Below are 56,983 nucleotides of genomic sequence, written 5' to 3'. Positions count from 1 at the left end.
GCGGCGGCGCAGATCCCGAACAGCTGATCCTGAAGGCAGAGGATCACCACGATCCGTGCCTTGCCCCCGTCCAGCGCAGGGCTGTCACCGATCATGGCCGCAAGATCGACAACCGGGATCACCTGCCCACGCAGCACCACGCAGCCTGCAACCCCCGTCACGGATGAGGGCAAGGGCTCCAACCGCGCGGGCATGGCCATGACCTCTCGCAGATGCGACACGGCGATGCCCACGGTGCGCGCGCCCAGATCCACAAGGGCCATGGACGTGGGACGCTCGGCGGTCTCCGGCACCTCGGTCACGGACGGAGCAGGAGAAAAGCCATCCATCCTCAATGGCTCCGCGTGACCTTGGCCAGATCAGAAATCAGTTTCACCACCTCTTGCGTGACGCCCTCTTGCTGCCCGGCCGAGGCCGAGATCGACCCGATGGCCCCGGCGGTATGGTCCACGCTGTCCACGATCCGCACGAAGGCCTGCCGCGCGGCCTGCGACCGTTCCGTCCCCATGTTGACGCGCGACGCGCTTTCCCCGATCAGCCGTGTGATTTGCATCGCGGCGGCAGAGCTGCGTTCGGCAAGCTTGCGCACCTCATCGGCCACCACGGAAAAGCCCACGCCATATTCCCCCGCCCTTGCCGCCTCGATGGCCGCGTTGAAGGCAAGCAGGTTCGTCTGGTTGGCAATGTCGCTGATCACGCGCACCATGTCCGAGATTTCGGACGAGGACCGTGAAATCAGCTCGATCGCGCCGATGGCCTTGTCGAGCGTCTCGAACCCGTCAGAGGCGTTCTTCTTGGTTTCCCCCGAAAGCCCGAGGGCCTGTTCCGTCGCACCGTTGATGCTGTGGATCGACTGGCTCAGCTGCGTGACGATGGCCGACATGGCCTCCGATTTCTCGCGGATCAGCTGTTCCAGCTTCATCTGGTCCGTGATGTCATGGGCATATTTGATGACACCGATCGGTGTGCCCTTGGCATCCAGAAGTGGCGAATAGGTCGCCTGGATCCAGATGTCGCGTTCGAACTTGCCCACCCGATGGAACCGCCCGGCCTGGTTTTCCCCCTTGCCGAGGGCAATCCAGAAATCCCGGTATTCCTGCGATTTTACATGATCGGCGGTGCAGAACAGCGAATGGTGCTGGCCCCGGATTTCGCGCAGCGAATAGCCGGTCAGCCGCAGGAAGTTTTCGTTGGCCGAAACGATTTCCCCGTCAAGCGTGAATTCGATCACGCCCTGCGCCCGATCGATCGCGCGGAACTTGCTTTCGAATTCGGCATTGCGACGGCGCTGGAGCGTGACATCGGTTGCAAATTTCACCACCTTCACCGGCCGACCGTCGAGATCGAAGATGGGGTTGTAGGTGGCCTGGATCGTCACCTCGCGCCCGGATCTGGTGACACGGTTGTAGATGCCCTGATCGAATTCCCCGCGACCCAGCTTTTGCCAGAACATCCTGTAGGGTTCGGATTCGGCATCCCTCGGGTCACAGAAGATGCGGTGATGCTGGCCGATGATCTGGTCGGCGGTATATTCCATCAGCCCCAGGAAATTCTGGTTGGCCCCCAGAACGCGGCCCTCCATGTCGAATTCGATCACGGCCTGCGCCCGGTCCAGCGCGGTCAGCTTGGCCTCGAATTCAACCGTGCGGCGCTTTGCATCGGTAATGTCCTGCGCCAGCATGACCACGCGGGTCAGTCGACCGTCCAGATCCGTGACGGGGGTATAGGTGGCCTGCAGAAAGTGTTCATACCCATTCTTGCCAAAGCGGCGGAATTCCCCCGTCATCGGCAGACCCGAGCGCAACTTTTCCCAGAACTGCCGATAAACCGGGGTTTCCTGGCCGTCCCGGCTCCAGAAGATCGCCGAAGGCTGGCCAACCAATTCGTCCAGGCGATACCCGCAGGAATCGAGGAACATCTCGTTGGCCCAAAGCAACCGGCCCTCCGGGGTGAAATCCGCGACCAGCTGGCTGTTGTTCAGGGCCGCGACGCGCCCCTGCAGCAGATTGCTTTCGACCCGCTCGCGCGTCACGTCCAAGGCGACCTTGATAATCCGGCGCACCCGGCCATCGGGGCCGGGGATAGGATTGTAGGTCGCGCGGATCCAAACCGGCTGACCTGACCGGCTCAGGCGCTTGTATTCGCCGCTATCGCCTTGGCCACTGCCCAACCTTTGCCAGAAGGCCGCGTAATCGGGGCTGGCGGCGGCGGCAGGGTCCATGAAGATGCGGTGATGCTGCCCCCGGACCTGATCAAGGTCATATTCCATTAGCGACAGGAAATTTTCATTCGCGTCCAGAATGGTGCCATTCACGTCGAATTCGATGGTCGCCATGGATCGGCTGAGCGCGGCCAGACGCCCCGCATCCTCGGACGCGCGGCGTTTCTGATCGCTCACATCCATGGCGAATTTCACCACCCGCTGCACGCGACCCTCCGGCCCGTAAAGGGGGTTGTAATTCGCCCGTATCCAGACGGACTGACGCGCTTTGGTCAGCCGCTCGAATTCGCCATCGCGGGTTTGGCCGGCAGCAAGGGCTTCCCAGAAGGCCACGTATTCGGCGCTGGCTGCAAAATCGGGCTGGCAGAAGATCCGGTGATGCTGGCCGATGATCTCGGCCGCGTCATAGCCCATCAGGCCCAGGAAATTGGAATTGGCCCGCAGGATGGTCCCGTCGGGTTCGAATTCGATCACCGCCTGCACGCGTTCCACAGCAGCAAGCATCCCGACAAGATCGCTGTCGGATTGCACCACGCGCCCGACCAGCAGAACCGATCCGCCCTCGGCGCCCGAGGCGGCAAGGCATTGGAAGGTTGCAAATCCTGTCGTATCGCGCAGATGGACGTTCAGCTCGACCGGGCTTTGCGCCCCCGTCGCCGCATCCTGCAACCGGGCCAGAACATAGTCCCCCTCGCGGAAAAGGCCCGGCAGACCCTGACCGACGATCTCTGTCTCGGCCCCCAAAAGCTGGGCTGCCCCGGCATTTGCCGCCAGGATTGTCCCATCTTCGGCACGGACCGACAGGACAATTCCAGCTTTGAGCATCACCTCGGTCGCAAGTTTGATGTCAGATGGCTTCAAGTCGGACGAGCGGGTTTCGGGCATGGGCGATCCTGAAAACAAAAACTGCGAACTTAAGTCGCAGGAACGGCTGTTTTCCGGGCAGCTTTAGAACCGCTCCCTACAATTCCCGACAGTGCCCCACCCACCCCCGGGCACCCGAGGGGGTTTCCGCTAGGTCATGAAAACTAGCGCTTTGAATTTACAGAATAATATCAGAGTCCGTCAGTACCTGAACGTCGCGGATACGCAGAACGAAATCTGCGGCGCCATCCCCGTTCACATCGCCCTCAAGCACCGAAAGCAGGCTGTCCCACCGCAGCAATCCGGGGGCAGGTTCGCCCGCCGTCCCCGGAAAGGCCTCGCCAGCCAGAAAGATGAAGGACTGACGGTCCGACAGGGTGCTGTCGGCATCGAAGCCGGACAGGTCGATCCGGTCGCCCGGCGCGAAATCGACGATCTGGTCCAGTGTGGCGCCGGGGGGCGCATCAGTTGCGGCCAGAAACACAAAAGTATCGGCGCCCTCGCCTCCGGTCAGACTGTCGATCCCGCCGCCGCCTTGCAGCGTGTCAGCACCGGCCCCGCCCGACAGTTGATCCGCCCCGGCGCCACCCAGCATCAGATCGCCGCCGCCGCCGCCCGTGATCGCACCGCCCCCGGCATGGGATTGCAGCGTCATGCCTTCGGATTGGCGGGTCAGCGCGACAGTCAGGCCCGCCGCCCCCAGAACCACTGTCTCGATCCCCTGGATCTGTGCATCCGACGCATCGGTGAAATCAGCCTCAAGCCGCAACGTGTCGGACCCGCTGTCGCCCTGCAAAAGCGCGTCTCCCTGACCGCCCCAAAGCGTGTCATCGCCGCCATTGCCGCGCAAGCTGTCGGCCCCGGCGGCGCCCGTGAGACTGTCATTCCCCGCGCTGCCGATCAGGGTATCGACCCCGGCCCCCCCCGTCAGCCGATAGCCCGTGGGCCCCTGCGCCAGCGTCATGTCGATCAGGCCGCCCGCGGCCCGTGTCGCAAGATAGGCGTTGCCCGCATTGCTGCTGGCCGCAGTCGCCACGAAGGTCGCGATATCGACAGCGGCCAGTGTGCCCGCGGTGATCTGGATCACGTCGCCCGTGCCAAGGTCAGACACACCGCCGACAGCACCCGCCAGCGTCACAAGGAAGCTATCCCCCCCCTGCCCGCCCACCAGCGTATCGGTGCCGCCGTCGGCCGTCAGCGTATCGTCCCCGGCTGCACCGGAAAGCTGGTCATTGCCACTGCCCCCGGCCAAAAGGTCGGCGCCATCCTCGCCCAGCAGGGTGTCCGCACCACTGCCGCCATAGAGACTGTCGGAATCCACCCCGCCATTGAGGATATCGGCCCCCAGACCGCCAAGCAGGCTGTCACCGCCGAGCGCGCCCCGCAGCGTGTCATCGCCGTCGAGGCCCGACAGCGTATCCTGCCCGTCGCCGCCGGTCATGCGATTGCCGATCGCATTGCCTGTCGCGTTCAGACCGGCGCTGCCGGTATAGGTCAGGGTCTCGACCTGCGCGGCCATCGTCACCACGGCCAGTGCGGTGCGGATTTCATCGGTGCCACCTTCGAAAAGTTCAAGGATCGTATCATCCGCATCGGACAGCAGGTAGACATCGTTGCCGACGCCGCCTTCCATCCGGTCGGCCCCGGCGCCACCGTCCAGCGTATCGTTGCCCTCGCCCCCTTGCAGCGTATCGGCCCCGGCATCGCCCAACAGACGGTCGGCCCCGTTCATCCCGCGGAGGGTATCGGTGCCAAGCCCCCCCATGATGACATTGGCGCGGCGATTGCCGATCAGCAGATTGTCGAGCGCATTGCCGGTCCCGTCGATTTCAGCGGTGCCGGCAAGTTCTAGGTCTTCAACCGCATCGACCAGCACGTAGCTGACACTGGCGACCACGCGGTCGCGTCCCCCGTCTGCGGCTTCGACCACAAGGTCGGCGGCATCTGCGACATGAAGCACGTCATCACCCGCCCCACCGACCAGCGTATCGGCGCCCCCGGCCCCGATCAGCGTATCGGCACCGATGCCGCCTTCAATCCGGTTGGCGCCTTCGTCGCCCGACAGGCTGTCATTGCCCTGACCGCCAATCAGCGTTTCGAACCCCGACAGGCGGTCGCGGCCTGCGGTGCCGGTCAGTTGTGCCGAACTGCGGGCGAGCGTCACCGTGACGTTGCCCACCGCATCCGCATAGGTCAGCGTATCGGTGCCATTGCCGCCGATCAGGATATCCTCGCCATCGCCACCGTTGAGGGTGTCGTTCCCCTCGCCCCCGTTCAGGCTGTCGTCGCCTTCACTTCCGGCCAGCCAATCGGCTCCGCCGGCCCCCAGCAACGTATCGTCGCCCGTGTTGCCATCGACGCGATCGGCCGCCGCCGTCCCGCTGAACAGGTCATTGCCCGGCCCAAGGCGCGTGGCATCGTCATTCAGAAGGGTGACCGCAAGCTCTTGGTTGACGAAGAGCAGACCCGATGCCAGGCCATTGAGCGTGAGGCGCAGGCTTTCATCATTCTCGGACAGAAGGTCGCCTACAATGCGCAACGTCAGGCTTGCCGTTTGCTGCCCTGCGGCGATGGTCAGGGTGCCTTGCGGCAGATCGGTCATGGCCTGCAACCCTGCCGTGGCGAAATCGGCGCCGGTCAGGCCGCTCCCCCCGTCGCTGACAGTATAGCCGACGGTCAGCGTGCTGTCCGCAGGGCGATCCAGCGTCAGGGTAAAGGTGATCTCGGTCACGCCAGAGTTCCCCTCCGTGACCGCCGTGGCGGCGGTGGTCAGGCTGGCCAGAACGGGTTTGCCATTCACGGCCGGGGCATCGGCAAAACTGAAGGTTTCCACGTCCGAGATGGTCAGCACGCGGTCGGCGGCCGTCAACGTATAGACGCCCCCGGCATAGGTGATTGCCGCCGCCGCCCGGTTCAGGTCGAGCTGGAGCGTATCACTGCCCGCGCCGCCAAGGATGGTGTCATCGCCGCCATCGGCCACCAGCAGATCATTGCCGCTGCCCCCCGACAGGACATCGGCCCCCGCGCCGCCGGTCAGCGTGTCCTCGCCCGTGTCGCCCAGAAGGCTGTCGTTGCCCGCGTCCCCGGCAAGACGGTCGTTGTCGAGCCCGCCATCCAGCGTGTCATGTCCGCCCGCCCCCGACAGCGTATCGCGCCCGGCAAATCCCATGACCCGTTCGGATGCGCTGGTTCCTGCAAACAGATCCCCGCCCGAGGTCAGCCGCACCGCGCGGAATTCGTCGGCGGCATAGGTCACGCCCGCAAAGCTGAGGGTTTCGATCCCGGTCAGAACGTCGGTGCCACTGGCGGTGGTGACGGTCAGCCGATCCGTGGCGACGTTCCACTGCACGCAGCCTTCGACATAGGCAGCCCCAAAAAGCGCGAGGTCCTGCCCCAGACCGCCCTCAAGCGTATTGGCCCCGTCCCCCCCGATCAGGGTATCGGCGCCGGCATCCCCGGTCAGAAGGTCATTCCCCGCCCCACCGTCCAGCCGGTCAGCATCGGCACCACCCATGAGCGTATCCGCGCCCGCAGACCCCAGCAGGGTATCGGCGCCGGCCCCGCCTTCAAGCTGATTGTCCCCGGTCGATCCGGTCAGACTGTCCGCCGCATTGCCGCCCACAAGGTTCTCGATCCCCGCCAGACGATCGCTGCCCAGCACCCCGAGCGCCTGCCCCGTCGTCACAGCCAGATTGAGGTTAACAGCCGTGGTCGCCCCGGCATAGGAGGCTGTATCGCGGCCCTCTCCGCCGTCCATCAGGTCATTGCCATAGCCGCCGACCAGCGTGTCATTGCCCGCCTCGCCCTGCAACGAGTCATTGCCGCCGCTGCCCGTCAGAAGGTCGTCCCCGGCACGCCCGGCCAGCAGATTGGCCGACATGTTGCCGGTCAGGATATTGGCGGCACCATTGCCCGTGCCATTCGCCCGCGCGCCGCCCTGCAGGGTCAGGTTTTCAAAATTGTCGGCCAGAACATGCGTGTACAGCGTTTCGACCAGATCGGTCCCTTCGTCCGCACGTTCAAAGAGCGTAGCCCCCCCGGCGGTGATGACATAGGTGTCATTGCCCTCGCCGCCCAAAAGGGCATCGGCCCCCCCGCCCCCGTTCAGGGTGTCATTGCCGCTGCGCCCCTCGAGCCGTTCATCTTCGGCGCTGCCTGACAGGCCGTCATTCCCGCTGCCCGCAATCAGCACCTCGATCCCGGTCAGGCGGTCCCAGCCCGCGCCGACCGTATTCTGCGTGGTGGTCAGGCCAAGCCGCAGGGTCAGGTTTTCCGTCACCTCGGCATAGGTCGCGGTGTCGCGCCCGTCACCGCCATCCAGCGAATCCGACCCCATTCCGCCATTCAGCGTATCGTCGCCCGATCCGCCGATCAGCCAGTCGTCGCCACTCCCCCCGATCAGCACGTTGGCGGCGGCATCCCCCTTGAGGCTGTCGTTGAAATCGCTGCCGATCAGCCCCTCGATACCATTGAGCAGGTCGCGCCCTGCCCCGACCGTCAGTTGCAGCGACCGGATGGTCAGCGACACGATCACCCCGGCTGTGGACCTTTCGTAACTGACGATGTCGAACCCCGCCCCACCGATCAGGCTGTCGGTGCCATCGCCCCCGGCCAGCAGATCATCGCCGTCTCCGCCATCAAGATAGTTCTGCCCCGCCCCGCCGATCAGCGCATCATTGCCGCCACTGCCGCGGAGCGTGTCATCGCCCGCGCCACCGTCGATCAAATCCACGCCAAGACCCCCCGAAAAGCTGTCGGCACCGGCGGTCAGCACGGTCAGGGCAAGGGCAGAGAAGGGCTTTTCAGACGGCATGTCTCAATCCGCAAATTGACGGTGGAAAGGGTTCAGCGGGGCGTCGGCGCAATGCCGATCACCCCCGCATTGACGGCACCGATCACGGTGGTCACGCTGTCGCCGATGGCGACGCTCTGGCTTTGGACGATGGTGGTGACAGCGCCTGTCACGGTCTGTGCATTGCCCGCAAGGTTCACCATCACCGCGCGCAGATCGGGTGCGCCGCCAAGGGCGCGGTTCTCAAAGTGCTGCGCCATGGCATTGGCGGTTGCCGCCCGATCAAGCGCCTGATTGGCACCCACCGCGATTTCCGACATGGCAAGGTCGATCCCGCCGCCCACCTGCCCCAGGGATGCCGTTACATCCAGATGGGTCACGATCTCGCCGGTATTGACGGATCCGATGACGGTGGATTGCACCTCGCCCAGCACCAGCCCGATGTCCGGGCCCTGCTGCACGGCATAGACCGCGGCCAGTTCCGGCGGCACGATGCCCGTGATGATATTGGTCACAGAGCCGTCGATCCGGGTCATGACAAGTTCGGTCGCAAGGGCCAGATCGCGCTGATCCTGTGCCTCCTGGAACAGGGAAAGCTGCCCGCCGGGCGGCACCGAATAGAGGGCACTTCCCGGCGGATAGAGCCCGGCCGCAAGACCCGAGGCAAGGCCGGAGGCGGTACTTTCGCTGACCATCACCCCCTCTGCCGTGGCGGTGGCGCGCACCGGATCACCCAGGGCATCATAGCCGATGATCACCGCATCCCCCGCCACCAGGCGGCGCCCCACCTGTTCCACCACCGGGGCGGTGCTGGCCGCGATATTGGCAAACAGCCCTGCCACCGGCGAGGCCCCCATCGCATCCAGCGCGGCAAGCACGCGTTGCAGCGTCGTCATCGCCGCGGCCCCCCCGGGCCAAAGACCTGTGGCCATGCCGAGCGTCAGGGAGATGATCGGCGCGGGCCGGAGGGGATGGCAGACACGTCTCATTGCCGCACCCCCTGCAGAATGTCATTGATCCGGATCGTGATCCCACCGGTGTTCACGCTCCCGATGGAAGAGGTCGCCATCTTGCCTTGCAGCGCCTCGGCTCCGCCCTGCCCGACCTGCAGGATCGCGCCCAGCACATCCGTGCCGGTGCTGGCAATGTTGCCCAGCGTGGCAGAATAGCCGCCGATCCGGGCCGCACCTTCGCGCGCAACATCGATGATGCCGGTATTGTTCGACGCCGCCACGACGGTCGCCACCTGTGCATGGCCGGACACAGCCCCCATGTTCGGCACCACGACCTGGACTGCGGGCGCAGGACCCGGCGCAAATGCAGCGGCCCCGGCCGCCAGATCGGGCGCCTCGCCGAAAAGTCGTACCGAGCCGTCCACCCGGTTCAGGATCGACCCGCCCTCATCCTGCACGGCGCTGTGTTCGGCCATGTTCAGGAACAGCTCGGGCCCGGCTGTGTCGGGGGCACGGCGGTCAAGATCGTGCAGGACACGGTCCAGAATGGATTGTGCGCATGCCACGCCCGGTTGCAGCACCCCCCCGATCAGGAAGGCACCGGCACAGAACGCTTGGATCAGGCGTTCCGGAAGGCGATGGATCGGGCGTCGGGCCATGCGGTGTCCCTTTGATTGCCGGGGGCCCGGGCGGGCCCCCGACGTGTGTCAGATTGCGGCAGATCAGTTGGTGCCGACGATGCCCGACTGAACGCCGGTCACAGCAGCGTTGATGCCCGAGGTGATGGTGCCGGTGTTGACGGCGCCCAGAACCGTGGTGCTCACGTTGCCGATCGAGCCGTTGAGCGACTCGAACGAGTTGTTGACCGAGCCGATGACGTCGGTGGCGTTCGAGGCCACGTTCAGCACAAGGGCGGTCTGGTCGGTCACGCCGCCCAGCTGACGGATCGACGAGGACACGGCCGAAGAAGTGCCCGAGATGGCCTCGGACACGTCCTGGTTCACGCCCAGGGTGATGTCGCCGGTGTTGACCGCGCCCAGAACGGTGGTCGACAGATCGCCGATATCGACGGTGACTTCGTCGAAGGCATAGACCGAACCCACGTCAGCCGTTGCTTCCTGGATCCCGGTCATCGTGTTGGTGATCGAACCGTCGATGGCGTTCAGGATCTGGCTGTTGCCGACCGTGACGACTTCGGGGTCATAAGCGGTCGACGAAGCAGTCGCCATGTAGGTGTTGTATGCCGCCGTCGAAACCGCAGCCAGAGCGGCCGCTTCGCTGGCAAAGGTGGTCGCCCCGCTGTCGGTCGACCAAGTCGCGCCGGCCGGGCCATCACCGTCCCAATCCTGGAACAGGGCCGTCGCGGCATTGGCGGCGGTGGTACCAGCAGCCGTCGCAGCCGCCTGGTTGGCAGCGACCAGGGCTTCGTATTCGGCCTGGGTCAGGATGCCGCCTTCACCGTTGTTGTACTGGGTGACCTCGGTCGGGCCCAGAACAGCGATGTTTTCGGCGATGTTGGCGAAGGTGCCCGTCACCGGCTTCATGTTGCTGTTGGTGTCGTTGATGCTGGTCAGCACACGTTCCAGAACGGATTGTGCCGAAGCCGCACCCGACATGGCGACCAGCGCCAGTGCCGTAGAAGCAAGCAAAGTTTTCATGACATGTTCCTTGTCGAAGAAAAATCCGACGCCCCCGGCCCAAGGCCGGAGGTGGCGAAGGGAAGTTTTCCCTTCGCCCGCGTCAGATCATCAGTTGGTGCCGACGATGCCCGACTGAACGCCGGTCACAGCAGCATTGATGCCCGAGGTGATGGTGCCGGTGTTGACGGCGCCCAGAACCGTGGTGCCCACGTTGCCGATCGAGCCATTGAGCGAGGTGAAGCTGTTCTCGACCGAACCCACGACGCTGGTCGCGTTCGAGGCCACGTTCAGGACCAGAGCGGTCTGGTCGGTGACGCCACCCAGCTGGTTGATCGAGGCGGAGACGGCCGACGAGGTGCCCGAGATGGCTTCCGACACGTCCTGGTTCACGCCCAGGGTGATGTCGCCGGTGTTGACCGCGCCCAGAACGGTGGTCGACAGATCGCCGATATCCACGGTGACTTCTTCAAAGGCCAGAACGTCCGAACCCACGGCGGCGGTCGCTTCGCTGATGCCGTTCATGGTGTTGGTGATCGAACCGTCGATGGTGTTCAGGATCGCGGTCCCGTCCGGGTTCGTCACGGCAACGTTCTCGGCGATGTTGGCGAAGGTGCCGGTCACGGGCAGCATGTTGGTGGTGTTGATGCTGTCCAGAACGCGTTCCAGAACCGACTGGGCCGAAGCCGCGCCCGACATCGCAACGATGGCAAGAGCGGTGGTCGCAAGGAGCTTTTTCATGTTACTTCCCTTTTTTTTCATGCCTGCATCCCTCGGGCAGGCACACATTTTCCGGCTTGAAAGAGGGGCCGGTCTTTCCGTCGTCAGAAACCTGCAAACGACTGGAATCCTGAATGATCTGTCGAATTCGGTGCATCAGGGGGCAGCCCCCCCAAGCACCTTGCTGTCGCCCGTTGCGGGGTTGACAGGGGCGGCCGGAGATGCGGCCGGGGTTTGGGGGGCGGCGTCATCAGGAACGGGGGGTGCCTCCGCTCCGGGTGCCTTGCCCGCCTTTTCGGCAGCCATCTTCTGCGCGGCCTCGGTCGCAGTGATGGCCTGTTCCACGACCGTGGCTGCGGCGTCGCCCTCGGGTCCGCTCAGACCTGCGGCCGCACCGGCCCGCAGCGCCTGGATGGCCAGGGTCATGTAGCGCACCGCCTCGGATGCCGCGGCCTCGGCCTCGGGTCCGGTCTTGGCCGCCACCACGGCATCGGCCGAGGCGATGGCCCGCGCGGCATAAGACGTGGCCGAATTGGCCAGCTTGCGCGCCTCGTCAGACATGGGCTTGGCCGGTGCGCCCGGCGCGGGGGCGACGGCGGCCTGCGGGCGTGGCGCCCCGCCGGGGGCCGCACCCTGCGGCATTTGCGCCGGTTGTTTCGCGGCCTCTTTGGCTGCGGTCTCCACCTCGGCGATTACCGCCGAACGCTTTCCTGCCGTCCCGCTTTTGACCGCATCAAAGGTGCTGATCTTGGCCCCGCAGGCGTTCGCCTTGCCTTCGGGCGCAATCTGAGCCAGCAGGTCATAGGTTGCGTAGCTCAGCATCTGGCGCAGGGCGAAATGCAGGGCCTCGCGCTCCATCCCGCCGGCATCCAGCGACACCAGCGTCTCACCGAAGAAACGGCCCGAGGAAAAGCCCATCTCCTCGGCGTAGATCTGCTTTTGCAGCGGCACGTTTGCCACCACCTCGCCGCTATGCGCGGCCGTCAGCGCCAGATCGAGCCCGATCAGAATCCGCGTCTGCCGATAGCGTGGGCCGACACCCGCAATTTCAAGCTGCGCCCCCCCGCCCGGTATGTAATCGAGGCTGGTGATCGACCCCGAGATATAGAGATCCGCCGGGCGCTGCAGCTTGACGTTGCGAATGCCCCAATTGTTTTCCGCCAGAATGATATTGGGATCGCGGCGGTTCACCACCGTCAGCCCGGCCCGGAACAGCGCCGATTGCACGATGTCACCAGCCCCCTGCGTCACCAGCTTGCCGGTGCCGCCATCGGCATATTGTTCCTTGCCGGTGTTGTCGGCGATCTGGCCCACCGCAAAGGTCACGCTGTCGGGCAGCGCACCGTTCATGCAAGATAGCGCCTCATCGAATTCGGTAACGATATCACGGATCGGCGGCCCCTTCGCCAGGGGCGCATCCTCCGTCGTGGGCGTGGTCGTGCCCGACGGCATGCCGACGCAGGCGCCAAGCGCCAAGCAGAGAGACAGGCCGGACAGGCGCGCGAATCCCACGTTTTCTCCGATCACTGACAGGCCGAGGCCACAGTCGTCTCATCGCGGAGGATCGACGGTTGGCCGGCGTTGGAGGTGGTGCCATCGGCATTCGCGGTGGCCGAACCATAAACCGTGGTATCGGCCTCGCGGATCGAGCCATCGACACAGCCGTTGGTTTCCGCCGAATTGACGGAATCCACGGTGTTGTTGTTGCCATGCACCTCAATCGTATTGCTGCCCGTGTTCAGCGAACCCACCGAATAGGTTTGCTGACCGATCTGGTCACCGATCTGCTGCGCGCCGGTCACCGATCCTTGGGCATTGGTTTCGATATAGCCGGTGCGGTTGTCGTAATAGGTTTCGGTGTTGTAGACGGTCGAGGGGTCGGCATTGCCCTCAACCGTGCGCAGCACCTGCGCCTGTTGAAGGCGCAGGCTGCGATCGGCAGCCGAGGTGAAGCCATAGCTGCTGGACCAGGATTGACCCGACGAGCCGTAGTTCTGTGCTGCGGCCCCCCCGGCCGACAGGGCCAAAAGCCCCGCCGCCATCAACCACCCCCCGAGGCGTTGCATCAGTTGCCCCCCGAAACCGAAGCAGAGCTGGACCCGTTCGACGCCGAAGCCGAAGCCGCGCCACCGCCACCTGCGGCGGAAGAGCTGCTCGATCCTTCCGAAGCGCCGCCCGCAGCCGCACCACCCTCATCGCCAGCGGCGGAAGAGGTCGCTGCCCCATCAGAGGCGCCGCCTGCCGCAGCCCCGCCGTCATCGCTGGCCGCGCTCGAGCTTGCTGCCCCGTCCGAAGCCGAGGCCGAAGCCGCACCGCCCGACCCGCTGGTGGCCGAAGACGAGGCCGAGCCATCCCCGGCCGAAGCCGAAGCGCTGCCCCCGCCGGTGTGGGGGTCATCGTGATGGTCATCATGGTGATGGCCGTCGTCCTGCCCGTCGGGATCGTCATCCGGGTTCTGGTCGTCGCCGCTCGGATCCGGATCAAGATTGCCCGGATCATCGCCGCTGCTCCCGTCTCCCGCCACGGCCGAAGCCGGCGATACGACCGGATGTTTCGCAGGCGGGCAAGGAATGAGATTGGGGTCCCATTTATCCTGCGAGATCACATATCCCGGGGCCGCCTTGACGCAATAGACCGGCGTCACCCCGGCCTCATAGGGGGCCTGGGGCGCTGGCACGCATCCCGCAAGCAAGGCCGTCGAAGAGACGAGGATCGGGATCAATGCAGAGGTTTTTGCCATGACATCTTACCTGTTCAAAAATAAAGCGATTACCGCCACTTAATCGCGTTATTTCGAATTCGGATCATTTAGTAAAAATATCTATTGACAAGCATCACCGCAGACACCGCCTGCGGATCATTGGATCATTCCATAAGGATCAGGATATTTTCCACCAAAGTCGAAACAGACGTTTTCAGATCTTTGGAAAATGAACACATACTTTGGGATGAGCTCGACTGGACGGGCCAGAAAAGCCAACAACCGATTGCATGTAAAAACCCTACGTAACCCAACAGGGACCAATCATTCCCTATAAAAGCGACACAGATTGGTGAAAACGACCAGAAATGTGACAGTTTTAAAGTTGAAAGCCCAAGAAAGTTAACGCTGCCTTTGCGAAGATGCATAGATCTTGGGTGAAGCTTGCCAAGCTCTCCGACCGGAACGTCAGCGCCTCAGCCCCAAACGATACCGACCATTTGCCCAAAAGAATTGGTTAGATACCTGACTTCTGTCAAATTGATAGTTGATCAGAATGCGAGTTATTCGATGATACCACAAGATCAAAACATCGAGTGAATGGCGGCCATGCATCCCCAGAATACCAGTCTCCCCTCCGATCCATCAGCCTCCTGGCTTGCGGCGCGACAGCCGACCAACGCGCTTATCGTTGATGAAAATCAAATCCTTGTAGATCTGCTGGAGGCCCAGTTCAGCGGGTCGGGTGATCTGCACATCAGCACCGCTGAAACCATTTCTCACATCCCCATCCGCGTCGAAGAGATCAATCCAAATATCATTTTGATAGGTTTTGATCGGTTCACGTCCAAGTCGGCCGCGCTCGTCTCCCACCTTCCTGCGGCTTACCCCGAAATCAAGATCGCCGTGATCGCATCCGAGGTGGAACGCAACGCGATTTTGTCTTGTATTGATGCAGGTTTTGCCGGGGTAATCCTGAAATCCATGCCGCTGCGGTCCTTCGTCAGTGCGCTGAAATTCATGGTCGCAGGCGAGGTTTTCATTCCCACGCGCATCTTCCCGATCCTCGGCCAAGCCTCTGCACCTGTCAAAAATGGCGGAAAACTTTCAGATAAAGAGATCCGCATCCTGACCATGATCCGGTCCGGCATGCTGAACAAGGAAATCGCGGCCGAAATCGAAGAGGCCGAAGCGACGGTAAAAATGCATATCCGATCCATCTTTCGAAAGATCGGGGCCAAGAACCGCACGCAGGCCGTGGTCCTGGGGGAAGAGATCGGCCTGATCTGACCGCCTGACGACAACCGCAGGCGCGACGGTGGGGTCTTTACGAATCTGCCGCGCATGCTAGATAGATGTTCTATGAATGTTCTTGTCTGGCTCAAACGCGATCTGCGGCTGAACGATCACCCTGCCCTTGCGCTGGCGGGCTCGCTCGGGGCTGTGCTGCCGGTCTATGTTGTGGAACCGGACTACTGGCGCCTGCCTGACAGTTCGGCCCGGCAATGGGCCTTTGTGGCGGAATGTCTGCAGGATCTGCGCGCCGACCTCGCGTCGGTGGGTCTGCCGCTGGTCGTGCGGGTGGGGGATGCGGTCACGGTGCTGGACCGGCTGGTCCGCGCGCATGGTATCAGCGAGATGGTCAGCCATGAGGAGACTGGCAATCTCTGGACCTATGCCCGCGACCTGCGGGTCGCCGCCTGGGCGCGGCAGACGGGGCTGCGCTGGCGCGAGATCCCGCAATGTGGCGTGACGCGGCGCCTGCCCAGCCGCGATGGCTGGGCTGCGGCACGGGACCGGTTCATGGCGGCCCCGCAAGTCCAGCCCGAAACCCTGCGCCCGGTGCCCGATGTCGAACCCGGCCAGATCCCCGGCGCCCGTGCGTTGGGTCTGGCCGAAGACCCCTGCCCCCACCGGCAGAACGGCGGCCGGACGCTGGGGTTGGCGACGCTCGACAGTTTCCTGACCACCCGCGGCGCGCCCTATCGCGCGGCCATGGCCTCGCCCCTTGCGGGGGAACGCGCCTGTTCGCGCCTGTCGCCTCATATCACCTTTGGCAGCCTCAGCCTGCGCGAGGTCGTGCAAGCCACCGCCGCCCGGCAGGCCGAACGGCCCGGCCCGCAATGGGGGGGCAGCCTGCGCAGTTTTCAGTCGCGCCTCGCCTGGCGTGACCATTTCATGCAAAAGCTGGAGGATGATCCGCAGATCGAGCGCAGCGCCCTGCACCGCGCCGCCGATCGCCTGCGCGAAACCGACGCCAGCCGTCTTGCCGCCTGGGAGGCCGGGCAGACCGGGTTCCCCTTCCTTGACGCCTGCCTGCGCTATCTGCGCGCCACCGGCTGGCTGAATTTCCGCATGCGGGCCATGGTGATGGCGACGGGGTCCTATCACCTCTGGCTCGACTGGCGCGATACGGGCGCCATCCTCGCGCGGCGCTTTACCGATTATGAACCCGGCATCCACTGGCCTCAGGTGCAGATGCAATCGGGGGTGACCGGCATCAACACGCCGCGCATCTACAACCCGGTGAAACAGGGCCATGATCAGGATCCGACCGGCGCTTTCACCCGACGCTGGGTGCCCGAGCTTGCCTCCGTGCCCGATGCCTTTCTGCAGGAACCGTGGAGATGGCCAGGGGCGCAGGGTCTTTTGGGGCGGCGCTACCCCGAACCCGTGGTCGATCTGACCATCACCGCGCGCGAGGCGCGGGACCGCATCTTCGCGCTGCGCCGGACACAGGATTTCGCGCAGGTGCAGGCGGGGATCGTCAAGAAACATGCGAGCCGCGCCCCGGCCCGCACGGCCCCCCCGCGTCGCCGCAGCGCCAGCGCGCCGGGGCAGCTGAGCCTGGATCTCTGACCCCGATCTATCCTGAAATCCTTCAGGTGTTTTCATTGGATGCCGAAGAATGAAGCCGCCTCGCCGGTTGCGCGGCGGGGCATTTTTCCGCATCCTCGCGCCAACCCGGACCCAGAGGAGATCGCCATGCCCGACCGCATCACGAAACACGGATTGCAGGTGGATCAGCGCCTCGTCGACTTTGTCGAAACCCGCGCCCTGCCGGGCACCGGGGTTGCGGCGGATCACTTCTGGCAGGGCCTGTCCGAGGCCGTGACGCGCCTCGGGCCGAAGAACCGCAGCCTGCTTGATCGCCGCGCCGCGCTGCAAAAGCAGATCGACGATTGGCACAAGGCCCGTCGCGGCCATCCCTTCGATGCCGAAGCCTATGAAGGGTTCCTGCGCGAGATTGGCTATATCGTGCCGGATGGCCCGGATTTTCAGGTGGAAACCCAAGGGGTTGACCCCGAAATTGCCCAGATCCCCGGCCCGCAGCTGGTGGTTCCGGTGATGAACGCCCGCTATGCGCTGAACGCGGCGAATGCGCGCTGGGGCAGCCTTTACGACGCGCTCTATGGCACCGATGCGATGGGCGATCTGCCGACCGGCGGTGGCTATGATGCCGCCCGCGGCGCAAGGGTGATCGATTGGGCGCGTGGCTTCCTCGACCAGGCCGTGCCGCTTGCAGGTGCCAGTTGGCGGGGCGTGACCGCACTGGCCATCCGCGACGGCGCGCTGGTCGCCACCACGGCCCAAGGCGCCATCGGGCTGGCCGAAGGGGCCACGCTTGTCGGCCATCAGGGCACGGCCGAGGCGCCAACCGCCATCATGCTGCGCCACCACGGGCTGCATATCGAGATCCGCATTGATGCTAGTTCGCAGATTGGCAGCAGCGATCCGGCCCATATCGCCGATGTCCGTCTTGAAAGCGCCATGTCCGCGATCATGGATTGCGAAGACAGCATTGCCGCCGTCGATGCCGAGGACAAGGTCGTGGCCTATGGCAATTGGCTGGGCCTGATGCGCGGCGATCTGACGGAAGAGGTGCAGAAGGCCGGGCGCAGCTTCACCCGCCGCCTGTCGCCCGACCTGACCGTCACCGGGCCGGATGGCCGCCCCGTCACGCTCAAGGGCCGCTCGCTCATGCTGGTGCGGAATGTGGGGCATCTGATGACCAACCCCGCCATTCTGGACGCCGAAGGGCGCGAGATCGGCGAAGGGCTGATGGATGCTTTCGTCACCACGCTCTGCGCGATGCATGATCTGTCGAAAACCGAAGGCGCGCGCAATTCGGTCGCTGGATCGGTCTATGTGGTGAAGCCCAAGATGCACGGCCCCGAAGAGGTGGCCTTCGCGGTTGAAATCTTCGATGCAGTCGAAGACACGCTGGGCCTGCCACGCAATACCGTGAAGCTCGGCATCATGGATGAGGAACGCCGCACCTCGGTCAACCTGAAGGAATGCATCCGCGCGGCCAAGGCGCGCGTGGCCTTCATCAATACGGGCTTCCTCGATCGCACGGGGGACGAAATCCATACCTCGATGGAGGCAGGCCCGATGATCCGCAAGGGCGACATGAAGGCCGCCGCCTGGATCAAGAGCTATGAGGACCGCAATGTCGATATCGGTCTGGCCTGCGGCCTGCAGGGGCGCGCGCAGATCGGCAAGGGCATGTGGGCCGCGCCCGATCTGATGGGCGCGATGCTGGAGCAGAAGATCGCCCATCCCCGTGCTGGGGCGAATTGCGCCTGGGTGCCCTCGCCCACCGCGGCCACGCTGCATGCCACGCATTACCATCAGGTCGATGTGCTGGCCCGTCAGGCCGAAATCGCCGCCGGTGGCCCGCGCGGCACGCTGCGCGACCTGCTGACCCTTCCGGTCGCGCAGGGGGTGAACTGGTCTGCCGAAGAGATCCAGTCCGAGATCGAGAACAACGCCCAGGGCATTCTTGGCTATGTGGTGCGTTGGGTGGATCAGGGCGTGGGCTGTTCCAAGGTGCCCGACATCCACGACATCGGCCTGATGGAAGACCGCGCCACCTGCCGGATTTCCAGCCAGGCGCTGGCGAACTGGCTGCATCACGGCGTCATCCAGTCCGATCAGGTCATGGCCGCGATGCGGAAGATGGCGGCGGTGGTGGACCGGCAGAACGCGGGAGATGCTGCCTATTGCCCCATGGCGCCCGGCTTTGACGGCCCCGCCTTCAAGGCCGCCTGTGACCTGGTCTTTGAAGGGCGCGTGCAACCCTCGGGCTATACCGAACCGGTGCTGCACCGCCGCCGGCAAGAGGCGAAGGCCCAGTAGTTTCCGAACGGGGGCCCCGGACACCGTACACCGGCGCCCCCTTTCATCTTGGTTCAAATATCCCCGCCGGAGGCACCCGCCCTCTGCGCGTGACGGGGATCAGCCGATATCCAGCGCCAGCGCGTGAATGCGCACCGTCAGATCCCCCAACGCCTGATGCACCGCCCGATGCCGCGCCACCCGCGTCATCGCGGCCAGCTGCGGGGCGCGGATCAGCACATTGAAATGCGTCTCGCCGCCTTCGCGCCAGCCGCCATGGCCGCGATGCTTTTCACTGTCATCCTGAATTTCCAGAACCTCGGGCGAAAACGCCGCCACAAGGCGGGCGTGAATTTCATCTTTCACAGTCATTTTGACGCCTTCCCCCTTCACGTTGCCGCGCAATGACCTAAACTCTCGCCTCCGAGTCGGAAAGGCCCTACCCCATGCAGAAACCCCCGTTCGAATTTGACATCCGCGTGTCCTCTGACAAGAAACGCCGCAAGACCGGGCGCAGGGGCATGTCCGGTGCCTTTGAAACCTCGCAAAAGAGCTGCGAGTTTCCGGGCTGTTCGGAATCGGGGCTGTATCGTGCGCCGAAATCGCCCGACCTGCTGGATGAGTTCTTCTGGTTCTGCAAGGATCACGTCCGCGAATACAATCTGAAATGGAATTTCTTCAACGGCACCTCGGATGAGGAATTCCAGAAGTTCCTCGACAAGGCCCGGGTCTGGGAACGGGAAACCAAGCCCTTCAGCCAGAAGGATGACGGCCGTGCCTGGCAGCGTCTGGGCGTGAATGATCCGATCGCGATCCTGGGGGAAAAGGCCACGCAGAACCCCGGCAAGGTGCAAAGCAATGTCACGCGCAAGCTGCCCTCGACCGAACGCAAGGCGCTGGAAATCCTCGATGCGCGCGATACCTGGACGCGCACCGAAATCCGCAAGCAATACAAAAGCTTGGTGAAGGATCTTCACCCGGATATGAACGGCGGGAACCGCGATGACGAATCCCGCCTGCAAGAGGTGGTCTGGGCTTGGGAACAGATCCGCGAAAGCCGCTATTTCCGCGACTGACCTCGGTCAGATCTGGCGCAGGAACCCGTATTTCAGCAGCCAGATCACCGCGCGGTCCAGCGTGATGCCGGAAATTCCCGTCTGCGCGTCAATCTCGGCCAGATCGAGCCCTAGCGCCCCTGCTGCCGCCACACGGGCCTGTACCAGCGCCAAGGTCTCGGCCCGCTCGGGGGCCCGGCCAAGGCCCGCATAATTGCGCAGCGCAAAGGTCTCGGCTATCCCCGGCCGCCCGGTCAGATCGGCCGCGACAAAGCGGCCCTCATCAAGCCCGCCCTGCCGGGTCGGATAGGCGCCGAACATCGCAAAGGGAGAAGGCGCCACTGGCAGCGCGGCGCGCGGGATGGCCGCTTCCGCCCGGGCCTGTGCGGTGTGGCGGCGAAGGGCGAGTTCCGCCCACAGATCCTGCATCTGCGGGATCACGTTTGCCCAGTCATAAACGTTGCGCGCCCGCGCCTGCGCGGCCTGCCCCATCCGCGCCCGAAGACCCGGATCGACGGCCAGCGCCACGATGGCCTCGGTCAGGGCGGGCAGGTCGATCTCGGTCATGGCCGAGGCGAGCGCGCAATACTGCGCGTAGCTGTCCACCCCGGTGAGATGGCGAAAGCTTTCCTGTTCGGCATGGCGGGGGGCGAGGGTGCGGGTGGGCACGCGAATGCCCACATCGGCGGTCACGGTATCACGCAGCCCGTCCCAGTCGGAGACAAGGCAGGGCAGACCGGCGGCCATGGCCTCGATCGGGGCAAGGCCAAAGGTTTCCTGAATGTTGTCGATGGCAAAGACAAAGACATCCGCGCCCGACAGCACCGCCTTGCGCTCTGCCGGATCTGCCCCGTCCAGAAGATGGAAGCCAACGGCGGGCATCAGGCCCGTCGCGCCCTTTTCGAAAACGCCGCGCGAATACTGTTCCCGAAAGATCCCGCAGAGCACCAGATGCACCCGGCACCCGGGCGGCATCTGCGCCTGCGCCGCCGCCAGCGCGATATACAGCGGCAGCGGATCGAATTTTTCATGCGGGCTGAGCCGCGCAATGGTGGCAAAGACCACATCGTCCGGCCCGATGCCCAGCCGTTGCCGCAATCCCTGCCCCGCTGCGGCATTCGGCGCGAAGGCCGCGCAATTCACGCCAAGCGGAATGACCGGCGTCTGCGGTCGGGCCGGGGGCGGGGCGCCAAACCGCATCGTTGCATGGGCATCGATCAACTCGAACTGATGCAGCACGGCGGCAAGCACCGCCCGCGAGGTGCAGATCACCGCATCCCACTCTGCCTGCGGCGCCATGCGCAGATCATGAAAGCCCTGCATCACGCCCTTGGTCGAAATGGTATGCGTGATCCCGCAGATCGACCAGGCGGCCTGCCCAAAGGGCGCGCGCCGCCAGGTTTCGGCAGCAAAGTTCGGGCTTGGGTAGAACAGCGTGCCCAGCGGCGCCATCTGCTGCACATGGCGCATCGGCACCGGGCGCACCGCCACGCGCGGCCGTTCCTCGGCGGCGATGCGGGCAAACAGCGCCTGATCTTCAGACCGCGGCGTCAGCGGGACGAATTCAGCAACATCAGCATGGCGAAGGAACCCGCGCAGGAAGCTTTCACCGGCAACCCGGCGCCCGTTGATACCGCGTCCGGCCGGATCATACCCGTCCGAGGCGAAATAAATGGCAGCATTGCGCTGTCGCTGGGTCATCGGCGGGTCATCCATAGCCACGGGGTGGGCGAAGATCGCCATTCCCAGATCATCAAAAGCCGGTCGAGATCGGACAAACCTTCATACCATCCCCCCAGGACCGAATCGTCCAAACGGCGATCGATCCGCAGAATGTTATGGCTTCGCGCAAAGCGCTCCTGCAGCAGCGCAAGCGCACCGGGACGCATCCCTTCATGCACCTCGACCAACAGATCGGCCGCAAGCAAGGCAGGGGCGCCGACCGGGTCCAGAAGCTCGACCTCGGCCCCTTCGATGTCGCAGATCACCACCGTCGGCGCCAGGGCACAGAGCGCGAGGTCCGCATGATCGATGATCCCACCGATCTCGACCCGCGCGGCCACGCCATTGGCCGTGGCCAGCGCCGCGCAAAGCGCCCGCGCCCGCGGATCTCCATCCCGCGCCAACACCCGCGCCCCCGGCATCCGCCGGGCAAGACCCACCGCGTAATACCCCTCGGCCGAGCCGATATCGAGAACCGTGGCATAGTCCCGCGCCACGATCTCTTCGATCACGGGGGCAAGGCTTGCCTCGTAAACCCCCAGCATGCGGGGGATCCGCGCGCCTTCCGAAGCGCGCACCACATAGGACATGCCCGCGAAGGGCCCGGCCACAAGGTCGCGGCCACTGCGACGCTCGACCTCGGCTTCCAGCCGCATGCAGCGCCATTTCGCCAGCAAGCGCAAGGCAGCCAGCAAGTCCTTTTCCCCCGGGACGCCGTCAAGAATGCGGCCGATCTGGTCCGCAACCTGCGCAGTCAGCGGTGCGACGGGCAGAGACATGCACGAAGAACCTGTTTGAATGACACGTCTTTCCTCCTCAGCGATAACGGCACCCCGCCGGGCCCGCAAATATTTTCAACACCAATCAGGCACTGACGTCGCGACCGGGCGCTTTGTGTCGGGCACAGCCCTTCCCCTTGCGGCCCCCCGCAATATGTTCCACAAAACCTGTGCAAGAACCGCGCCCGCAGGACGGGCGCCCGATGTGATGGCGGACGGAATGCTCGATCAAGTTGCGAAACCCACCGAAGAAATCTCTGTCCGGGATGTCTTCGGCATCGATACCGACATGAAGGTCAAGGGCTTTGCCGACCGCACCGACCGTGTCCCGGAAATCGACCCGACCTATAAATTCGATCCCGATACCACGCTCGCCATTCTGGCAGGCTTTGCCTACAATCGCCGGGTGATGATCCAAGGCTATCACGGCACGGGCAAATCGACCCATATCGAACAGGTCGCCGCCCGGCTGAACTGGCCCTGCGTGCGCGTGAACCTCGACAGCCACATCAGCCGGATCGACCTGATCGGGAAGGATGCCATCAAGCTCAAGGACGGCAAGCAGGTCACCGAATTCCACCCCGGTATCCTGCCCTGGGCGCTGAAGAACCCGGTGGCGATCGTGTTCGACGAATACGATGCCGGCCGCGCCGACGTGATGTTCGTGATCCAGCGCGTGCTGGAACATGACGGCAAGCTCACGCTGCTCGACCAGAACGAGATCATCACCCCCCACCCGTCCTTCCGCCTCTTCGCGACTGCGAATACCGTGGGTCTGGGGGATACGACCGGCCTTTATCACGGCACCCAGCAGATCAACCAGGCCCAGATGGACCGCTGGAGCCTCGTGGCCACGCTGAACTACCTCAGCCACGATGCCGAGGCCGCGATCGTGCTGGCCAAGAACGCCCATTACAACACCGAGAAAGGCCGTAAGACCATTTCGCAAATGGTCACCGTGGCCGATCTCACCCGCACCGCCTTCATGAACGGCGATCTCTCGACGGTCATGTCCCCGCGCACGGTGCTGAATTGGGCCCAGAACGCAGAAATCTTCCGCAATGTGGGCTACGCCTTCCGCCTCTCGTTCCTGAATAAATGTGACGAACTGGAACGTCAGACCGTGGCCGAATTCTATCAACGCTGCTTTGGCGAAGAACTGCCCGAAAGCGCCGCCTCGATGGCAATGAAGTGACCCCAAGAAGGGGGGCGCTCGCGCCCCCCTCGGCCTGCGGCCTCACCCCCCCTGAGGATATTTGAAGACAGAAAATGAGGCCGGCTTTCGTGCATTTTCTGTCCCTAAATATCCTCGGGGGGAGCTTCCCGAAGGGAAGCGCGGGGGGCAGACAGCCCCCCGCCCTTGGCGGCAAATCCTGACACGGAGCGCGCGTGACATGACCAAACCGACCGATAACCCCGCCGATCCGTTCAAGAAGGCGTTGGCCGAGGCCACCAAGACCATGGCCGATGATCCGGAAATGACGGTAAGCTTCTCCGTCGATCCGGCGGGCATGACCAAGGACGGCGTGCGCCTGCCGCAGGTAAGCCGCCGCATGACGCGGGATGAGGTGATGCTCGCCCGTGGGACGGCCGATGCATTTGCGTTGCGGCGGCGTCATCATGATGAGGGGATCGCCGCCCGCTACGCGCCGCCGACCGGGCTTGCGCGGGACATCTATGATGCCATGGAAACCGCGCGGGCCGAGGCTCTGGGCGCACGGGCCATGCCGGGCACGGCAGTGAACATCGCCCACAAACTGGGGCTTGAGGCCGAGCGCAAGGGCTATGCCCAGATCACCAACAGTGCGGATGCGCCTTTGCCGGTGGCGGCGGGCTATCTGGTGCGCCATCTGGCGACGGGGCAGCCTTTGCCGCGGGCGGCGGAGAATGTGATGAACCTCTGGCGTGGTTTCATCGAGGAGCAGGCCGGGGGCACGCTGGAAGGCTTGCAAGACAGTCTGGCGGATCAGGCGGCCTTTGCGCGGCTGACACGCAAGGTGATTGCGGATCTCGGCTATGGCGATCAGCTGGGCGAGGATCCGGACGCGCAGGACGAGGATCAGGACGCCGAGGACGAGGCGCAGGACGAGGAAAGCCCCGAGTCGGACGGCGAAGAATCCTCGGAGCAGGAACAGGAGGCCGAGGCCGATCCCGAACGCTCGCAGGATCAGCAGCAGGATCAGGCGCAGGCCCAAGTCTCCATGTCGGATGACACCGATATGGAGGAGATGGACGAGACGGAGATGCCCGAGGGCGAGCCGCCGCTTGAGCCGCCGCCGCCTGCCCCCTATTCCGATGCCGACCCGAACTACACCGTCTATACCTCGGAATTCGACGAGGAAATCCATGCCGAGGATCTGGCCGAGGCGGCGGAGCTGGAGCGGCTGCGCGCCTATCTGGACCAGCAGCTGGAGCCGCTGAAGGGCGCAGTTTCACGACTGGCCAACAAGCTGCAGCGCCGTCTGCAGGCCCAGCAGAACCGGAGCTGGCTGTTTGATCTGGAGGAAGGCACGCTGGATGCCGGGCGCTTGGCGCGGGTGGTGGCGAACCCCACGACCCCCCTGTCTTTCAAGCAGGAAAAGGATACCGAGTTCCGCGATACCTGCGTGACGCTTCTGCTCGATAATTCCGGCTCCATGCGCGGGCGGCCGATTTCCATTGCGGCGATCTGTGCCGATGTTCTGGCACGCACGCTGGAACGCTGCAGCGTGAAGGTTGAGATTCTGGGCTTTACCACCCGTGCCTGGAAGGGCGGTCAGAGCCGCGAAAAATGGCTCGGGTCGGGGCGGCCGCAGCAGCCGGGGCGGCTGAATGACCTGCGTCACATCATCTACAAGGGCGCCGATGCGCCCTGGCGGCGGGCGCGGGCCAATCTGGGTCTGATGATGAAGGAAGGCCTGCTGAAGGAAAACATCGATGGCGAGGCGCTGGAATGGGCGCATCGCCGGCTTGCGATGCGCAAAGAGGCGCGCAAGATCCTGATGGTGATTTCCGATGGCGCGCCGGTCGATGATTCCACCTTGTCGGTGAACCCGGCAAGCTTTCTCGAAAAGCATCTACGCGACGTGATCGCCATGGTCGAAAAGCGCAAGCAGGTGGAATTGCTGGCCATCGGCATCGGCCATGACGTGACGCGCTATTACCAGCGTGCCGTCACCATCACCGATGTCGAACAGTTGGCCGGGGCGATGACCGAACAGCTGGCCGGGCTTTTTGACGCCGATCCGCGCAAGCGCGCCCGCGCGCTGGGGATGCGCAAGACGGGCTGACCTGACAGGAGGACGCCATGTTCCAGAGCTTTGCCGCCGGAGCGGACCCGACGCAGGGGGGGCCGCGGCTTGCACGGCTCCGGGTGGCCATGGCCGAGGCCGGGCTGCAGGGGTTTCTGGTGCCGCGCGCCGACGCCCATCAGGGCGAGTATGTCGCCGTGCGGGATGAACGGCTGTCCTGGCTGACGGGGTTCACCGGATCGGCGGGCTTTGCGGTGGTTCTGCCCGGGATTGCGGGTGTTTTCATCGATGGGCGTTACCGGGTTCAGGTGCGCGCGCAGGTGGACCTTGCCGCCTATACGCCGGTGCCCTGGCCCGAAACCCAGCCCGGCCCGTGGATTGCCCAACATCTGGGCGCGGGGGTCGTGGGGTTTGATCCCTGGCTGCATACCGCCGACGAAATCGCCCGGCTGGAGGCTGCGCTGTCGGGCAGCGGTGTCACCCTGCGCGCCTGTGCCAATCTGGTGGATGCGATCTGGCCCGACCAGCCCCCCCCGCCGCAGGGCCGTGCCTTTGCCCATCCTGACGATATGGCCGGGCAAAGCAGCGCGGAGAAGCGCGCCGCCCTCGCCGCGGGTTTGCGGAAGGCGGGGGTGCGGGCGGCCGTGATCACCCTGCCCGACAGCCTGTGCTGGCTGTTGAACATCCGGGGCGCCGATGTGCCGCGCAACCCGGTGCTGCATGGCTTTGCCCTGCTGTCCGACGACGCGCGCGTCACGCTTTTTGCCGATCCTGCGAAATTCGACGCCGCGACCCGCGCCCATCTGGGGGATGAGGTCGATCTGCAGCCCCCGGCCGCGCTCGAGGCGGCGCTACGCGCCCTGACCGGGCCGGTGCTGGTGGACCGTGCCACGGCCCCGCTGGCGATCTGGCAGCTGCTGGAGGGCGCGGGCATCGCCGTGCAGACGGGGGATGATCCCTGCCGTCTGCCCAAGGCCTGCAAGACCCCCGCCGAGATTGTCGCCACCCGCACCGCCCATCTGCGCGACGGGGCGGCGGTGGTACAGTTCCTGCGCTGGCTGGACGAGACTCATCCGACCCGCCCCCTGACCGAGATCGACGCCGTCACCGCGCTGGAAGGGTTCCGGCGGGCGACCAATGCGCTCCATGATCTCAGCTTTGATACGATCTGCGGGGCGGGGCCACATGGCGCCATCATCCATTACCGCGTGACCGAAGAGACGAACCGCCCGCTGGGGCAGGATACCTTGCTGCTGGTCGATAGCGGGGCGCAATACCGCGACGGCACGACCGATATCACCCGCACCCTGCCCCTTGGCGATCCCGGGGACGAGGCGCGGGCGTGTTATACCCGTGTGCTGCAGGGGCTGATCGCCATTTCGCGGTGCCGCTTTCCCAAGGGGCTGGCGGGGCGTGATCTGGATGCGCTGGCCCGCGCACCGCTGTGGATGGCAGGCCTCGATTATGACCATGGCACGGGGCATGGCGTGGGGGCCTTCCTGTCGGTGCATGAAGGGCCCCAGCGCCTGTCGCGCCTGTCGGATGTGCCGCTGCAGCCGGGCATGATCCTGTCGAACGAGCCGGGCTATTACCGCGAGGGGGCCTTTGGCATCAGACTGGAAAACCTGATCGTCGTGACCGAGGCACCGCCGCTGGGCGATAACCGCGCGCAGCTCTGCTTTGAGACACTGACCTTCGCCCCGTTTGACCGCCGTCTGATCGTGACCGCGATGCTCGCCCCCGGGGAACGCGTCTGGATCGACGCCTATCATGCTGAGGTTCTGGCCAAGATCGGCCCGTTGCTCGATGCGGCGACGCAGGACTGGCTGAAGGCCGCCTGCGCGCCGCTCTAGGCCCGTCAGACTGTCACCACCACCTTGCCAGTGGAGCGACGCTCGCGCAGGCAGGCCAGCGCCTCTGCGGCCTCTGCCAGGGGGAAGGTGTAGCTGACATGCGGGGTCAGGCTGCCCTCGGCGATCCAGCCGGCAAGGGTGGCCAGGCTTTCGATCAGAACGGCGGGGCGGAAGCGCAGATAGCCGCCCCAGTACAGCCCCATGACCGAAAGGTTCTTGACCAGCAGCAGGTTCGCCGGCACCTGGGGCACCTCGCCCCCGGCAAATCCTATGGCCAGCAGGCGGCCTTCGGGGCGGGTGGCGCGCAGGGCATCGTGGAAGGCCGGGCCGCCCACACTGTCATAGACCACATCCACCCCGCCCAGATCCTTCAGCGTCTGGCGCAGATCGGGGGCATCGCTGTCGATCAGGTGATCGGCCCCGGCGGCCTTGGCCACCGCGAGCTTTTCGGCCCCGCGCGCCGAGGCGATGACCCGCGCGCCCATCCGCTTGCCGATTTCCACCGCCGTCAACCCCACGCCCCCCGCAGCCCCGGTGACAAAGAGCGTCTCGCCCGGTTGCAACCGGGCCTTGTGATCCAGCGCCAGATGCGAGGTGCCATAGGCAATCGGGAAGGCCGCACCGACCACCATGTCGATCTGCGCGGGCAGATGCAGGCAACGGTGCGCTGCGACGACGGCCAGTTCGGCAAGCCCGCCCTGCCCGCAAAAGGCCGCGATCCGGTCGCCCGGCTGAAACCCCAAGACCCCCGGCCCAACAGCACGCACCCGGCCCGCGATCTCCATCCCCAAAGTGAAAGGCGGTTGCGGCGTATCCTGATATTTGCCTTCAATCATCAGCAAATCCGCGAAATTCAAACCGCAGGCTGCAACTTCCACCACAAGTTCACCGGGGCCGGGAACGGGGTCGGGGACGTCGCGGAATGCGGGGGCTTGTCCAAGGGCGGCAACCTGAAAAGTCTTCATCTCGGCTCTCATCTGCGGCATGGAAGGTGCATTGTGCGGGACCATGCGTGCGGGCGACTCTGCTGTCCAGCCCCGTAAAAGTCGCGGTTGCAATTTGCACATTTTTTGTGCATCCATACAACTAGAGGCAGCATTATGGGAGAAAATTCGTTCTGAATTCCCACCTTCGGACAAGAAAAAGCAAGAAAAACCACCTATTTGTCCGGGGGAATAGCAATACTGACCAAAAAGACAGGTTCTTTGATCAAACGGTTCGTGGAAAACAGGTGAAACTCGGCCTAGTCTTACATCCTGAGGCTGCGTTTACCGGCCACGTCGATTTCGGCCTTCGGAAAGGGAGTATGAAGATGAAGCACCCCGTGGATGCCCATGTGGGCAAGCGGATCCGGCACCGTCGCTGGATGGTGGGCATGACCCAGCAGCAACTTGCCGACCGCGTGGGGATCAAGTTCCAGCAGATCCAGAAATACGAAACCGGCATGAACCGCGTCAGCGCCTCGCGTCTGTGGGACATTGCGGAAACGCTGGGCGTGAACATCGGGTTCTTCTTTGAAGGCATCGACGAAAAACGCGAAGCGCCCACCCCGGTCGAGGGAGATATTCTTGCGGACAAAGAGGCGCTGGAGCTGGTCCGGTCCTACTATGCCATCCCCGAAGCGCAGCGCCGCCGCCTGTTCGATCTGGCCCGCGTGCTGAGCGACGCCGCCTGAAAGCCGCCGGTCGATCAAGACCCTGGCGCGGGCATATGACATATGTCTGACGGGCGGACAGAAGGCCGCCCGCCCGCCTTGCGGCCCCACACTTCGTACGGGCCAAGCCCCTTGACCCCCCGCCCCCCGCGCCTTAGCCCTGTGTCAGGGCAGGCAGGCAAGACCATGAGGGGGCAGAAATGGCAGCACTTTCCGAACAGGTTCGCGCGGAACTCATCGCTGTGGCGCATGAACTGGCCGATGCTGCGCGCAGTGCCACGCTGGAACATTTCCGCACCGCGGGGCTGACCGCCGATACCAAGGAAACCGACCGCTTCGATCCGGTGACCGTGGCCGACCGCCTGTCGGAACAGCGCATGCGCGAAATCCTTGCCCGCCGCCGCCCGCAGGACGGGATCCTCGGGGAAGAAATGGGCCGTCAGGCCGGTGAAAGCGGCCTGACCTGGGTGCTGGACCCGATCGATGGCACGCGGTCCTATCTCTGCGGCACGCCCACCTGGGGCGTGCTGATTTCCGTTGCCGATGAGACCGGACCGATCTTCGGCCTGATCGACCAGCCCTATATCGGCGAAAGGTTCGAGGGCGGCTTTGGCCGCGCCGGGATGACCGGCCCGCATTGGTCGCGCGCGCTCAAGACCCGGGCGCCGCGGCCGCTGTCGGATTGCATCATCATGTCCACCTTCCCCGAAGTCGGCACCGCCGAAGAAGGCGCGGCCTTCCACCGGCTGGCCAAGCAATGCCGCCTGACGCGCTATGGCACCGATTGCTATGCCTATGCCCTGCTGGCAGCGGGCCATATCGATCTGGTGGTCGAAGCGGGCCTGCAGGCCTATGACGTGCAGGCGCCCATCGCGGTGATCGAGGCCGCAGGCGGGCTGATGACAGACTGGACCGGCGCGCCCTGCCCGCAGGGGGGCCGCGTTCTTGCGGCCTCCTCGCCCGAGGTGCATGCCGCCGCGCGCGCGGTGCTGGCGGGCTGAGGCCCACCCCTTGCCGCACCGCCGCCAAGGCTGCTAGCTTGCGCGTGGCGGTGCGAGTCCTTGCCCCTTCTGTCGCACGCCCATCGGTTCCACCGAAGGGGAGTGGAACAGAAAGGGCTTTGCCATGCAGGAAACCTTGATCCGCGGGGCGGCTGCGATCGTGACCATGGATGACACCCGGCGCGAGATCGCGGGCGGCGATATTTTGATCCGCGGCGGCACCATCGCGGCGGTGGGGAAAGGCTTGCAGACGACCGGCACGGTGATCGAGGCCGCGGGCTGTGTCGTGACCCCCGGCCTCGTGAACACGCACCACCACCTTTATCAGACGCTGACGCGGGCGGTGCCGGGGGGGCAGGATGCGCTGCTTTTCGGTTGGCTGCGCTGTCTTTATCCGATCTGGGCACAGTTCGGACCGGAAGAAATGTTCGTCTCGGCGCAGGTGGGGCTGGCCGAGCTGGCGCTCTCGGGCTGTTCGCTGACTTCAGATCATCTCTACCTCTTTCCAAACGGGGCGCGGCTTGATGACACCATCGCCGCGGCGCAAGAGGTGGGCCTGCGTTTCCACCCGACGCGCGGCGCCATGAGCATTGGTGAAAGCGACGGCGGCCTGCCCCCCGACAGCCTGGTCGAGCGCGAGGCCGCGATTCTGGAGGATTGCATCCGCGTGGTGGACCGCTTCCATGACCCCGCGCCGGGGGCCATGGTGCGGGTGGGTCTTGCGCCCTGTTCGCCCTTTTCGGTCAGCCGTGATCTGATGCGCGATGCCGCGCTTCTGGCGCGCGACAAGGGCGTGATGCTGCATACCCATCTGGCCGAGAATGACGAGGATGTCGCCTATTCGCTGGCGAAATTCGGCTGCCGCCCCGGCCAATATGCCGAGGATCTGGGCTGGACCGGCCCGGATGTCTGGCACGCGCATTGCGTAAAGCTCGATGGGCAGGAGATCGGACTTTTTGCGCGGTCGGGAACGGGCGTCGCCCATTGCCCCTGTTCGAATTGCCGTCTGGGATCGGGCATCGCGCCGGTGCGGGCGATGCGGGATGCAGGAGTGAAGGTTGGGCTGGGGGTGGATGGATCGGCCTCGAATGATGCAGGCAATCTGATCGCCGAGGCGCGGCAGACGCTGCTGTTGCAGCGCGTCGCACGGGGGGCCGATGCCATGGCCGCGCGGGAGGCGCTGGAGATTGCCACGCTGGGCGGCGCGCGGGTGCTGGGGCGCGACGACTGCGGGCAGATCCTGCCGGGACTGCGCGCGGATCTGGCGATCTGGGACATGCACGGGATCGAGGCGGCGGGGTCATGGGACCCGGTGGCGGCGCTGGTTCTGTGCGGCCCGACGCGGGTGCGCGATCTTTGGGTCGAAGGCCGGGCCGTGGTGCGCGAAGGGCGCATGGCGACGCTGGACCTTGAGGCGCTGCTGGGGCGGCAAAGACGGCTGGCCCTGAGGTTGGCGGGGCTCTGAGCCTTGCGCGGCGGCGCGGGCTGGGGCAACAGGACGGAAAACGGAGAGATGCGATGAGCCACGATTACAAGGCCCAGAAGGCCGAGACCTATGACAGCTTCGCGGCCTTTGCCGCAGATGCGCCCGCCGAGGCCACGATCACCTATCAGTTCTACCCCGAGGATGTGGATGCCAATTGGGACGGGCTGCAAAAGGCGCTGGCCGCCAAGGGCTTTCGCACCGCGCGCGATGACGAGGACGAGCTTCTGGACGCGATGATCGGGCCGCTGAAAATCAGCGCCGACGTGATCTGGAAATATGAACAGCTGGCGACGGAGATCGCGCTGAAATTCGACTTCACGCCGGACGGCTGGGGTTTGCTGGAAGACTGAGCCGCAGGTTGCGGGCGGCGGGGTCGGACGGGGGCTGTCTGCCCCCGCGCGCCCTGCGGGCGCTGCCCCCGAGGATATTTTCGGACAGAAAATGGGGAGGCGCGGCGCAGGAGATGGGGACCCGGATCAGGGGAAGGTCAGGGTCGCGTCTTCGGTGATGATGGCATCCAGCGGCTGATCGACGGGTTCGACCGGGACTTCGGGCAGTTCCTGGGCGGCGAAGGCAAAGCCGATGGCCAGGGTGGGGCGTTTGGCGCGCAGCCCTTCCAGGGTGCGGTCGTAAAAGCCGCCGCCATAGCCAAGGCGGAAGCCGCGGCGATCCCAGGCGACGAGGGGGACGATCAGCACCTCAGGTTCGATCCAGTCGCCCTCGGCCGGGATGAGGGCGCCGAAGTCGCCGGTGATCATGGTGCAATCCGGGGTCCAACGGCGGAACTTCAGGGCCTGTCCGGGGCCGAGGATGACCGGAACGCCCACCGGGCCCGCATGGGCCGCCATGGCCGCGGCCGGGTCGATTTCGGTTCGCATGGCCATATAGCCGGCAAGGGGCTTGTCGCCATACGGGCGGAGATAATCGGCGAGGCGGGCGGCTGCAGTGCCCTGCCCGGCTGCGAAGGCCAGTTTGCGGGCAGCAAACGCGGTCTTGCGCGCGGCAGCCTTCTGTTCCGTGATTGTCGTCATGTCAGTACCACCGTGGCGAGGCCGAGAAAGGCGAAGAAACCGACGACATCGGTTGTCGTCGTCACGAATGTGCCCGAAGACAATGCCGGATCGAGGCCCAGCCGATCGAGCAGAAGCGGCACAATCGTGCCTGCAAGCGCCGCGACGAAGAGATTGCAGATCAAGGCGGCCCCGAGGACGGCGCCCAGCATCGGCATGCCGAACCAGAAAGAGCCGACCGCCCCCATGATGCAGGCGAAGGCCAGACCGTTGATCAGGCCCACGCCCGCCTCGCGTCGGATGACGCGCCAGGCGTTGGAGCCGGTCAGGTCGCGCGTGGCCAGCGCGCGCACCGCCACGGTGAGCGACTGCGTCCCCGCATTTCCGCCCATGGAGGCCACAATGGGCATCAGCGCCGCGAGCGCCACCAGCGAGGCGATGGTCGCCTCGAAATGCGAGATCACCAGGGCCGCGAGGTTCGCCGCGATCAGGTTGACGAAAAGCCAGGGAAAGCGGCTGCGGACGGTCGCCACCAGGCCATCTGCGATGGAACTTTCGTCCCCCACCCCGGCAAGGCGGAGCATGTCTTCCTCATGTTCCTCATCCAGCACGTTCATCGCGTCATCGATGGTGATCACGCCCACAAGGCGGTCATTCTCATCCACCACGGGGCAGGAGATCAGGTGATACTGGTTGAAGATATAGGCGACCTCGGCCTCTTCCTCGGTCGCCTGAACGGTGCGGAAACTGTCTTCGGTGATGTCGCGCAGCGCCACGTCGCGGCGCGAGGAAAGAAGTCGCCCGAGCGTGACATAGCCCTGCGGCTTCATCCGCGGGTCGATCAGGATGACATGGTAGAACTGGTCGGGCAGGTTTTCCGACTGGCGCAGGAAATCGATCGCCTCGCCCACCGTCCAGTGATGGGGGGCGACCACGACCTCGCGCTGCATGAGGCGGCCGGCGGAGTATTCCGGGTAGGAGAGTGCGCGTTCCACCGCGACGCGGTCGGCATCCTCCAGCGCGCCGAGGATCAGCTCTTGCTGCGGCTCTTCGAGGTCTTCGAGGATGTCAACGACGTCATCGGTTTCCAGCTCGCGCACGGCCTCGGCGATGACCTCGCGCGGGAGTGCCTCGATCACCTCTTCGCGGATCGATTCGTCGAGTTCCGAGAGGATGTCGCCATCGATTTCCGGTGAATAGAGCCCCAGCAGATCGCGCCGGTCCGCGGGCGAGATCTGTTCCAGCAGGTCGGCGATATCGGCGGCGTGCAACGGCTCGGCCAGATCGCGCAAGCGCGCGGCATCTCCGGCCTCGACCGCGTCGAGAATCGCGGCAACACGGCGCGGATCCAGCGCCTCATCGTCTTCCGCCTCCAAAATGACCTGCCGCTCCGCCATCATGCCTCCGTCTCATTGGCGCGACCTTATGCGAAGCTGTTTCAAGGAAACAGGGTGCAGCTGGAAATTTACGCAAGCGGGTGGCGGTTCTAGGATAGGTTTCGCTTGGAATGAACCATCGGGGACCAGGATGACCGATCTTCTGCTGGGGCAGGTGCTGTCCTTTACCGCCGATCCCTTTGTCGCAGGGCCCGAGGCCGCGCGGCTCGAGGAAGGCCTCGTGATCGAAGGGGAGCGCATCCTTGCGGTGGGCCCCGCGGCCAAACTGCGCGCAGCCCACCCCGGCGCCCGGGTCACCGATTACGGGCAGCGGCTGATTTCTGCGGGCTTTGTCGATGCCCATGTGCATTTCCCCCAGACAGCCATCATCGCAAGCTGGGGCAAGCGGCTGATCGACTGGCTGAACACCTATACCTTCCCCGAGGAAATGCGCTTTGCCGATCCCGCCTATGCGGCCGAGATCGCAGCGCGCTATCTGGACCTCACGCTGGCCCATGGGACGACCTCGGTCTGCTCCTTCGCGACCATCCATCCGGCGTCAGTCGACGCGCTGATGACAGCCGCACAGACGCGGGGGCAGCGGATCTGGACGGGCAAGACCTGCATGGACCGCAACGCCCCGGAGGGCCTGCGCGACAGCGCCCAGAGCGCCTATGACGATAGCGCGCGGCTTCTCGCGCGTTGGCATGGCGTGGACCGGCTGTCCTATGTCATCACGCCGCGCTTCTCGCCCACCTCGACGCCCGATCAGCTGGAAGCCCTCGGCGCGCTTTGGGCGAAACACCCGGACTGCCTGATGCAGACGCATCTGAGCGAACAGATCGATGAAATCGCCTGGGTCCGGGGCCTCTACCCTTCAGCCCGGGATTATCTCGATACCTATGAACACTTCGGCCTGCTCGGGCCGGGCGGACTTTATGGCCATGCGATCCACCTCGAGGCGCGCGAAAAAGACCGCCTGCGCGAAGTGGATGCGAGCCTGATCCACTGCCCGACCTCGAACACCTTCATCGGATCGGGGATATTCGACATGGCCGGGCTGATGGCCGCAGGCCACCGGATCGGCCTTGCAACGGATACCGGCGGCGGCTCGTCCTTCTCGATGCTGCGGACAATGGCTGCGGCCTATGAACTGGGCCAGTTGCGGGGCCATGCCCTGCATCCGGCGGAACTCTGGTGGCTTGCAACCCAGGGCTCGGCGCGCAGCCTGCGGGCCGATCACCAGATCGGCAATGTCGTACCGGGCCTCGAGGCTGATCTGATCATCCTCGACCTCGCCTCCACCCCCGCCATCGCGCAGGCGAGCGCCAGGGCCGAAACACTTTGGCAGGCCATCTTCCCCACGATCATGATGGGCGATGACCGGGCGATCCATGCGACATGGGTCAATGGGCACCTGATCCGCTGACGGCGCTCCGCTGCCGCAGCCTCGGGGGCGCTTCGCCCCCCGAACCCCCAGAGGATATTTAAGGACAGAAAATAGGGGCTCTTTCCATTTTCTGTCTAAAAATATCCGCGGGGTGAATTGGCCGCAGGCCAAGAGGGGGCGGCGAGCCCCCTGCCCGGCTGGGCGATCAGATCGCGCGTTCCGCCTCGAAGACCCTGTCGATCATCGCTTGCGTGCCCTTGGAGAATTCGAGGGGGCAGCCGTAAGCGGTGCCTTGGAGCACGGCGCGACCGAAGGCTTCGACCTGCAGCACATATTGGTTCACGCCCGAATAGCGGAACAGCTCGGACTGACCGCCGCCGCGGTGGAGTTCGAGCTGCGCTTCGCCGAAGAGGCCTGCGTTGAAGGGGGCGGTCAGGCGGATCAGGCCGCGGGTGCCCTGGAAAACGACCTCCTGCCGCGGGAAGAGGCGCATCGAGGTGATGGCGGAATAGGTGAAGCTGCCGTCCGGCCCCTCCATTTCACCCGCCACCTGGGCGAAGGTATCGACGCCGTTTTCGCGGCGGATCCGGGCCTCAAGCGCCACGGGTTCGGCCTGGGCGGCGAAGCGCACCGAACCATAGGTATAGACGCCGATGTCGCGGATGCCGCCGCCGCCGGTTTCGGCGCGGTTGCGGATATTGCTGGGTTCGGCGCGGTTGTCGTAGCAGAAGGCGGTGTCGACATGTTCGATCCGGCCGATGGCGCCATCGGCGATCAGGTCACGGGCCTTCTGCCACTGCGGGTGATGCACGATCATATAGGCTTCGGCCACCAGACGACGGCTGGCATCGCGGGCGGCGATGAGCTGGTCGAATTCGGCCGCTGCCATCGTCATGGGCTTTTCCGTCAGCACATGTTTTCCCGCAGCGATCGCGCGCAGGGACCATTCGAGGTGCAGATGGTTGGGCAGCGGGATGTAAACAGCATCGATACCGGGATCGGCCAACAGCGCATCATAGCTGTCATGTCTTTGCAGGCCAGGTGCGAAGGTCGCGAATTCCGCGGCCTTGTCGGGCGAGGCGGTGGCCAGTGCCACCAGCTCGGCGCCCTTGGCCGCGTGAATGGCGGGTCCCATATGGTGGAGCGCGAATTTCGCGGCCCCGAGAATGCCCCAGCGCAGTGTCATGGATATGTCCTCCCAGCAGATCGCGGGCAGATTATCCGGCAGCGGGGGCGGCTGCTAGCGCAAACATCGGGCGCCACCCCCGGTGCAGATCAGTCGAGGCGGCGCAGGCGCAGATAGGTCATCAGGCCGAGGGGCGGCAGAGCATCTTCCTCGACCAGCTGAAGCCGCAGGTCGCCCAGTACGCGGGCGCGGGCGAAATCACTGTGCCAGCCCAGCAGATCCGACAGCGGCGCCATCAGCCGTTCCAGCCGCGCCATTGCGCCGGTGCCCTCGGCCGCGAAATGGTTGACGATCAGAACATGCCCGCCCGGCTTGCAGACGCGGGCCATTTCCGACAGCACGCATTCCGGTTCGGGGACGACGGACATGATGTGCATGGCGCAGACGGTATCAAAGCTGCCCTCGGCAAAATCAAGCGCGCGGGCATCCATCTGCCGCAGGGCGCGCACATGCGCCATGCGCTGTTCGGCCACTTTCTCGCGCGCCTTGGCGAGCATTTCCTCGGAGAAGTCGATCCCCGTCACCTGCATATGCGGCGCATAGAAGGGCAGCGCCAGCCCCGTGCCGACGCCCACCTCAAGCACCGTTCCGCCCACGTGATTGGCAAATCCTGTGGCGCGGCGGCGCCCGGCATGGGTCACGGCGCCGAAGGTGCGGTCATAGACCGGCGCCCAACGCGCATATGACTTGGTAACGGCCTCAAGCTCCATCCGATGGCTCCTCCCTCTCGGCTTTCGGGGTGCGGCGCAGCAGGCTTGCCACCACGACACAGGCATAGATCAGATCCAGCGCGACCAGCGTGGCCCAGGGATATGCGAACAAGGCCGCGAGCAAGGCAGCAAAGCCCACTACCACATAGCGCACGTATTCGGCCTGGAAGCTGACCTTCTTGAATGAGGGCGTCCGGAAGCGGCCGATCATCAGCGCCCCGACAAAGGCCATGTAGAGCGCGATCATCCCATCGAAGAAGGGCTGGGTTTCATCCACCGCGAAGGCGGCGAACATCGGCAGGAAGACCAACATTGCGCCCGCAGGCGACGGCACGCCCTGAAAGCCCGACTTTTCGGCCGCCTTGTCGATGGCGCGATTGCCCAGATTGAACCGCGCCAGCCGCAAAAGGCAGGAAACGACATAGATCAGCACGGCAATCCAGCCTGCGGCCTTCATGTCCTGCAGCGCCCAGAGCCAGAGGATGACGCCCGGCACCACGCCGAAATTGACGAAATCGCACAGGCTGTCGAGTTCGGCGCCGATCTGGCTTTCGCTCCGCAGCAGGCGGGCAAGGCGCCCGTCCAGACCATCCATGATGGCGGCCAGCAGGATCAGGATCAGCGCGATGCGGAAATGCCCCTCGATCGCGAAGCGGAGCGCGGTGATGCCGGCGCAGAGCGCGCCGACCGTCAGCATGTTCGGAAGCAGCCCGATGATCGACAGGCGGCGCGCACGGGGATCCATGGATCAGACCATCCGCGCCAGACGTTGCGGCAGGTCGCGGCCCAGTTCGGCCATGACCGTTTCCCCCGCGACCATGTTCTGCCCCAGCGCCACCAGCGGCACCACGCCGTCGGGCAGGTAGACATCGACGCGGCTGCCGAAGCGGATCAGGCCAAAGCGTTCGCCGGTCCGGAGGGATTGCCCCTCGCTCACGAAGGGGACGATGCGGCGGGCGACCAGACCTGCGATCTGCACCACCGCGATCTGGCGCCCGTCGGCCAGTTCAAAGCAAAGCGAATTGCGTTCATTGTCGACCGAGGCCTTGTCGAGCGAGGCATTGAGGAATTTGCCCGGACGATAGGCCATCTTGACCAGGCGCCCCGCGATGGGCGCGCGGTTCACATGGCAGTTGAAGACCGACATGAAGACGGACACACGCAGCAGCGGTTCGGGGCCCATGCCCAGTTCGGCCGGCGGCACGGCGCGTTCGATTAGCGACACGATCCCGTCGGCGGGGCTGACCATCAGACCCTCGCCCTGCGGGACGGCGCGCTTGGGATCGCGGAAGAAGTAGTAGCACCACACCGTCAGGCCCAGGCCCAGCCAGCCCAGCGGTTCCCAGATCCAGAACAGGATCAGTGTCGCAACACCGAAGGCGCCAACGAATTTGTAGCCTTCGGGGTGCATCGGTTTCAGGAAGGTTTCGAGCATGGTCATGGGCATCGTCCTTGATTTGGATGCGACGTTGGTAATGACAGCCGCCCGCGGGATCAACGCCTCCTGCCCCGTGGAATGCCGCAGCGCCGCATGATGCGCCGAATACGACGCTTTGGACACCATATCCGACGCGAAGTAAAGCCCCGCGAAATCACATTTGCAATCTGGCGGCGAGGAAGGCCGGTCACTTTGCGGCATGACAGGGCAGATGTGCGACCCGACCTCGCATTACGGGGCCGAAAATGCACAGGGGCGGCCCGAAGGCCGCCCCTGTGGGATAGATTGCCGGGGGGCTTACGCCTCGATCAACATGCCCTTGCCGCGGGCCAGTTCCTTCATGCGGGCCTGCAGCTTTTCAAAGGCGCGCACCTCGATCTGGCGAATGCGTTCCCGGCTGACGCCATAGCTTTCGGACAGATCTTCCAGCGTAACCGGCTCTTCCGCCAAACGACGCTGCACCAGAATGTCCCGCTCGCGGTCGTTCAGCACGGTCATGGCCTGCGCGAGAAGGCCGCGGCGGGCATCCAGCTCATCACGCTCTTCATAGGCGCCGGCCTGATCGCTGTCCTCATCTTCCAGCCAGTCCTGCCACTGGGTCGACGAATCGCCATCCGAGCCCACGGTCGCGTTCAAAGAGGCATCCGACCCCGACAGGCGCCGGTTCATGTCGATGACCTCATCCTCGCTGACCGACAGGTCGCGGGCGATCTGGGCCACGTTTTCTGGCCGAAGATCCCCTTCCTCCAGCGCGCCAAGTTTGGCTTTCGCCTTGCGGAGATTGAAGAACAGCTTTTTCTGCGCCGAGGTGGTGCCGAGTTTCACAAGGCTCCAGCTCCGCAGGATATATTCCTGGATCGCGGCACGGATCCACCACATCGCATAGGTCGCAAGGCGGAAACCCTTGTCGGGATCAAAGCGCTTCACCGCCTGCATCAGCCCCACATTGGCTTCGGAAATCACCTCGGCCTGCGGCAGGCCGTAACCGCGATAGCCCATGGCGATTTTCGCCGCGAGCCTGAGGTGCGAGGTCACAAGGCGGTGGGCCGCCTTCGGGTCCTCATGGTCGACCCAAGCCTTGGCGAGCATATATTCCTCTTCCGGCTCCAGCAGGGGAAATTTGCGGATTTCCTGCATGTAGCGGTTCAGGCCCTGTTCCGGGCTGGGTGCGGGAAGATTGGCGTAACTCGACATCGTCTGACCCTCTCTGGCCCCGGCGGATGTTGTCCCCGCGCGGGACTGGCAAATCTAGGTATCGCCTGCCACGGTGACAAGACCCCGCCTTTCGGCGGGCACCCCCGTGATCAGGATACCCGGTTTCACTGTCAGATGGGAAAGATCCGTCGCGGTTGCGAGTTTTGTGACAGTGCTCTCACGCAACTGTGTGTGAGCGGTAACGGTTCCCGCCGCCAATGCGGATTTTCCCCGGGGCCGGTCAGGCCAGCCCCCGGAGGAAGGCCGTCAGATTGTGCCCCAGCTTGGGCTGCATATAGCCCCCCTCCTGCACCACGACGAGCGGGCGGCCAAGGCTGGCAATGTCATTGGCGATGCGGGTGAAGCCGTCCGTGGTGACGCGCAGGCCCTGGAAGGGGTCATCCTCATGCGCGTCAAGCCCCAGCGCCACCACGATCACATCCGCGCCAAAGGCCCGGATTCGGGTCAGTGCCGTGGCCAGCGCCGCCCGATAACCATCATCATCAGTGCCACGCGCCAGCGGCAGGTTCAGGTTGCAGCCCAACCCCGCGCCCTCGCCCCGTTCCTGCGCGCCGCCCCAGAAGAAGGGGTAAAAGCGGTCGGGATCGGCATGAAGGCTGACCGTCAGCACATCGCCCCGCTGATAGAAAATCCCCTGCGTGCCATTGCCGTGATGCACGTCTACATCCAGGATCGCAGGCCGCAATCCACGGCTGAGAAGCCATTGGGCGGCAATGGCCGAATTGTTCAGAAAGCAGAACCCACCCGCCAGATCGCCAAAGGCATGATGCCCCGGCGGACGGCAGAGCGCATAGCTGACCCGCGCGCCCAGCGTCACGGTTTCGGCGGCGGCCAGCGCGGTCTGCGCCGACCAATAGGCCGCCTCCCAGGTGCCGGCGGCAATCGGGCAGGCGGTATCGGCCTGATGATAACCCGCCTGCCCCACCGCCGATTTGGGGTAATTCACCATGCGGCGATCGGGGTGGATATTGGGGATCACCTCATCCGCCGCGCCTGCGATGCGTTGCCAGCGGGGGTGGATGGTCTGCAGGAAGGTCAGATATTCCGGTGTATGCACGGCGGCAATCGGCCCCATGCCGAAGTCGCGCGGGGCGGCAAAGCGGGCCCCTGCCGCCTCGGCCCCGGCGCGGAGCATGCCGATCCGCGCGGGCTTTTCCGGATTGGGCAGACGGGTACCATTGGCCATGAACATCTGCGGGTCATGCGCGCTTTGGCGGGGGTCGAGAAAAGCTTTCATGCAAGCGCCTCCAGCGCCGGGCCTTCCAGCGTCAGCCAGATTTCATCAGGCTTGGGCCGAAAGCCCAGCCGGTCATAGAACCGCCGCGCGGCGGCATTGTCATCATAGACCGCAAGCCGCAGGAACACTGCGCCGAACTCCGCCGCCGCCGCATCGCGCACCGCGGCCAGAAGCCGCATGCCCAGACCGCTGCCACGCTGATCCCCGGCCACCCACAGATCGCTGACATAGGCCCCCGTCGCCCCCCGCGTGGTCGACAGGAACGGCGACCAGAGCGCCACGCCCGCCGCGCCGTCATCGGCCAGCATGGCGCGCGCGGCACCACTGTCGAGCGCACGGCTGACCTGCCGCAGGTCGCTGCGGAAGGGATCGTCCATCTCTGCCGCCAGATCGCAAAGCGCCGCAAACACACGCCCCGCATCCGCCCCCGTTGCCGCCCGGATCATGCGAAGTCCACCTTGCCTTTCAGGCCCAACAGGGCGCGGGCCTCATCGGGCGTGGCGACCGTGCGCCCCAGCGCCTCGACGATGCCGCGCACCTTTTCCACCTGTTCGGCATTCGACCGCGCCAACACGCCCTTGGCAAGAAAGAGATTGTCTTCCAGCCCCACGCGCACATGCCCGCCCATTGTGGCGGCCAGCGCGGCCATGTCGAACTGCCGCCGTCCGGCCGCCAGCACCGACCATTCATAGCGGTCAAACAGCCGGTCGGCCGTCTGTTTCAGATGCAGCAGATGTTCGGGTTCTGCCGCAATGCCGCCCAGCACGCCCATGGCGAATTGCAGGAAGATCGGCCCGGTGATCAGCCCGCGATCGACGAAATGGCGCAACATGTAAACATGCCCCACGTCGTAACATTCGAATTCGAAGCGCGCCCCGCGCTCGGCCCCCATCTGTTGCAAGACGCCCGCAATGTCGCGCGGGGTGTTCTTGAAGACCAGATCATCGCTGCCCCGCAAGAACGGCTCTTCCCAGTCAAAGCGCCAGTCGCGGGGCTTGGCCGCCATGGGATAAAGCGCGAAGTTCATCGTCCCCATGTTCAGGCTGCACATTTCCGGCGCAAAGGTCAGGGGGGCGGCCAGACGCTGATCCAGCGTCATCACCGCCGACCCTCCGGTGGTCATGTTCACCACCGCATCCGTCCCGGCCGAAATCGCGGGCAGAAAGCCGCGCCAATGATCCGGATCGGCCGAGGGGCGGCCATCGTCGGGGTTACGCGCATGCAGATGCAGGATCGCCGCCCCCGCTGCTGCCGCTCCCACCGCCTGTGCGGCAATATCCTCGGCCCGGTAGGGCAGATGGGGCGACATCGAGGGCGTATGGATCGACCCGGTGATCGCGCAGGAAATGATGATCTTCATGCCAGCTGCCCCGCCTGCACATGGGCATCCGCAAAGCGGGTCAGCGCGCGGGTCAGTTTCTCCATGATCTCGTCCACCTGCGGCTCGGTCGTGATCATCGGCGGGCACAGCAGGAAGTGATCGCCCGACCGCCCCCCGCGGGTGCGGCGGGAATAGATGATCAGCTGTTCCTCGTAGGCGAGTTCGACCAGCGTGTTGAAGGCGCGCAGATCGGGCGGCAGGGGTGCCATGGTCTGCCGGTCGGCCACCAGTTCGAACGCCAGAAGCAACCCCTTGCCCCGCACATCGCCGATAAAGCCGAAACGCTGCATCAGCGCCTCAAGCCGCGCCTTCAGCAGGGTGCCGACGTGGCGGCAATTGGCCATCATGTCCTGCCGCTCGATCTCTTCCAAAACGGCAAGACCTGCGCTGCAGGCCAGCGGGTTGCCCGCATAGGTATGACCGTGCAGAAAGCCACCCGCCCCCTGCACCGCATCGACAATCCGTTCCTGTGCAACCATGGCCCCCAGCGGTGCATAGCCTGCCCCGAACCCCTTGGAAATCGCCAGAATATCCGGCACCACCCCCCAGAGATCACCGCCAAGGAAGGCACCGACCCGACCGCCGCCGCTCATCACCTCGTCATGGATCAGGAGAATGCCGTAGCGGTCGCAGATCCGCCGCACCGCCTGCATGTAGCCTGCCGGCGGGACCAGCGCCCCGGTCGAGGCGCCGCCCACGGGTTCCTGAATGAAGGCCAGCACGGTGTCCGGCCCCTCGGCCAGAATCTTCGCCTCCAGCATCGCGGCATAATGTTCGCCGGTGGCGGGGTCGTCCATGTCCAGCCCATCCAGATAGGCGCGCGGCGCCGGGATCTTGGGCATCTCGACCATCAGGGGGCGGAAAGGATCGGTCAGGGGATCATAGCCCGTCAGCGACAGCGCCCCGAGGGTTGATCCATGATAGCAGGGAAAGCGCGAGATCACCTTCCAGCGCGCGCCCTGCCCGGTGACAACGGCATATTGCCGGGCCAGCTTCACAGCACTTTCCAACGCCTCGGACCCGCCCGAAACGAAAAACACCTTCTCCATCCCCGCGGGGCACAGGCTGGCCACCTTTTCCGCCAGACGTTCCCCCGGTTCGGTTTCAAAATGCAGCCGGTAGCCAAAGGTCGCCCGATCCATCTGCGCCTTCATCGCAGCCAGCACGCGCGGGTTGCTGTGGCCGATATTGCTGACCATCGCGCCAGACGAGCCGTCGATGAAGCGCCGCCCGGCGGTGTCCCAGATATAGATGCCCTCGGCCCGGTCGAGCATGGGGCGAGCGGCGGTAGAAAGGTAGAACAGGTGGCTCATCGGCGGGATTCCCAACAGGTCTGGCGGTGCTGCGCTGACTATGTCGGAAGGGCTTTCATTCTCAAAATCGATTGTCAAAATCATACGCATTGATAAGATCAATGTCATGCGCCGCTTGTCCCCCGCCGAAATCTTCGCCCGTGATCTGGATTGGAGCCTTTTGCGCGTCTTCCTCGCGCTGGCCGAGGCGCGATCCATCACCGGGGCCGCCGACCGGCTGGGCCTGAAGCAACCCGCGGTCAGTCAGGCGCTGAAACGGCTTGAGGATCGGGCAGGCCATCGCCTGATCGACCGCGCACCGGGGGCGTTCCAACTGACACCGCAGGGGCAGGCCCTGTTGCCCGAGGCCGAGGCCGTGCGCGCGGCCATCCTGCGCGCCAGCCTTGCGATGGAAGAGGCCGCGGGCGAGGTTGCGGGTGAGGTGAGCCTCGCGCTCGCCTCGCATGTCGTCTCGCCTTTGCTGGATCAGGCGTTGCAACGGTTTCATGCGGACTTCCCCAAGGCCACGCTGTCGATCGACATTCTCTCCTCGCGCGAGGCGGTGGCGCGGGTGGCGAACCAACAGGCGAGCCTTGCGATCTGCCTGCTGACCGATCCGCCGGCGCGGCTTGAGACGCGGGTCTTTTACCGCGAATTCTTTGGGCTTTTCTGTGGGCCGCCCCATCCGCTGTTTGGGCGCGACGTCGGCCTTTCGGATCTTGCGGGCCATGCCGCAGTCAGCTTTCTGACCGACCGTCTGGGTGATGCGCTGGCGGCGGTGGCAGACCTGCGTCAGCGCGCGGGCCTGTCGGGCCCGGTGGGTCAGGCCACGCATCTTGAAGAGGTGCGCCGCATGATCCTGGCCGGGATCGGCATAGGCCCCCTGCCCCTGCATGTGGCGGCAGAGGATGTGGCGCAAGGGCGGCTCTGGCGGCTGCCCCCCCATGACGACCCGCCCGCCATCGACGTGCATCTGGTGCTGAACCCCGGCCAGCGCCCGAACCGCGCGGAAACCGCCTTGCGCACGATCCTGCAAGCCCTGCTGGACGCCAGCCCGCCCGAGGCGCGGGTTTACGGCCCCGGCGCCTGACCCGCCCGCAGCCGCGCGCGCTCGCGCTGCAACCACAGCGCTGTCACCAGAAGCGGGGCATTGTCGACCTCACCGCTGGCAACCAGCCCCATGAAGGCGTCAAAGCTGATCAGATGGCCGCGGATATCCTCGGCCTCTCCCGCAACGCCAAAGACGCCCTCCACCCCGTCGGGCAGGTCGCAGAGCGCGACATAGGAATAGAGGTATTCGCTTTTGGCCCCCGGCGAGGCGTAATATTGCGCGACCTTTTCCAGCGCCCCCAGATGCAGGCCCGCCTCTTCCTCGGCCTCGCGCCGCGCGGCCTCTTCGGGGGTTTCGCCGGGGTCGATGCGCCCGGCAATCGCCTCGATCAGCCAGGGCTGCGGATCGCCGCGCCCATAGGGACCGGCGCGGAACTGTTCGATCACCAGCACGCGGTCGCGGGCGGGATCATAGGGCAGCACCGTCACCGCATCGCCCGAAACAAAGACTGCCCGGTTGATCCTGTCGCTCAGGCTGCCGTCAAAGCGGCGGAAACGGAGGTCATATTCCTCGATCGCGAAGAAATTGGCATAGGGCTGGGCAAAACGCTCGACGACCACATCATCGGGGGTGGCGCGGTGGCGGCGGGTGGTCGGGGGTGTCGCGGCCGCCCGCACCCGGCTTGCCCCACGCACGAGCATCAGGCGATAGCGGCGCACGACATCCGCCGCCGCGCGCTGCCCGCGCAGCGCCATGACATCGGCAGCCGTGGCAACCGCAACCTCGGCCCAGTCACGCTGCCAATCGGCCAACGACCAAGGCCCCGCAACCGGCGCCCCGGCGGGCGGCAGATAGACCAGCGCCTCTGCCTCCGGCGCCGCCAAGCGCAGAAGGGCCGTTTCATAGCCAAAGCCGCCTTCATAGTAATCCAGCCGGTCCAGATCCTCGGCCGTGGCGCCCCGCAACAGCATCCCTTGGGCCGCGGCCCCCGGATCTGGCACCAGAACGGGCCAGGCCCCTTCCGCCGACCACTGCACGCGATGGCCCGGCAGGGTCGCAGGTTCCACGTCAACCGGACGGGCCAGCACGGTTTCCAGAAGCGGCAGGTGGCAGAGCGTGCCGTAGAAGAAAAGGTCGGTCATGGGTAACGACGCCCGATCATCCCGGTCAGCCAGCCGCAGACGAAGCCGCCCACGACCATCAGCCCCAGCACCCGAGGCGTCATGGCATAGCTGCCATATTCCACCATCATCTCAAAAATCCCGACCACGGCCTCAAACGGGCCATCATACATTTTCCGCAGCGATTTCAGGATCATCTGCCAGGTTGAAAAGAAGAACAGCCCAAGGAACACCATCGTGACCGCGGTCTGAAGCCCCCCGTTCAGCGCGCCGACCAGACCGCTGCGCGCCTGCGCGCCGACGATGCGCCAGCCGCAGATCAGCCCCAGCAGCGCCAGCCCCGCACCGAAGGCGGGAAAGGCCGTGCCCGGTGGCAGGTTCATGGCATAGGCCTCGGCTATGACATATCCGAGGGCGGCAAAGATCACCGCCCCTGCAAGTTTTCCGGCCGTCGGCATCCTGCCCCCTGCGCTTGGTCGCGCCCCTGGTTCAGGCCGGGCGCGTTACGGTGATCTGTGTCACGTCGCAGTTTCCGCCCTCAAACGCGCCCGCGCAAGAGGTGAGGTAGAAATTCCACATCCGGCGGAAACGGTCATCAAAGCCAAGGCGCGCCACCTCGGGCCAGCGCTGGTTGAAGGTGTCATACCAGCGGCGCAGCGTCTGGCTGTAGCTTTCGCCGAATTCCGCCGATCCGGTGACATGCAGCCCTGCTTGCTGGGCCTGCGACCTGAGCGCCGAAGGCGAGGGCAGCATCCCGCCCGGGAAGATGTATTTCTGAATGAAATCAACCGTCTTGCGATAGGCGGCAAAGCGGTGGTCCGGCACGGTGATGATTTGCAGCGTCGCGCGCGCGCCGGGCTTCAGCCGGTCCCGCACGGCGGCGAAATAGACCGGCCAGTATTTCTCGCCCACGGCCTCGAACATCTCGATCGAGGCGATGCCATCATAGGTGCCGCGTTCATCGCGGTAATCCTGCAGCTTGATCGTCACCCGGTCAGACAGCCCTGCCCGCGCCATCCGCGCCACGGCAAACTCATATTGCTCGCGCGAGATGGTCAGGCAGGTCAGCCGCAACCCCCGCACCCCCGCCGCATATTCGGCAAAGCCCCCCCAGCCGCAGCCGATTTCCAGCACATGATCGCCGGGCTTCACCCCCAGCCGATCCACCAGGGCCGCGTATTTTGCATTCTGCGCGGCCTCAAGGCTTTCTTGCCCGTCGCGGAAAAGCGCGCTGGAATAGGTCATCGTCCGGTCGAGCCAGAGCGCGTAGAAATCATTCCCAAGGTCGTAGTGATACGAGATGTTGCGCCGGGCCTGACGCCGCGAGTTCGACCGCAGCACATGGCGCAGCTTTTCATAGGCGCGCACCAAACCCATGCCGGGAAAGCCATCGTTGACGGCGTTATTGGCCGGCACCTGCACCAGATCCATGAAGGCCTGCAGATCGGGCGTATCCCAATCGCCGTCCAGATAGGCATCGCAAAAGCCCAACTCGCCTTCGCGGATCAGGCGAGCAAAGATATCAAGATTATGAATGCGGATCTCTGCCTGCGGGCCGGGCGCGGCCCCCTCGGCCCGAAAGCGCCGCCCGTCGGGCAGCACGAAATCCAGCCGCCCGACCTGCAGCTTTTGCAGCACCCGCATCACATGGGTGAAGTAGCGGGGCAGATCGTGCCGTTCGGCCTTGTCTGAAATGTCGCTCATGCGCGCACCTCCCACAGGTGACAGAACCGAGTGTTTCCCATGCGGGTCCATAGCTCAAGCCTTTCGTTGCGCGTAAGCGGCCAGGGCGCGCGCGCGTCCCTGATCCAGCGGGATAAGGGGCAAGGGGTAAGCCGCCCCCGGTTGCAGGCCCCAGGACCGGGGGGTTGCCGCATACCAGGACAGCACCTCGGCGCCCGGATTGCGGCTGAGTTCGGCAATGAAGCGGCGGCGATAGCGGGCGTCAGGATCGAACTTCTCGGCCTGGCCTGCCGGGTTGAAGACGCGGAAATAGGGGGCTGCATCGGGGCCGCAGCCCGCCACCCATTGCCAGCCCATCGCATTGGCGGCCGGGTCCCAGTCGGTCAGGCAATCGGCGAACCAATCCAGACCCACGCGCCAATCCGTCAGCAGATGTTTGGTGAGGTAAGAGCCCACAATCATTCGCGCCCGGTTGTGCATGGTGCCGGTCACATACATCTCACGCATGGCGGCATCGACGAAAGGCTCACCGGTCTGGCCACGTTTCCAGCGTTCGGCATCGGGGTTGTCGCCGCGCCAGGGGAAATCCTTCCAATCCTCGCGCCAGTTTTCCTGGGCGATATGGGGGGTGTGATGCATCAGCGCCCAGGCGAATTCGCGCCAGACCAGTTCCTTGAGGAAATGCTCGGCCCCCGCAGCTCCCTCCTGCCGGGCGCGTTGCCCTGCATGCCAGACCTGCCGGGGCGAGATTTCGCCATAGGTCAGATTTTCAGACAGGCGCGAGGTCGCGTCACGCGCCGGAAAATCGCGCGCCTCTCGATAGACCTGCACCTTGGTGGAAATGAAGGTCTCAAGCCGGGTCTGCGCCGCAGCCTCACCCACCGCCTGATAGGGCAGGCAGACGGCCGCCCCCCGGCGCATGGCCGCGCCCATCTGCCAATCAGCGATCCGGTCCGACGCAGGCCAGGCGGTAGGCGCAGGCAAGCTGCGGGGGGCGGGCAAGGGCGCGCCCACATCGCGACCGCGAACGGCGTTCCAGTAGGGGGTATAGACGCGGTAAAAGCCCCCCTGCCCGGTCTGCACCGTCCAGGGTTCGTGCAGCAGGAAGCCCGCATGGCTTTCCGCCGCAATCCCTGCGGTGCGAAGGGCGGTTTTCACCGCCGTGTCCCGGGCCTTCGAGGCGGGATCATAGGCCCGGCTCCAGTGCACACCGCCCGCGCCGGTTTCGGAAATCAGCGCGCGCAGAACCTCAAGCGCGGGGCCGCGCCGCAGGATCAGACGGCTGCCCATCCGCTCCAGCGTTTCGGCAAAGGCGGCGATGGCCAGCCCCAGACGCCACTTCGGCGCGGCGCCGATCGCTTCGGTTTCGGGGTCAAGGATGAAGACCGGCAGAAGCGGGCGCCCCGTGGCCACCGCCTGCGACAGCATGGGGTGATCGGCCAGCCGCAGGTCGCGGCGGAACCACAGGATCAGGGGCGAATCCGTCATCTTGCGCAAGTTCCTCAATCTTCAGAAGAATATACGCTGTCCCTTCGACATCGGATCACAGCTTTTTTCCGCGCCTGCCCTTGGGTCATCCTCCGGGATGTTCGGTCCCTGCCCAGCCATCGCGGTAGAAGCGCAGCACCTCAAGGCGGATCGCGCTGGCAAGGCCCAGATCGCCACTACGCGCGGCGTCGATTTCGGCTGCAAGTTCATTGAGGCCCATGGCCCGCGCGGCAGCCAGCGCACGGAACCCGGCCCAGAATTCATCCTCAAGCGAAACGCTGGTGCGGTGGCCATGCAGGGTGAGGGAATGTTTCGCCGGGCGCGCCGACATGGGCAACTCCGTTCGGGTCAGCGGGCAAGGGGGATGCGGTCAGGCGCCGTCGTCTTCGTGGTCATTGTTCCTCAGATGGGCGGCATGGTCGCGGCTGCCTTTTTCGGCGCGGGCGCGGTCCAGCTCTTTCTGCGCCTTGGTGCGACCAAAGCACAGCGCATTGGCATCGGCCTCGGCGCGGTCTTCGCTGCGCCGCTTCTCCTTGCGAAAACGATTGAGGTTGACGACCTCTCCCATCCGACATCTCCCCTTCCTGACCTTTGGGGCCTTGCAGGTTCTGTGCCTGCCCGTGGCGGGGCGTTGATCCGCCCGCATCTGTCAACCTAACGCCGGGATTGGCGGCTTCAACCCGGCAAAACAGCCGCGCAACAGAAAACGCCCGGACCGCGGTCCGGGCGTCGCAGGGCAAGGGCGGGCCAGATCAGCCTTTGGGGCTGATCATGTCTTCCGGACGAACGACACGGTCGAAGGTTTCCTCATCGACGAAGCCAAGGGCAATCGCCTCTTCCTTCAGGGTGGTGCCGTTCTTGTGCGCGGTCTTGGCCACCTTGGTCGCATTGTCATAGCCGATGGTGGGGGCCAGCGCCGTGACCAGCATCAGCGATTCCTTCATCAGCTTGTCGATCCGCACCACATTGGCCTGGGTACCCACGACCATGTTGTCGGTGAAGCTGCTGGCGGCATCGCCCAGAAGCTGCATCGATTGCAGGACGTTATAGGACATCATCGGGTTGTAGACGTTCAGCTCGAAGTGACCTTGCGAACCGGCAAAGCCCACCGCCGCGTCATTGCCCATGACATGGGCGCAAACCATGGTCAGCGCCTCGGCCTGGGTCGGGTTCACCTTGCCCGGCATGATGGACGACCCGGGTTCGTTTTCCGGCAGGATCAGCTCGCCAAGGCCCGAGCGCGGACCCGAGCCCAGCAGACGCATGTCGTTGGCGATCTTGAAGAGGCTTGCCGCCACCGTCTTCAGCGCGCCCGAGAACATGACCATCGCATCATGCGCGGCCAGCGCCTCGAACTTGTTGGGCGCGGTGACGAACGGCAGGCTGGTGATCTCTGAGATCTGGGCCGCGACGCGGGTGTCCCAGCCCACACGGGTGTTCAGCCCGGTGCCAACGGCGGTGCCGCCCTGCGCCAGTTCGTAGATATGCGGCAGGCACATCTTCACGCGGTCGATCCCGCGTTCGACCTGCTTGGCATAGCCGCCGAATTCCTGGCCCAGCGTCAGCGGCGTGGCATCCTGGGTATGGGTGCGGCCGATCTTGATGATGTCCTTGAATTCCTCGGCCTTGGCGGCCAGCGCCTTGTGCAGCTTTTCCAGACCCGGCAGCAGCACATCGCGCGCCATCATGCCGATGGCCACATGCATGGCGGTGGGGAAGGTGTCATTCGAGGACTGACCCATGTTCACATGGTCATTCGGGTGAACGGGCTTTTTCGACCCCATGACCCCGCCCAGCATTTCGATCGCGCGGTTCGAGATGACCTCGTTCGCGTTCATGTTCGACTGGGTGCCCGACCCGGTCTGCCACACGACCAGCGGGAAGTTGTCATCGAACTTGCCGTCGATCACCTCTTGTGCGGCGGCGGCAATCGCCTCGCCCAGCTCTTTCGAGATGTCGCCCTGCGCGATGTTCACCAGCGCACAGGCCTTCTTGATGACTCCAAGCGCGCGCACGATGGCGACGGGCTGCTTTTCCCAGCCGATGGGGAAGTTGATGATGGAACGCTGGGTCTGCGCGCCCCAGTATTTGTCGGCAGGGACTTCCAGCGGGCCAAAGCTGTCGGTCTCGGTGCGGGTGGCGGTCATGTGCAAGCCTCCATAAAAACCACGCCCCTTCTAGGAGGAAGGGGCGCGGAAATCAATCGGTATACGGAGGTATACAGCACGGGTTCAGGCGCAACGCGCCTTACTTGCGGAACTTGTCCAGACTGACGATTTCGGCGGCATGGGGCTTGGCGACCTCCATTTCCTCCTCCTCGTCCTCTTCTTCGTCGTCGTCTTCTTCGATGTCCTCGTTCGTTTCGAACCGCAGCCCGAATTCGACCGAAGGGTCCACGAAGGTGCGGACGGCATCAAAGGGAATCACCAAGGGTTCCGGGGCGTTGCCGAAATTCAGCGTGACCGAGAACCCCTCGGGCGTGACTTCCAGCGCATCGAACCAATGCTGCAGCACCACGGTCATTTCCTGCGGATAGCGCGCGCGCAGCCAATCGGCGATGGCCACGCCGGGGTGCGTGGTATCGAAGGTGATGAAGAAGTGATGCGCGCCCGGCAGGCCGTTCTGTGCCACATCCTCCAACACAGACTGGATCAGTCCACGCATCGCGCGATGCATCAGGTTGCCATAATCAATCGTGCGCGCCATGAAGCACCTCTTCCAATTCTCCTTCAACATAGGCCGCGCCTGCCCCGATGGAAAGGGGGTAAGCCCCGCCGCGCGGGTCAGCCTGCAAGAACGCGGTCCAGCGCGGAGATCAGCTTCGTCACCTCCTCGGGGGCGGTATAATGCACGAAAGAGAGCCGCAGCACCCCCTTGGCCCGGTCGACCCCCAGCGCCTCAAGCGGGCGGACAGCGTAGAAATCCCCGCCCCCCGCCATGATGCCCAAGGGGGCCAGCGCCTCGGCCACCGGCAGCGCGAGACGATCCAGCGCCACGGCCACGGTAGGCGCCCGCCGCTCGGCCGCGCGCGGGCCGATCAGGCGCAGGTCATTGCGGGCGGCAAGGTAATCGAGCAGCGGCTGCAGCAAGGCAATTTCATGCGCGCGCATCAGATCATGAACCGCGCGATTGCGCGCGGCCGGGTCGGCGGCACCCTCGGCGCCAAAGTGATGGGCGTGCAGCGCATCGATGTAATCGGCAATCCCCGCGCAGGCCGCCACCTGGGCATGATCCGGCCCGGCAGGGGTGAAGCGTTTGTAGAGCACGTCACCATTGAAGAAATGCGCCTGATTGGGCAGCACCGCCCCACAGGCACGTCGGATCACCATGATGCCCTGATGCGGGCCATAGGTCTTGTAGGCGGAAAAGAGATAGATATCGGCCCCCAGCGCCGGAATATCAGGCAGGCCGTGGGGGGCGTAGCTGACCCCGTCCACACAGGTAAAGGCGCCCGCCGCCCGCGCCATCGCGCAGATCTGCGCCACGGGGTTGATCTCGGCCACCACGTTGGAACAATGCGGGAAGCAGACCATCTTCACCGCCCCATCCGCCAGCAGGGGCGCCAGTGCGGCAGGGTCAAGATGGCCGGTTTCGGGGTCGATCCGCCATTCGCGCACCTCGATCCCCTCATCGGCAAGCCGGCGCCAGACGCCGCTGTTGGCCTCATGGTCCTGATTGGTCACGACGATGGCGGCCTTTTGCCCGCGCAACCATTGGCGCACGGCATTGGCCAGAACAAATGTATTGGCGCTGGAGGAAGGGCCGAACGAGACTTCATCCGTCTCCACCCCCATCAGCGCGGCAAGCCTTGCGCGGGCCTCGTCCATCTCGGCGCCGCCCAGACGGCTTGCCTCATAGGGGGCATAGGGCTGCACCTTGCGGTCATGGTAGAAGCGCGTCAGCCGGTCGATCACCTGTCCCGCGGTATAGGACCCGCCCGCGTTTTCAAAGAAGGCCTGTCCCTCAAGGGCGGCGCTGGCAAATGCGGGAAACTGGCTGCGGACAAAGGCAAGATCAAGCGGCATGGTCGGGCTCCTCTGATGGCGGGGTGATCCTGCCCCGCGCGCCCGCCCCCCGCAAGGCCCCTGCCCCGGGAGCGCAAGAATTTTGATCAAAATTACACGAATCCCGCCGCATCAGGGCTTTGGGGCGGAGTTTCTGCTTGAGCGGGCCGGGCCGCTCGCTTAGCCTCCGGCCAGTCTGAGTGGTGCGCCCCCCGGGGCCGCGCTGCAGCCCATCCACCCTGACCGAGGAGCTTTCATGACCATTCGCACGACCCTGCTGACCGGCGCGGCGCTGGCGCTTGCCCTGCCCGCCTTCGCGGCCGATTCCGAACTGACGGTCCTTGACTGGGCTGGCTGGGATATCGAGGGGCTGATGACCTCTTATGTCGCCAAGAACGGCGACAAGCCCACCTATTCCTTCTTTGCCGATGATGACGAGGCCTTCCAGAAGGTGTCGTCGGGCTTCAAGACCGATCTCGCCCACCCCTGCGCCGCCCATGTGGGCCGCTACCGCGAAGCGGGCCTGATCGAGCCCTGGGATACCAGTAAGATCCCGGAATTCGCCAATATCGCGCCGCGGATGCTGAATTCGCCGATCTTCAAGGACGATGCGGGCGTCTGGTTCATTCCGACCGACTATGCCTATACCGCCATTGCTTATAACACCAAGGATGTCCCGGCCGAAGATGTTGCCTCGCTCAAGGTCTTTACCGATCCGAAATATGCGGGCCGCATTTCTCTGCCCGATTCGACGGATGATGTCTGGTCGCTGGCCTTCCTCGCCACCGGCGTGACAAGCTGGGAAAACGTGACCGACGAACAGTTCCAGGCGGCCGCCGACTGGCTGCGCTCAGTCCATCCGAATGTCCGCGCCTATTGGGCCGACCCGGCCGAAATGGCACAGCTGATGGCCACGGGCGAGGTTTTGGTGGCCTGGTCCTGGAACGACGGCGTGGCTGCCCTTCAGGACGAAAACTTCCCCGTGGGCTTTCAGCGGTCGCCCGCAGAAGGTGCCGCCACCTGGTTCTGCGGTTACGTCAACCTGAAGGACGCACCCGGCAAGGAAGAAAAGGCCTATGACTTCATCAACAGCATGCTGGCCCCCAGCTCAGCGCCCGCGCTGCTGGACGGGATCGGCTATGCCCTGGCGAACGATGCCGCGATGAAGACCGTGCCGGAAGAGGCGCTGAAGGCGGCCTTCGTCGATCCGGTGAACACCACGCTCTTTGCCCAGACCCCGGTCCCGACCGAGTTCCGCACCAAGATGATTGAAGAGTTCGAAGCCATCAAGGCCGGCTTCTGATCCCTTCCCCATGCCAGTGCAAAGGCCCGGGCCGCCCAAGGCGTCCGGGCCTTTTTGCTGCGCCGCGCCGCCCTTGCGTAACGCCCCGCCGCGGCCTATATCGGGGATGTTCGGGTTCGCCCGGACTATGGCGATAAACGCACCTGTAATAATCGGATCGGACCCGGGGGCGGTACCCGGCGGCTCCACCAACACACCGCTCGTTGGGCGTGGAGGGGGCCGAAACAGGATCGACGAACGACTAAAGAGGCCAGCTTTCGCTCGGTGAGGTACCACCGTTATCGGTCCAAAAGTACAGTTGCCAACGACAACCGTGCTCCGGTCGCTCTGGCTGCGTAAGCAGCTCGGGTAACCGAAACTTAAGCCCTTGCGCTTAGCCGCGTAAGGCGGGGTTCGCAGGTACCTGGCAACAGAAACCTGCACTTCTTCCCTTCATGATCCTGTGATGCGCTGCCTGCTGTAACCGGACAAAAAGAGTGGGTACGGGCGGCTTCATCCGGGAATAGCTGGGAACGTCCGGAAACGTCTGGAAAACACCGATATTTCATAGCCTTCCGTGAATGCATCAGGTTATGGCAATTCACTAGCGCAGCAGCCAGATTAACCCTGCACCACAGGACGCCGAGCTCCAAGTCGGTTTCTGTCTAGATGTCACTCCCAATGAAATCAGCGGCTTACCTCGTTGGAAGTGCCCACCCGAACCGCCAAACTTGGAACTGTTGCAGCCCATCCCATTGCTCAGTTCAAAGTTACGTAAAAACAACGCGTTAAGATGAGTTATCGGTCAGTTTAAGGCGAGTTTTGCCTGCCGTGCGGCCTCAAAACACTGCAGCAAGTTCAAAGTTACGTAAAAACAATGAGTTAGGAATTTTCGCGCCTCCGGAGCTATGCGCCATCCGCAAGTCTATGCGGGTAGCGCCAGAGGTGCCTGTGTTGGATCAAAGCTCCTGCATATGCTGCGAGACGCCCAGCTCGGACAAACCAGCGCGGGCATCGTCGGAGAACACGGCCACCAGTGCGGCCGGATCTGCGGCGCCGCCCACCCGGATCTTCGCCTGGGCGCGGGCGGCGGCGGCGAGGTCGCAGCCACAAGCCGGTTCACTCAACGGGCTTGTCGCTGCTCCCGCAAAGCCTTCCCCGACCATGGCCGAGGCAACGGCATAGGCATTGCCCGCAGCGTCCTTCCAAACAGGCTCGCCATAGGTTTGATCATCGTCAGGGCCAAGGCCAATGCAGCGCGCCAGCTGGTTCGCGTCCGCGCGCAGATCGACGGGACAAGCAATCGTCACTCTCGGCATCAGAAGCCTCCGGTGTTGAAGTTGGTGGAAAGCTCGACCATTCCAAGCTGCGTGGCGTCCAGAACAGCATTCACGGCAGTCAGGCCGAACAGGATACCGTTGAAGGGCAAGGACGTGCCTGCCCGCATCCCGATATAAAGCGGGTTGGTGGTGTAGGCCGAACCCGTCCCCTGATCTACCGCCGAAGTCCCGGCCTGTGTTGCATTTCGCCGCAGAATAAGTGTGTCTGTGGTGAGCTTCGCTTGTCCGGTAACGACCGAGGTATTGGGTGCGGCCGCGGCAGTGCCAAGCCCCGCCGTTGCTGTCCCAGCGGAATAAAAGCCGTAGTCTCCCAGACTTGCGGTAGGGGCATTCAGCTGGAAGTTTTGAGTGTTCGCAAACTGACCGAGTTCTGCAACCATGCCCCGCGCCGTATCTGACAGCTTCCGCAGACCCGCCGTGACCGTCACCTCATCGGTCGCCCAGGCGATGTTCCCGGTTTGCAGGAAGTCATCCACCCCGTCAAACATCAGACCGTAACAGTCTTGCACGCCGGGTTCGGTCAGGTCGTAGATCGAAGCCGCGTTCTGCAGCGCCGTAACCGACTCCCCGAATTCAAGCTGTCCGCCACCAATGCGAAGAGTCTAGGTCAAATGTTGTGCCCGCGTTAATGCGAAGATACATGCCGCAGTTTGCAGTTTCGACCATGTTGACAGGCACGGCAAGATTAGCAGCAGAAAACCGCTGCCATGTCGCTGTGGGGACATGCTCCAATGCGCTGGCGGCAGTGGTTGCCTTGCCGGAGCGCGACAGATGCCAGCCCAGCAGCTCGCGGGTGTGGCAGTCGATGACGAGGGCCAAAGTTGTCCAGCCGTCGCGCCCTGCCCAGACCCGGCACAGGTCGGTGGACCAGCGCTCGTTCGGCGCGTTCGCGACCGAGGGCACCGCTGCGATGCGCGGTCGCATGCCGATCGGGCGCTTGCGGACCTGCCAGCCCTTGATCTGGATCGAGGCCGTGAACGCCATTGGTTC

General features: G+C 64.7%; 51 protein-coding genes and 1 other RNA gene (1 of these 52 cut by a window edge). 15 read left to right on the top strand and 37 right to left on the bottom strand.

Annotated features, from left to right (window positions below):
* The 10 genes from IE101_RS00260 to IE101_RS00215 all read right to left on the bottom strand — a co-directional run.
* Positions 1-329, bottom strand: partial view of a chemotaxis protein CheW gene (locus tag IE101_RS00260; protein WP_189631810.1) — the 5' end (the start) only. Its footprint begins 1,105 nt before the window's first position; the window shows 329 of its 1,434 coding nt (coding positions 1-329); it begins with the start codon at positions 327-329; its stop codon lies beyond the left edge, outside the window.
* A 2-nt stretch (positions 330-331) separates the two neighbouring features.
* A complete protein-coding gene (locus IE101_RS00255) occupies positions 332-3,106 on the bottom strand; it encodes a methyl-accepting chemotaxis protein (protein WP_189631809.1) in 2,775 nt (924 codons plus the stop codon).
* A gap of 157 nt (positions 3,107-3,263) precedes the next feature.
* The gene (locus IE101_RS00250) at positions 3,264-7,898 is read right to left on the bottom strand and encodes a beta strand repeat-containing protein (protein WP_189631808.1); all 4,635 of its coding nucleotides are present in this window, start codon (positions 7,896-7,898) and stop codon (positions 3,264-3,266) included.
* A 32-nt stretch (positions 7,899-7,930) separates the two neighbouring features.
* Complete coding sequence (locus tag IE101_RS00245; RefSeq protein ID WP_189631807.1) at positions 7,931-8,866, bottom strand: hypothetical protein; 936 nt, start codon at positions 8,864-8,866, stop codon at positions 7,931-7,933.
* Positions 8,863-9,489, bottom strand: a complete 627-nt coding sequence (locus IE101_RS00240; RefSeq protein WP_189631806.1) for a hypothetical protein — start codon at positions 9,487-9,489, stop codon at positions 8,863-8,865. Before IE101_RS00240 ends, IE101_RS00245 begins: the two co-directional genes overlap by 4 nt.
* A gap of 63 nt (positions 9,490-9,552) precedes the next feature.
* Entirely contained in the window at positions 9,553-10,488 is a 936-nt protein-coding gene (locus IE101_RS00235; protein ID WP_189631805.1) for a hypothetical protein, read from the bottom strand.
* A gap of 90 nt (positions 10,489-10,578) precedes the next feature.
* A complete protein-coding gene (locus IE101_RS00230) occupies positions 10,579-11,208 on the bottom strand; it encodes a hypothetical protein (RefSeq protein WP_189631804.1) in 630 nt (209 codons plus the stop codon).
* 135 nt (positions 11,209-11,343) lie between these two features.
* A complete protein-coding gene (locus tag IE101_RS00225; protein WP_189631803.1) occupies positions 11,344-12,699 on the bottom strand; it encodes a CsgG/HfaB family protein in 1,356 nt (451 codons plus the stop codon).
* Between the two features lie 11 nt (positions 12,700-12,710).
* A complete protein-coding gene (locus tag IE101_RS00220) occupies positions 12,711-13,253 on the bottom strand; it encodes a hypothetical protein (protein ID WP_189631802.1) in 543 nt (180 codons plus the stop codon).
* On the bottom strand, positions 13,253-13,927 hold the full coding sequence (locus IE101_RS00215) for a hypothetical protein (protein ID WP_189631801.1): 675 nt from the start codon (positions 13,925-13,927) through the stop codon (positions 13,253-13,255). Before IE101_RS00215 ends, IE101_RS00220 begins: the two co-directional genes overlap by 1 nt.
* 561 nt (positions 13,928-14,488) lie before the next feature.
* On the opposite strand from IE101_RS00215, the gene IE101_RS00210 reads away from it, so the two are divergent.
* From IE101_RS00210 to IE101_RS00200, 3 genes are all read left to right on the top strand, one after another.
* The gene (locus IE101_RS00210) at positions 14,489-15,178 is read left to right on the top strand and encodes a response regulator transcription factor (protein WP_189631800.1); all 690 of its coding nucleotides are present in this window, start codon (positions 14,489-14,491) and stop codon (positions 15,176-15,178) included.
* A 72-nt stretch (positions 15,179-15,250) separates the two neighbouring features.
* Positions 15,251-16,747, top strand: a complete 1,497-nt coding sequence (locus IE101_RS00205) for an FAD-binding domain-containing protein (RefSeq protein ID WP_189631799.1) — start codon at positions 15,251-15,253, stop codon at positions 16,745-16,747.
* Positions 16,748-16,873: 126 nt separating this feature from the next.
* Positions 16,874-19,030 (top strand): malate synthase G, encoded by a 2,157-nt coding sequence (locus IE101_RS00200; protein ID WP_189631798.1) that lies wholly within the window; start codon positions 16,874-16,876, stop codon positions 19,028-19,030.
* Between the two features lie 99 nt (positions 19,031-19,129).
* Here the strand turns inward: IE101_RS00200 and IE101_RS00195 are convergent, their stop codons facing one another.
* Positions 19,130-19,381 (bottom strand): BolA family protein, encoded by a 252-nt coding sequence (locus tag IE101_RS00195; RefSeq protein ID WP_189631797.1) that lies wholly within the window; start codon positions 19,379-19,381, stop codon positions 19,130-19,132.
* Between the two features lie 74 nt (positions 19,382-19,455).
* Here IE101_RS00195 and IE101_RS00190 point away from each other — a divergent pair, with 74 nt between their 5' ends.
* Positions 19,456-20,085, top strand: coding sequence for a J domain-containing protein (locus IE101_RS00190; protein ID WP_189631796.1), 630 nt, complete (start codon positions 19,456-19,458; stop codon positions 20,083-20,085).
* Positions 20,086-20,091: 6 nt separating this feature from the next.
* Here the strand turns inward: IE101_RS00190 and IE101_RS00185 are convergent, their stop codons facing one another.
* Together IE101_RS00185 and IE101_RS00180 are read right to left on the bottom strand one after the other, a co-directional pair.
* The gene (locus tag IE101_RS00185) at positions 20,092-21,807 is read right to left on the bottom strand and encodes a glycosyltransferase family 4 protein (protein ID WP_189631795.1); all 1,716 of its coding nucleotides are present in this window, start codon (positions 21,805-21,807) and stop codon (positions 20,092-20,094) included.
* Positions 21,762-22,565 carry a class I SAM-dependent methyltransferase gene (locus tag IE101_RS00180; RefSeq protein WP_189631794.1) on the bottom strand — a complete coding sequence of 268 codons (804 nt, stop codon included), beginning with the start codon at positions 22,563-22,565 and terminating at the stop codon, positions 21,762-21,764. The genes IE101_RS00185 and IE101_RS00180 overlap by 46 nt, the downstream gene beginning before the upstream one ends.
* Before the next feature lie 208 nt (positions 22,566-22,773).
* Here IE101_RS00180 and cobS point away from each other — a divergent pair, with 208 nt between their 5' ends.
* The 3 genes from cobS (at position 22,774) to IE101_RS00165 (ending at position 27,648) form a co-directional block, all read left to right on the top strand.
* Positions 22,774-23,760, top strand: a complete 987-nt coding sequence (cobS, locus tag IE101_RS00175; protein WP_189631793.1) for a cobaltochelatase subunit CobS — start codon at positions 22,774-22,776, stop codon at positions 23,758-23,760.
* 199 nt (positions 23,761-23,959) lie between these two features.
* Positions 23,960-25,834, top strand: a complete 1,875-nt coding sequence (cobT, locus tag IE101_RS00170; RefSeq protein ID WP_189631792.1) for a cobaltochelatase subunit CobT — start codon at positions 23,960-23,962, stop codon at positions 25,832-25,834.
* A 17-nt stretch (positions 25,835-25,851) separates the two neighbouring features.
* The gene (locus tag IE101_RS00165) at positions 25,852-27,648 is read left to right on the top strand and encodes an aminopeptidase P family protein (protein WP_189631791.1); all 1,797 of its coding nucleotides are present in this window, start codon (positions 25,852-25,854) and stop codon (positions 27,646-27,648) included.
* A gap of 5 nt (positions 27,649-27,653) precedes the next feature.
* On the opposite strand, the gene IE101_RS00160 is transcribed toward IE101_RS00165, so the two are convergent.
* Positions 27,654-28,613: an NADPH:quinone oxidoreductase family protein gene (locus IE101_RS00160; RefSeq protein ID WP_189631790.1), complete on the bottom strand. Its 960-nt coding sequence runs from the start codon at positions 28,611-28,613 to the stop codon at positions 27,654-27,656.
* 347 nt (positions 28,614-28,960) lie between these two features.
* Here IE101_RS00160 and IE101_RS00155 point away from each other — a divergent pair, with 347 nt between their 5' ends.
* From IE101_RS00155 to IE101_RS00140, 4 genes are all read left to right on the top strand, one after another.
* On the top strand, positions 28,961-29,323 hold the full coding sequence (locus IE101_RS00155) for a helix-turn-helix domain-containing protein (protein ID WP_189631789.1): 363 nt from the start codon (positions 28,961-28,963) through the stop codon (positions 29,321-29,323).
* 179 nt (positions 29,324-29,502) lie between these two features.
* Positions 29,503-30,303: an inositol monophosphatase family protein gene (locus tag IE101_RS00150; RefSeq protein ID WP_189631788.1), complete on the top strand. Its 801-nt coding sequence runs from the start codon at positions 29,503-29,505 to the stop codon at positions 30,301-30,303.
* A 124-nt stretch (positions 30,304-30,427) separates the two neighbouring features.
* A complete protein-coding gene (locus IE101_RS00145) occupies positions 30,428-31,768 on the top strand; it encodes an 8-oxoguanine deaminase (protein WP_189631787.1) in 1,341 nt (446 codons plus the stop codon).
* 53 nt (positions 31,769-31,821) lie between these two features.
* Positions 31,822-32,139, top strand: a complete 318-nt coding sequence (locus tag IE101_RS00140) for a hypothetical protein (RefSeq protein WP_189631786.1) — start codon at positions 31,822-31,824, stop codon at positions 32,137-32,139.
* Between the two features lie 126 nt (positions 32,140-32,265).
* Here IE101_RS00140 and IE101_RS00135 read toward each other — a convergent pair whose 3' ends face one another.
* Both IE101_RS00135 and mgtE read right to left on the bottom strand, forming a co-directional pair.
* Positions 32,266-32,820 (bottom strand): 5-formyltetrahydrofolate cyclo-ligase, encoded by a 555-nt coding sequence (locus IE101_RS00135; protein ID WP_189631785.1) that lies wholly within the window; start codon positions 32,818-32,820, stop codon positions 32,266-32,268.
* Positions 32,817-34,199 (bottom strand): magnesium transporter, encoded by a 1,383-nt coding sequence (gene mgtE, locus IE101_RS00130; RefSeq protein ID WP_189631784.1) that lies wholly within the window; start codon positions 34,197-34,199, stop codon positions 32,817-32,819. Before mgtE ends, IE101_RS00135 begins: the two co-directional genes overlap by 4 nt.
* A gap of 127 nt (positions 34,200-34,326) precedes the next feature.
* Between mgtE and guaD the strand changes: the two genes are divergently transcribed.
* The gene (guaD, locus tag IE101_RS00125) at positions 34,327-35,604 is read left to right on the top strand and encodes a guanine deaminase (RefSeq protein WP_189631783.1); all 1,278 of its coding nucleotides are present in this window, start codon (positions 34,327-34,329) and stop codon (positions 35,602-35,604) included.
* A gap of 166 nt (positions 35,605-35,770) precedes the next feature.
* Here the strand turns inward: guaD and IE101_RS00120 are convergent, their stop codons facing one another.
* The 9 genes from IE101_RS00120 to IE101_RS00080 all read right to left on the bottom strand — a co-directional run bounded on the left by IE101_RS00120 (position 35,771) and on the right by IE101_RS00080 (position 44,045).
* On the bottom strand, positions 35,771-36,757 hold the full coding sequence (locus IE101_RS00120; protein ID WP_373296056.1) for a Gfo/Idh/MocA family protein: 987 nt from the start codon (positions 36,755-36,757) through the stop codon (positions 35,771-35,773).
* An 83-nt stretch (positions 36,758-36,840) separates the two neighbouring features.
* Positions 36,841-37,461: a class I SAM-dependent methyltransferase gene (locus tag IE101_RS00115; RefSeq protein WP_189631781.1), complete on the bottom strand. Its 621-nt coding sequence runs from the start codon at positions 37,459-37,461 to the stop codon at positions 36,841-36,843.
* A complete protein-coding gene (locus tag IE101_RS00110) occupies positions 37,451-38,206 on the bottom strand; it encodes a CDP-alcohol phosphatidyltransferase family protein (protein WP_189631780.1) in 756 nt (251 codons plus the stop codon). The genes IE101_RS00115 and IE101_RS00110 overlap by 11 nt, the downstream gene beginning before the upstream one ends.
* A gap of 3 nt (positions 38,207-38,209) precedes the next feature.
* Complete coding sequence (locus tag IE101_RS00105) at positions 38,210-38,908, bottom strand: phosphatidylserine decarboxylase (RefSeq protein ID WP_189631779.1); 699 nt, start codon at positions 38,906-38,908, stop codon at positions 38,210-38,212.
* A gap of 288 nt (positions 38,909-39,196) precedes the next feature.
* Complete coding sequence (gene rpoH / locus IE101_RS00100; protein WP_189631778.1) at positions 39,197-40,093, bottom strand: RNA polymerase sigma factor RpoH; 897 nt, start codon at positions 40,091-40,093, stop codon at positions 39,197-39,199.
* Between the two features lie 241 nt (positions 40,094-40,334).
* Complete coding sequence (locus tag IE101_RS00095; protein WP_189631777.1) at positions 40,335-41,351, bottom strand: histone deacetylase family protein; 1,017 nt, start codon at positions 41,349-41,351, stop codon at positions 40,335-40,337.
* Entirely contained in the window at positions 41,348-41,797 is a 450-nt protein-coding gene (locus IE101_RS00090; protein ID WP_189631776.1) for a GNAT family N-acetyltransferase, read from the bottom strand. Before IE101_RS00090 ends, IE101_RS00095 begins: the two co-directional genes overlap by 4 nt.
* Positions 41,794-42,711, bottom strand: a complete 918-nt coding sequence (gene kce, locus IE101_RS00085) for a 3,5-dioxohexanoate:acetyl-CoA acetone transferase (RefSeq protein WP_189631775.1) — start codon at positions 42,709-42,711, stop codon at positions 41,794-41,796. The genes IE101_RS00090 and kce overlap by 4 nt, the downstream gene beginning before the upstream one ends.
* Positions 42,708-44,045 (bottom strand): aminotransferase family protein, encoded by a 1,338-nt coding sequence (locus tag IE101_RS00080; protein ID WP_189631774.1) that lies wholly within the window; start codon positions 44,043-44,045, stop codon positions 42,708-42,710. The genes kce and IE101_RS00080 overlap by 4 nt, the downstream gene beginning before the upstream one ends.
* Before the next feature lie 106 nt (positions 44,046-44,151).
* Between IE101_RS00080 and IE101_RS00075 the strand changes: the two genes are divergently transcribed.
* On the top strand, positions 44,152-45,114 hold the full coding sequence (locus IE101_RS00075) for a LysR family transcriptional regulator (RefSeq protein ID WP_189631773.1): 963 nt from the start codon (positions 44,152-44,154) through the stop codon (positions 45,112-45,114).
* On the opposite strand, the gene IE101_RS00070 is transcribed toward IE101_RS00075, so the two are convergent.
* The 9 genes from IE101_RS00070 to IE101_RS00030 all read right to left on the bottom strand — a co-directional run bounded on the left by IE101_RS00070 (position 45,096) and on the right by IE101_RS00030 (position 53,392).
* A complete protein-coding gene (locus IE101_RS00070) occupies positions 45,096-46,217 on the bottom strand; it encodes an NUDIX domain-containing protein (RefSeq protein ID WP_189631772.1) in 1,122 nt (373 codons plus the stop codon). The two genes, IE101_RS00075 and IE101_RS00070, sit on opposite strands and share 19 nt — an antisense overlap.
* The gene (locus tag IE101_RS00065; protein ID WP_189631771.1) at positions 46,214-46,654 is read right to left on the bottom strand and encodes a TrgA family protein; all 441 of its coding nucleotides are present in this window, start codon (positions 46,652-46,654) and stop codon (positions 46,214-46,216) included. Before IE101_RS00065 ends, IE101_RS00070 begins: the two co-directional genes overlap by 4 nt.
* Before the next feature lie 31 nt (positions 46,655-46,685).
* Positions 46,686-47,900, bottom strand: a complete 1,215-nt coding sequence (locus tag IE101_RS00060; protein ID WP_189631770.1) for an SAM-dependent methyltransferase — start codon at positions 47,898-47,900, stop codon at positions 46,686-46,688.
* Positions 47,901-47,954: 54 nt separating this feature from the next.
* The gene (locus IE101_RS00055) at positions 47,955-49,367 is read right to left on the bottom strand and encodes a cryptochrome/photolyase family protein (protein ID WP_189631769.1); all 1,413 of its coding nucleotides are present in this window, start codon (positions 49,365-49,367) and stop codon (positions 47,955-47,957) included.
* Positions 49,368-49,452: 85 nt separating this feature from the next.
* Complete coding sequence (locus IE101_RS00050; RefSeq protein WP_189631768.1) at positions 49,453-49,698, bottom strand: ribbon-helix-helix domain-containing protein; 246 nt, start codon at positions 49,696-49,698, stop codon at positions 49,453-49,455.
* Positions 49,699-49,737: 39 nt separating this feature from the next.
* Positions 49,738-49,935: a DUF4169 family protein gene (locus IE101_RS00045; RefSeq protein ID WP_189631767.1), complete on the bottom strand. Its 198-nt coding sequence runs from the start codon at positions 49,933-49,935 to the stop codon at positions 49,738-49,740.
* 184 nt (positions 49,936-50,119) lie between these two features.
* Complete coding sequence (fumC, locus tag IE101_RS00040) at positions 50,120-51,514, bottom strand: class II fumarate hydratase (RefSeq protein ID WP_189631766.1); 1,395 nt, start codon at positions 51,512-51,514, stop codon at positions 50,120-50,122.
* Between the two features lie 100 nt (positions 51,515-51,614).
* Positions 51,615-52,073: an SspB family protein gene (locus IE101_RS00035; protein WP_189631765.1), complete on the bottom strand. Its 459-nt coding sequence runs from the start codon at positions 52,071-52,073 to the stop codon at positions 51,615-51,617.
* Positions 52,074-52,150: 77 nt separating this feature from the next.
* A complete protein-coding gene (locus tag IE101_RS00030; protein ID WP_189631764.1) occupies positions 52,151-53,392 on the bottom strand; it encodes an aminotransferase class V-fold PLP-dependent enzyme in 1,242 nt (413 codons plus the stop codon).
* A gap of 235 nt (positions 53,393-53,627) precedes the next feature.
* On the opposite strand from IE101_RS00030, the gene IE101_RS00025 reads away from it, so the two are divergent.
* Positions 53,628-54,674, top strand: a complete 1,047-nt coding sequence (locus IE101_RS00025; RefSeq protein WP_189631763.1) for an extracellular solute-binding protein — start codon at positions 53,628-53,630, stop codon at positions 54,672-54,674.
* Between the two features lie 69 nt (positions 54,675-54,743).
* Positions 54,744-55,098, top strand: a transfer-messenger RNA (tmRNA) gene (gene ssrA / locus IE101_RS00020).
* 514 nt (positions 55,099-55,612) lie between these two features.
* Here the strand turns inward: ssrA and IE101_RS00015 are convergent.
* The 3 genes from IE101_RS00015 to IE101_RS19705 form a co-directional block, all read right to left on the bottom strand.
* Positions 55,613-55,972 (bottom strand): hypothetical protein, encoded by a 360-nt coding sequence (locus tag IE101_RS00015; RefSeq protein ID WP_189631762.1) that lies wholly within the window; start codon positions 55,970-55,972, stop codon positions 55,613-55,615.
* Entirely contained in the window at positions 55,972-56,502 is a 531-nt protein-coding gene (locus IE101_RS00010; RefSeq protein ID WP_189631761.1) for a hypothetical protein, read from the bottom strand. Before IE101_RS00010 ends, IE101_RS00015 begins: the two co-directional genes overlap by 1 nt.
* A gap of 64 nt (positions 56,503-56,566) precedes the next feature.
* Positions 56,567-56,983: DDE-type integrase/transposase/recombinase (locus IE101_RS19705; protein ID WP_229803977.1), on the bottom strand; the 417-nt coding region annotated here is incomplete at its 5' end.

This window comes from Gemmobacter lanyuensis (assembly GCF_014652355.1).
Lineage (GTDB): Bacteria > Pseudomonadota > Alphaproteobacteria > Rhodobacterales > Rhodobacteraceae > Gemmobacter > Gemmobacter lanyuensis.
This window is presented reverse-complemented; position numbering and strand designations above follow the sequence as displayed.

Bases quoted from the DNA above. Each gene is read 5' to 3' on its own strand.
- rpoH (WP_189631778.1), bottom strand. From the start codon at position 40,093: ATGTCGAGTTACGCCAATCTTCCCGCACCCAGCCCGGAACAGGGCCTG.
- mgtE (WP_189631784.1), bottom strand. From the start codon at position 34,199: ATGATGGCGGAGCGGCAGGTCATTTTGGAGGCGGAAGACGATGAGGCG.
- IE101_RS00215 (WP_189631801.1), bottom strand. From the start codon at position 13,927: ATGGCAAAAACCTCTGCATTGATCCCGATCCTCGTCTCTTCGACGGCC.
- IE101_RS00140 (WP_189631786.1), top strand. From the start codon at position 31,822: ATGAGCCACGATTACAAGGCCCAGAAGGCCGAGACCTATGACAGCTTC.
- IE101_RS00110 (WP_189631780.1), bottom strand. From the start codon at position 38,206: ATGGATCCCCGTGCGCGCCGCCTGTCGATCATCGGGCTGCTTCCGAAC.
- IE101_RS00185 (WP_189631795.1), bottom strand. From the start codon at position 21,807: ATGGCGATCTTCGCCCACCCCGTGGCTATGGATGACCCGCCGATGACC.
- IE101_RS00240 (WP_189631806.1), bottom strand. From the start codon at position 9,489: ATGGCCCGACGCCCGATCCATCGCCTTCCGGAACGCCTGATCCAAGCG.
- IE101_RS00200 (WP_189631798.1), top strand. From the start codon at position 16,874: ATGCCCGACCGCATCACGAAACACGGATTGCAGGTGGATCAGCGCCTC.
- IE101_RS00065 (WP_189631771.1), bottom strand. From the start codon at position 46,654: ATGCCGACGGCCGGAAAACTTGCAGGGGCGGTGATCTTTGCCGCCCTC.
- IE101_RS00115 (WP_189631781.1), bottom strand. From the start codon at position 37,461: ATGGAGCTTGAGGCCGTTACCAAGTCATATGCGCGTTGGGCGCCGGTC.
- IE101_RS00105 (WP_189631779.1), bottom strand. From the start codon at position 38,908: ATGCCCATGACCATGCTCGAAACCTTCCTGAAACCGATGCACCCCGAA.
- IE101_RS00245 (WP_189631807.1), bottom strand. From the start codon at position 8,866: ATGAGACGTGTCTGCCATCCCCTCCGGCCCGCGCCGATCATCTCCCTG.
- IE101_RS00230 (WP_189631804.1), bottom strand. From the start codon at position 11,208: ATGAAAAAGCTCCTTGCGACCACCGCTCTTGCCATCGTTGCGATGTCG.
- IE101_RS00205 (WP_189631799.1), top strand. From the start codon at position 15,251: ATGAATGTTCTTGTCTGGCTCAAACGCGATCTGCGGCTGAACGATCAC.
- IE101_RS00160 (WP_189631790.1), bottom strand. From the start codon at position 28,613: ATGAAGACTTTTCAGGTTGCCGCCCTTGGACAAGCCCCCGCATTCCGC.
- IE101_RS00025 (WP_189631763.1), top strand. From the start codon at position 53,628: ATGACCATTCGCACGACCCTGCTGACCGGCGCGGCGCTGGCGCTTGCC.
- IE101_RS00045 (WP_189631767.1), bottom strand. From the start codon at position 49,935: ATGGGAGAGGTCGTCAACCTCAATCGTTTTCGCAAGGAGAAGCGGCGC.
- IE101_RS00015 (WP_189631762.1), bottom strand. From the start codon at position 55,972: ATGCCGAGAGTGACGATTGCTTGTCCCGTCGATCTGCGCGCGGACGCG.
- IE101_RS00165 (WP_189631791.1), top strand. From the start codon at position 25,852: ATGTTCCAGAGCTTTGCCGCCGGAGCGGACCCGACGCAGGGGGGGCCG.
- IE101_RS00235 (WP_189631805.1), bottom strand. From the start codon at position 10,488: ATGAAAACTTTGCTTGCTTCTACGGCACTGGCGCTGGTCGCCATGTCG.
- IE101_RS00080 (WP_189631774.1), bottom strand. From the start codon at position 44,045: ATGAGCCACCTGTTCTACCTTTCTACCGCCGCTCGCCCCATGCTCGAC.
- kce (WP_189631775.1), bottom strand. From the start codon at position 42,711: ATGAAGATCATCATTTCCTGCGCGATCACCGGGTCGATCCATACGCCC.
- IE101_RS00060 (WP_189631770.1), bottom strand. From the start codon at position 47,900: ATGAGCGACATTTCAGACAAGGCCGAACGGCACGATCTGCCCCGCTAC.
- IE101_RS00145 (WP_189631787.1), top strand. From the start codon at position 30,428: ATGCAGGAAACCTTGATCCGCGGGGCGGCTGCGATCGTGACCATGGAT.
- IE101_RS00030 (WP_189631764.1), bottom strand. From the start codon at position 53,392: ATGCCGCTTGATCTTGCCTTTGTCCGCAGCCAGTTTCCCGCATTTGCC.
- IE101_RS00070 (WP_189631772.1), bottom strand. From the start codon at position 46,217: ATGACCGACCTTTTCTTCTACGGCACGCTCTGCCACCTGCCGCTTCTG.
- IE101_RS00195 (WP_189631797.1), bottom strand. From the start codon at position 19,381: ATGACTGTGAAAGATGAAATTCACGCCCGCCTTGTGGCGGCGTTTTCG.
- IE101_RS00090 (WP_189631776.1), bottom strand. From the start codon at position 41,797: ATGATCCGGGCGGCAACGGGGGCGGATGCGGGGCGTGTGTTTGCGGCG.
- fumC (WP_189631766.1), bottom strand. From the start codon at position 51,514: ATGACCGCCACCCGCACCGAGACCGACAGCTTTGGCCCGCTGGAAGTC.
- IE101_RS00095 (WP_189631777.1), bottom strand. From the start codon at position 41,351: ATGAAAGCTTTTCTCGACCCCCGCCAAAGCGCGCATGACCCGCAGATG.
- IE101_RS00190 (WP_189631796.1), top strand. From the start codon at position 19,456: ATGCAGAAACCCCCGTTCGAATTTGACATCCGCGTGTCCTCTGACAAG.
- IE101_RS00220 (WP_189631802.1), bottom strand. From the start codon at position 13,253: ATGCAACGCCTCGGGGGGTGGTTGATGGCGGCGGGGCTTTTGGCCCTG.
- guaD (WP_189631783.1), top strand. From the start codon at position 34,327: ATGACCGATCTTCTGCTGGGGCAGGTGCTGTCCTTTACCGCCGATCCC.
- IE101_RS00035 (WP_189631765.1), bottom strand. From the start codon at position 52,073: ATGGCGCGCACGATTGATTATGGCAACCTGATGCATCGCGCGATGCGT.
- IE101_RS00210 (WP_189631800.1), top strand. From the start codon at position 14,489: ATGGCGGCCATGCATCCCCAGAATACCAGTCTCCCCTCCGATCCATCA.
- IE101_RS00255 (WP_189631809.1), bottom strand. From the start codon at position 3,106: ATGCCCGAAACCCGCTCGTCCGACTTGAAGCCATCTGACATCAAACTT.
- cobS (WP_189631793.1), top strand. From the start codon at position 22,774: ATGGCGGACGGAATGCTCGATCAAGTTGCGAAACCCACCGAAGAAATC.
- IE101_RS00155 (WP_189631789.1), top strand. From the start codon at position 28,961: ATGAAGCACCCCGTGGATGCCCATGTGGGCAAGCGGATCCGGCACCGT.
- IE101_RS00250 (WP_189631808.1), bottom strand. From the start codon at position 7,898: ATGCCGTCTGAAAAGCCCTTCTCTGCCCTTGCCCTGACCGTGCTGACC.
- cobT (WP_189631792.1), top strand. From the start codon at position 23,960: ATGACCAAACCGACCGATAACCCCGCCGATCCGTTCAAGAAGGCGTTG.
- IE101_RS00135 (WP_189631785.1), bottom strand. From the start codon at position 32,820: ATGACGACAATCACGGAACAGAAGGCTGCCGCGCGCAAGACCGCGTTT.
- IE101_RS00050 (WP_189631768.1), bottom strand. From the start codon at position 49,698: ATGTCGGCGCGCCCGGCGAAACATTCCCTCACCCTGCATGGCCACCGC.
- IE101_RS00180 (WP_189631794.1), bottom strand. From the start codon at position 22,565: ATGTCTCTGCCCGTCGCACCGCTGACTGCGCAGGTTGCGGACCAGATC.
- IE101_RS00055 (WP_189631769.1), bottom strand. From the start codon at position 49,367: ATGACGGATTCGCCCCTGATCCTGTGGTTCCGCCGCGACCTGCGGCTG.
- IE101_RS00075 (WP_189631773.1), top strand. From the start codon at position 44,152: ATGCGCCGCTTGTCCCCCGCCGAAATCTTCGCCCGTGATCTGGATTGG.
- IE101_RS00150 (WP_189631788.1), top strand. From the start codon at position 29,503: ATGGCAGCACTTTCCGAACAGGTTCGCGCGGAACTCATCGCTGTGGCG.